The 57671-nt window shown below is 64.8% G+C and carries 45 protein-coding genes, 1 other RNA gene, 1 pseudogene and 1 riboswitch (1 of these 48 running past the window's edge); of the genes and pseudogenes, 27 read left to right on the top strand and 20 right to left on the bottom strand.

What is annotated here, in order from left to right; genetic code table 11:
* Positions 1-1364, bottom strand: the 5' portion of a protein-coding gene (pepN, locus tag U5A65_RS19820; RefSeq protein WP_321947068.1) for an aminopeptidase N. 1327 nt of this gene lie to the left of the window's left edge; the window shows 1364 of its 2691 coding nt (coding positions 1-1364); the start codon lies at positions 1362-1364; its stop codon lies beyond the left edge, outside the window.
* Between the two features lie 275 nt (positions 1365-1639).
* Between pepN and U5A65_RS19815 the strand changes: the two genes are divergently transcribed.
* The 4 genes and pseudogenes from U5A65_RS19815 (at position 1640) to U5A65_RS19805 (ending at position 5702) form a co-directional block, all read left to right on the top strand.
* Positions 1640-1876 carry a hypothetical protein gene (locus U5A65_RS19815; RefSeq protein ID WP_321947067.1) on the top strand — a complete coding sequence of 79 codons (237 nt, stop codon included), beginning with the start codon at positions 1640-1642 and terminating at the stop codon, positions 1874-1876.
* 510 nt (positions 1877-2386) lie between these two features.
* A pseudogene (locus tag U5A65_RS40965) lies at positions 2387-2659 on the top strand (integrase core domain-containing protein); the annotation flags it as partial.
* A gap of 178 nt (positions 2660-2837) precedes the next feature.
* Positions 2838-4451, top strand: coding sequence for a hypothetical protein (locus tag U5A65_RS19810; RefSeq protein ID WP_321947065.1), 1614 nt, complete (start codon positions 2838-2840; stop codon positions 4449-4451).
* Between the two features lie 564 nt (positions 4452-5015).
* Entirely contained in the window at positions 5016-5702 is a 687-nt protein-coding gene (locus U5A65_RS19805) for a DUF4136 domain-containing protein (protein ID WP_321935147.1), read from the top strand.
* A gap of 5 nt (positions 5703-5707) precedes the next feature.
* Here the strand turns inward: U5A65_RS19805 and U5A65_RS19800 are convergent, their stop codons facing one another.
* The 8 genes from U5A65_RS19800 to U5A65_RS19765 form a co-directional block, all read right to left on the bottom strand.
* A complete protein-coding gene (locus U5A65_RS19800) occupies positions 5708-6280 on the bottom strand; it encodes a TMEM165/GDT1 family protein (RefSeq protein ID WP_321935148.1) in 573 nt (190 codons plus the stop codon).
* Positions 6281-6372: 92 nt separating this feature from the next.
* Positions 6373-6528, bottom strand: a riboswitch (yybP-ykoY riboswitch).
* A 46-nt stretch (positions 6529-6574) separates the two neighbouring features.
* On the bottom strand, positions 6575-7882 hold the full coding sequence (guaD, locus tag U5A65_RS19795) for a guanine deaminase (RefSeq protein WP_321913870.1): 1308 nt from the start codon (positions 7880-7882) through the stop codon (positions 6575-6577).
* A gap of 193 nt (positions 7883-8075) precedes the next feature.
* Positions 8076-9149 (bottom strand): adenosine deaminase, encoded by a 1074-nt coding sequence (locus U5A65_RS19790; protein ID WP_321913869.1) that lies wholly within the window; start codon positions 9147-9149, stop codon positions 8076-8078.
* 40 nt (positions 9150-9189) lie between these two features.
* Complete coding sequence (gene xdhC, locus U5A65_RS19785) at positions 9190-10248, bottom strand: xanthine dehydrogenase accessory protein XdhC (protein ID WP_321913868.1); 1059 nt, start codon at positions 10246-10248, stop codon at positions 9190-9192.
* A gap of 78 nt (positions 10249-10326) precedes the next feature.
* Complete coding sequence (gene xdhB, locus U5A65_RS19780) at positions 10327-12699, bottom strand: xanthine dehydrogenase molybdopterin binding subunit (RefSeq protein ID WP_321947307.1); 2373 nt, start codon at positions 12697-12699, stop codon at positions 10327-10329.
* A 23-nt stretch (positions 12700-12722) separates the two neighbouring features.
* Positions 12723-14288 (bottom strand): xanthine dehydrogenase small subunit, encoded by a 1566-nt coding sequence (gene xdhA, locus U5A65_RS19775; RefSeq protein ID WP_321947063.1) that lies wholly within the window; start codon positions 14286-14288, stop codon positions 12723-12725.
* A 370-nt stretch (positions 14289-14658) separates the two neighbouring features.
* Positions 14659-15189 (bottom strand): disulfide bond formation protein B, encoded by a 531-nt coding sequence (locus tag U5A65_RS19770; protein WP_321913866.1) that lies wholly within the window; start codon positions 15187-15189, stop codon positions 14659-14661.
* Between the two features lie 162 nt (positions 15190-15351).
* Entirely contained in the window at positions 15352-16740 is a 1389-nt protein-coding gene (locus tag U5A65_RS19765) for an amidase (protein WP_321935152.1), read from the bottom strand.
* 160 nt (positions 16741-16900) lie between these two features.
* Between U5A65_RS19765 and U5A65_RS19760 the strand changes: the two genes are divergently transcribed.
* From U5A65_RS19760 to U5A65_RS19750, 3 genes are all read left to right on the top strand, one after another.
* Positions 16901-18658, top strand: a complete 1758-nt coding sequence (locus U5A65_RS19760) for a cation:proton antiporter (RefSeq protein ID WP_321913864.1) — start codon at positions 16901-16903, stop codon at positions 18656-18658.
* A gap of 173 nt (positions 18659-18831) precedes the next feature.
* Entirely contained in the window at positions 18832-20175 is a 1344-nt protein-coding gene (locus U5A65_RS19755; RefSeq protein ID WP_321935153.1) for a gamma-glutamyl-gamma-aminobutyrate hydrolase family protein, read from the top strand.
* Positions 20176-20448: 273 nt separating this feature from the next.
* Positions 20449-21225, top strand: a complete 777-nt coding sequence (locus tag U5A65_RS19750; RefSeq protein WP_321947061.1) for a DUF2968 domain-containing protein — start codon at positions 20449-20451, stop codon at positions 21223-21225.
* Positions 21226-21338: 113 nt separating this feature from the next.
* Here the strand turns inward: U5A65_RS19750 and U5A65_RS19745 are convergent, their stop codons facing one another.
* Positions 21339-22493, bottom strand: a complete 1155-nt coding sequence (locus U5A65_RS19745; RefSeq protein WP_321947059.1) for a hypothetical protein — start codon at positions 22491-22493, stop codon at positions 21339-21341.
* A gap of 184 nt (positions 22494-22677) precedes the next feature.
* Positions 22678-23208, bottom strand: a complete 531-nt coding sequence (locus U5A65_RS19740; protein ID WP_321935156.1) for a GNAT family N-acetyltransferase — start codon at positions 23206-23208, stop codon at positions 22678-22680.
* Between the two features lie 344 nt (positions 23209-23552).
* Between U5A65_RS19740 and U5A65_RS19735 the strand changes: the two genes are divergently transcribed.
* Entirely contained in the window at positions 23553-24848 is a 1296-nt protein-coding gene (locus U5A65_RS19735) for an MFS transporter (RefSeq protein ID WP_321913859.1), read from the top strand.
* A gap of 87 nt (positions 24849-24935) precedes the next feature.
* On the opposite strand, the gene U5A65_RS19730 is transcribed toward U5A65_RS19735, so the two are convergent.
* A complete protein-coding gene (locus U5A65_RS19730) occupies positions 24936-26885 on the bottom strand; it encodes a tetratricopeptide repeat protein (protein WP_321913858.1) in 1950 nt (649 codons plus the stop codon).
* A gap of 142 nt (positions 26886-27027) precedes the next feature.
* On the opposite strand from U5A65_RS19730, the gene U5A65_RS19725 reads away from it, so the two are divergent.
* The 3 genes from U5A65_RS19725 (at position 27028) to U5A65_RS19715 (ending at position 30230) form a co-directional block, all read left to right on the top strand.
* Positions 27028-27348: a metalloregulator ArsR/SmtB family transcription factor gene (locus U5A65_RS19725; RefSeq protein ID WP_321913857.1), complete on the top strand. Its 321-nt coding sequence runs from the start codon at positions 27028-27030 to the stop codon at positions 27346-27348.
* Positions 27345-28415 (top strand): cation diffusion facilitator family transporter, encoded by a 1071-nt coding sequence (locus U5A65_RS19720; RefSeq protein WP_321947057.1) that lies wholly within the window; start codon positions 27345-27347, stop codon positions 28413-28415. Before U5A65_RS19725 ends, U5A65_RS19720 begins: the two co-directional genes overlap by 4 nt.
* Before the next feature lie 120 nt (positions 28416-28535).
* A complete protein-coding gene (locus U5A65_RS19715; RefSeq protein ID WP_321913855.1) occupies positions 28536-30230 on the top strand; it encodes an FAD-dependent monooxygenase in 1695 nt (564 codons plus the stop codon).
* 55 nt (positions 30231-30285) lie between these two features.
* On the opposite strand, the gene U5A65_RS19710 is transcribed toward U5A65_RS19715, so the two are convergent.
* Genes U5A65_RS19710 through U5A65_RS19695 form a run of 4 tightly spaced genes read right to left on the bottom strand, consistent with a single transcriptional unit; the run spans position 30286 to position 35551 of the window.
* Positions 30286-30525 carry a formate dehydrogenase subunit delta gene (locus U5A65_RS19710; protein ID WP_254316108.1) on the bottom strand — a complete coding sequence of 80 codons (240 nt, stop codon included), beginning with the start codon at positions 30523-30525 and terminating at the stop codon, positions 30286-30288.
* 4 nt (positions 30526-30529) lie between these two features.
* Positions 30530-33466, bottom strand: coding sequence for a formate dehydrogenase subunit alpha (gene fdhF / locus U5A65_RS19705; RefSeq protein WP_321947055.1), 2937 nt, complete (start codon positions 33464-33466; stop codon positions 30530-30532).
* A gap of 13 nt (positions 33467-33479) precedes the next feature.
* Positions 33480-35039 carry a formate dehydrogenase beta subunit gene (locus U5A65_RS19700; RefSeq protein WP_321947053.1) on the bottom strand — a complete coding sequence of 520 codons (1560 nt, stop codon included), beginning with the start codon at positions 35037-35039 and terminating at the stop codon, positions 33480-33482.
* Positions 35036-35551 carry an NAD(P)H-dependent oxidoreductase subunit E gene (locus tag U5A65_RS19695; protein ID WP_321913987.1) on the bottom strand — a complete coding sequence of 172 codons (516 nt, stop codon included), beginning with the start codon at positions 35549-35551 and terminating at the stop codon, positions 35036-35038. Before U5A65_RS19695 ends, U5A65_RS19700 begins: the two co-directional genes overlap by 4 nt.
* 130 nt (positions 35552-35681) lie before the next feature.
* On the opposite strand from U5A65_RS19695, the gene U5A65_RS19690 reads away from it, so the two are divergent.
* On the top strand, positions 35682-36764 hold the full coding sequence (locus U5A65_RS19690) for a substrate-binding domain-containing protein (RefSeq protein WP_321913852.1): 1083 nt from the start codon (positions 35682-35684) through the stop codon (positions 36762-36764).
* A gap of 112 nt (positions 36765-36876) precedes the next feature.
* A complete protein-coding gene (locus U5A65_RS19685; protein ID WP_321913851.1) occupies positions 36877-37143 on the top strand; it encodes a hypothetical protein in 267 nt (88 codons plus the stop codon).
* Positions 37144-37343: 200 nt separating this feature from the next.
* Here the strand turns inward: U5A65_RS19685 and ssrA are convergent.
* From ssrA to ompA, 4 genes are all read right to left on the bottom strand, one after another.
* Positions 37344-37713: a transfer-messenger RNA gene (gene ssrA / locus U5A65_RS19680) on the bottom strand.
* Between the two features lie 121 nt (positions 37714-37834).
* Positions 37835-38557 (bottom strand): HAD-IA family hydrolase, encoded by a 723-nt coding sequence (locus tag U5A65_RS19675; RefSeq protein ID WP_321947051.1) that lies wholly within the window; start codon positions 38555-38557, stop codon positions 37835-37837.
* Between the two features lie 86 nt (positions 38558-38643).
* The gene (gene ubiG, locus U5A65_RS19670) at positions 38644-39342 is read right to left on the bottom strand and encodes a bifunctional 2-polyprenyl-6-hydroxyphenol methylase/3-demethylubiquinol 3-O-methyltransferase UbiG (protein WP_321935161.1); all 699 of its coding nucleotides are present in this window, start codon (positions 39340-39342) and stop codon (positions 38644-38646) included.
* A 225-nt stretch (positions 39343-39567) separates the two neighbouring features.
* Positions 39568-40212: an outer membrane protein OmpA gene (gene ompA / locus U5A65_RS19665; RefSeq protein WP_321913848.1), complete on the bottom strand. Its 645-nt coding sequence runs from the start codon at positions 40210-40212 to the stop codon at positions 39568-39570.
* A 563-nt stretch (positions 40213-40775) separates the two neighbouring features.
* On the opposite strand from ompA, the gene gyrA reads away from it, so the two are divergent.
* The 14 genes from gyrA to rfaE1 all read left to right on the top strand — a co-directional run bounded on the left by gyrA (position 40776) and on the right by rfaE1 (position 57553).
* Positions 40776-43385 carry a DNA gyrase subunit A gene (gyrA, locus tag U5A65_RS19660; protein ID WP_321947049.1) on the top strand — a complete coding sequence of 870 codons (2610 nt, stop codon included), beginning with the start codon at positions 40776-40778 and terminating at the stop codon, positions 43383-43385.
* Positions 43386-43592: 207 nt separating this feature from the next.
* Entirely contained in the window at positions 43593-44201 is a 609-nt protein-coding gene (locus U5A65_RS19655; protein WP_158758339.1) for a DUF2059 domain-containing protein, read from the top strand.
* Positions 44202-44426: 225 nt separating this feature from the next.
* Positions 44427-45509 carry a 3-phosphoserine/phosphohydroxythreonine transaminase gene (gene serC, locus U5A65_RS19650; RefSeq protein WP_321913846.1) on the top strand — a complete coding sequence of 361 codons (1083 nt, stop codon included), beginning with the start codon at positions 44427-44429 and terminating at the stop codon, positions 45507-45509.
* A gap of 63 nt (positions 45510-45572) precedes the next feature.
* Positions 45573-46658, top strand: a complete 1086-nt coding sequence (pheA, locus tag U5A65_RS19645) for a prephenate dehydratase (RefSeq protein WP_321913845.1) — start codon at positions 45573-45575, stop codon at positions 46656-46658.
* Between the two features lie 139 nt (positions 46659-46797).
* Positions 46798-47919 carry a histidinol-phosphate transaminase gene (hisC, locus tag U5A65_RS19640; RefSeq protein ID WP_321947047.1) on the top strand — a complete coding sequence of 374 codons (1122 nt, stop codon included), beginning with the start codon at positions 46798-46800 and terminating at the stop codon, positions 47917-47919.
* 31 nt (positions 47920-47950) lie between these two features.
* The gene (locus tag U5A65_RS19635; RefSeq protein WP_321947045.1) at positions 47951-48895 is read left to right on the top strand and encodes a prephenate dehydrogenase; all 945 of its coding nucleotides are present in this window, start codon (positions 47951-47953) and stop codon (positions 48893-48895) included.
* Between the two features lie 76 nt (positions 48896-48971).
* Positions 48972-50276, top strand: coding sequence for a 3-phosphoshikimate 1-carboxyvinyltransferase (gene aroA, locus U5A65_RS19630; RefSeq protein WP_321913842.1), 1305 nt, complete (start codon positions 48972-48974; stop codon positions 50274-50276).
* Positions 50277-50304: 28 nt separating this feature from the next.
* The gene (gene cmk, locus U5A65_RS19625; protein WP_321913841.1) at positions 50305-51000 is read left to right on the top strand and encodes a (d)CMP kinase; all 696 of its coding nucleotides are present in this window, start codon (positions 50305-50307) and stop codon (positions 50998-51000) included.
* A 182-nt stretch (positions 51001-51182) separates the two neighbouring features.
* On the top strand, positions 51183-52913 hold the full coding sequence (rpsA, locus tag U5A65_RS19620) for a 30S ribosomal protein S1 (RefSeq protein ID WP_321913840.1): 1731 nt from the start codon (positions 51183-51185) through the stop codon (positions 52911-52913).
* A gap of 25 nt (positions 52914-52938) precedes the next feature.
* Entirely contained in the window at positions 52939-53262 is a 324-nt protein-coding gene (locus tag U5A65_RS19615) for an integration host factor subunit beta (RefSeq protein WP_027817382.1), read from the top strand.
* A 297-nt stretch (positions 53263-53559) separates the two neighbouring features.
* Complete coding sequence (locus U5A65_RS19610) at positions 53560-53853, top strand: lipopolysaccharide assembly protein LapA domain-containing protein (protein WP_028208175.1); 294 nt, start codon at positions 53560-53562, stop codon at positions 53851-53853.
* Between the two features lie 64 nt (positions 53854-53917).
* Positions 53918-55093: a lipopolysaccharide assembly protein LapB gene (lapB, locus tag U5A65_RS19605; RefSeq protein WP_321913839.1), complete on the top strand. Its 1176-nt coding sequence runs from the start codon at positions 53918-53920 to the stop codon at positions 55091-55093.
* A gap of 86 nt (positions 55094-55179) precedes the next feature.
* The gene (locus U5A65_RS19600) at positions 55180-56577 is read left to right on the top strand and encodes a UDP-glucose/GDP-mannose dehydrogenase family protein (RefSeq protein WP_321947044.1); all 1398 of its coding nucleotides are present in this window, start codon (positions 55180-55182) and stop codon (positions 56575-56577) included.
* On the top strand, positions 56549-57553 hold the full coding sequence (rfaE1, locus tag U5A65_RS19595) for a D-glycero-beta-D-manno-heptose-7-phosphate kinase (protein ID WP_321947042.1): 1005 nt from the start codon (positions 56549-56551) through the stop codon (positions 57551-57553). The genes U5A65_RS19600 and rfaE1 overlap by 29 nt, the downstream gene beginning before the upstream one ends.
* Positions 57554-57671 lie beyond the last annotated feature (118 nt).

The raw sequence follows: 57671 nt of genomic DNA, 5'->3' as shown, positions 1-57671 counted from the left end.
CCCGCCTGGCTGTACCAGCGCTCGAACTGCGCGAGGTCGCGGCCATTGGCGTCGGCCATCGCGTGGCGGAAGTCGTCGCAGGTCACGGCCTGGCCGTCGTGGCGCTGGAAGTACAGGTCCATGCCCTTGCGGAACCCGTCGCGACCGAGCAGCGTTTGATACATCCGCACGACTTCCGAGCCTTTCTCGTAGACGGTCATCGTGTAGAAGTTGTTGATCTCGACGTAGCTCTCCGGTCGCACCGGGTGTGCCATCGGGCCCGCGTCTTCGGCGAACTGCATCTGGCGCAGCACGCGCACGTCCTCGATACGCTTGGTCGCGCGCGCAGCTTCGTTTTCATCGCCGCCCGACATCGCCGCCGAGAATTCCTGGTCGCGGAACACCGTGAGGCCTTCCTTCAGGCTCAGCTGGAACCAGTCGCGGCAGGTCACGCGGTTGCCGGTCCAGTTGTGAAAGTACTCGTGGCCGACCACGGCTTCGATGTTTGCGAAGTCGACATCGGTGGCCGTTTCGGGATTGGCGAGCACGTACTTCGTATTGAAGATGTTGAGCCCCTTGTTCTCCATCGCGCCCATGTTGAAGTCGCTCACGGCAACGATCATGAAGCGGTCGAGGTCGAGTTCGAGCCCAAAGCGCTGCTCGTCCCAGTGGATCGAGTGGACGAGCGAGTCCATCGCGTGGCGCGTCTTGTCGAGATCGTGCGGCTCGACCCACACCTGCAGCAGCTTTTCCTTGCCCGAGCCGCTCTGGATGCGTTCTTCCAGCGCCACGAGCTTGCCCGCCACGAGCGCGAACAGATAGCTCGGCTTGCGGAACGGGTCTTCCCATTTCGCATAGTGACGGCCGTCGGCCAGGTCGCCTTGCGCGATCAGGTTGCCATTCGAGAGCAATACCGGGTAGGCGAGCTTGTCGGCGCGCAGCGTGACCGTGTAGGTCGCCATCACGTCGGGGCGGTCGAGGAACCAGGTGATGCGGCGAAAGCCCTCGGCCTCGCACTGCGTGAAGAAGTTGCCGCTCGACACGTAAAGGCCCGAGAGCGTGGTGTTGGCGGCCGGGTCGCACGCGCCGGTGAGCGTGAGCTCGAACGCCTCGGGCACGTTCTCGACCGTGAGGCCGTGCTCGTGCGTGCGCACGTTCGCGTACGGTTTGCCGTCGATCGCCGCGCCGATGAATTCGAGCTGCTCGCCCATGAGTTCGAGATGCGCGGTGGGTTGCGCGTCGGGATTGCGCCGCACGCGCAACGTGCTCTTGACGACCGTGCGCTCGGGCGCGAGGTCGAATTCGAGGTCGACGGTATCGATCAGAAACGCGGGCGGTGCGTAGTCTTCGCGGCGGATCACGGTGGGCGTGGCAGTATCGGACATGGTCTGGATAGGGGCGTGTCGGATCGGTGTGGATCGATCGTGTGGATCGGATTGGCCGGCCGCGGCGGCGTGGGCGCCCGCAGGGCGCTGCCTGCCGTCGCGGGAGCACGGCGGTTCGCCCCATTGTACAAAGGCTCGGGCCGCTTTGTCCGTCAGGGCTCGGCCCGCGAACTTTCGCGCTGCGCCGCGAGTCAGTATGATCAGGCCCTGTGATCTTCCCCCTCTGAAATATCCCATTGTGAAGTTCGTGGTAAGGCTTCAGGAGAAACCTTGTCATGAAGAAGTCGCGATTCAGCGAAGAGCAGGTTATTGGGGTGCTGAAGGACGCCGATGCAGGCATGAAGGTCGCCGACTGTGTTGCAAGCACGGCAATATCAGCAGTTGGAAGAGAAAAAACAGCGACTCAAGCGGCTGGTGGCCGGCCAGGCGCTGGACATCCACGCTCTGAAGGACGTTCTCAGAAAGAAGTGAGTTCTGTTCGGAGCGCCGGACATGCGCGTTCATTGGCCTGAGGCGCCGGATGTTCCGGCGGCTGGTACGGCCTGACGCCGACCACGGTGCGCGGAAGCGGTTGCGCAAGCTAGCACAGGAGCGGTCATTGTTTGGCTTGCCCCGCCTACACGTCTTGTGGCTTCGGAAGGGGTGCGTCCAGAACCACGCGGACTGAGCGGCTCTACCGCGCAGAAGGCCTGTCGCTTCGCCTGAAGCGTCCGACTCATCTGCCTGTGATCATGCCAACCCAACGCCCAACGCCTAACGGTGCCGACGAAAGCCGGGTGATGGACTTCGCTCGGATGCGCTGGCGCGGCCGGCGTATTCGCATGTTGACCATCATTGATGCGTGGAACCGCGAATGCCCGTACATTGTGGTCGACTTCTCCTTGAAGGGCATTCGCGTGGCGCGCGTGCTGGTGCCACTACTGTAGCAAGGACAACTGCCGAATGTGCTTTAGGTCGACAAAAGGGCGAAGTTCTTCAGCAAGGCGCTCGACGCATGGGCACACAAACAAGGCGCCAAGCCGCAGTTTATTCGCCCGGGGAAGCCGGCAGAAAAAGCGCGCATCGAGCGCTTTAACGGCCGACTGCGCGAAGAGGGTTTGAACGAGTATGCGATCGTCAGCCTGGATGGTGCACGCAAGCGAATCGAAGCATGGCGCAAGGACTACAACTCGGTGCGCACGCACATAGTGTCTTGGGGCAACTGGCGCTGGACCAATTTCGGAAACTGCATCAACCGAAAGCAGCCGAGTCCGCTAAGTTGCGAATGGTGTCCCCAGTGGGGGAAGGTCAACTGAGAGCCACTTGATCGGGGAGGTGGATGCTGCTCTATAGCCAGAAGTAGCAATGAATTTGATGAACCTCAGTGGTGTATCTGAATTGGTGGCGTAGCATTATCAGACCCCAAATTTCACAGAGGCGATAATGCCTTCTAATAGCCTGACAACGAGTCAAGTGAACGTTGATGGAACGGACGTGAGTTTCCTGCAGGCAGGCGCAGGTACCGTGACCCGGACAATGCAAGACAAGGTACGTGAGCGTATCTCATTTGCCGATTTCGGCTGCGACGCGACTGGCTCTACGGATGTGACGAGTTCTGTGCAGGCTGCCTTGAATTATGCGGAAAGTGCTAGGTGCGTGATTGAATGTCAGGGTTGGGAGCGCTATCTCATATCGAGTACAGTTTACGTTCGAGTCCCGGCAATTCTGCGAATGAATGGCGCGCGTTTCGTGAGTTCTGATGGATTCAAAGCCGATGCGTTTAACTATAACAATGACCCTTGCTATCCCTGCGCGGTTATCTGCGCCGACGCTTCACAGGTATCGGATATCGGTTGGCAGTGGAGTATTGCGGTTGAAGGCCCTTATGGTGGCCGGAAGGCTAGCAAGCCGCCAAACATACCGATGAACCAGTACACGGTGCTGGATGGGGTATTGATAACCGGTGATTTCGGTCAAGTCAGTGAGATGGATGTTCGCGTTTGGTCGGAGGGATTCCGGGATTGTGTCGTTGTCGGCGGTGCTCATGTTTATCTAAACAAGTTGGAGAAGCCCCACGTTGGCAAGGCGTGGCGTCGGGGCTGGCGTTTCACGCGCACGACCGATACGGGCGAGAATTTCTCGATATACGGCGGTGTGACTGCCAACTGCGTTAATTCAGCAGGTACGGCCGTCGCCTTGTATGAAGACGGAACGACAAACGGCGATTACAACATTCACGGTCATTCGCTGGATTACTGCGATTCTCTTGGGTATCTTCAGAGTGGCCGATGGGCTTTCTATGGTTGCCACTTTGAAAACAACAACAACAATCCGCACTTCAGAATATTCAAGTCAGCCCAGATGCCATCAACACGCCTTGAAATTTATGGCGGTAGTTTTGGGAGTGGCAACGGGGGGGCATCAGGAAACTATATACCGACTGAAAATGTGAGTGGAAGGCCGTATTTCATTGGTCTTAACGGGGGAGTGTCGCTCTACTTCGTTGGCCTTATCGCAGCCTATAACCGCTATAACACTTCGATAGCAGTAGTGGAAAGCGGAGTTCCGCAAAATGTCTCCGTTCGTGGTGATGCAGATACTGGCTCCAATCAACAGCCGGGACTCGCCAACCCATATGCTGGAAATAGTTTGCTTTATAACGGTAGCTTTGAAAGCGGTACACTAGACGGCTGGACGCTTAACGGCTCGACGGGTAACAGTGTAGCGATTTCGACTATTGGTGCACATAGTGGCACTAGCTGTCTGACGCTCTCGTTGACCAATGGCAATTCCGGATGTTCGGCCAGCCAGGATGTGGCTGCACGCGCTGGTGAGGCGATTCTTGTTGCCGGATGGGTGAATGTTGCTGCAGTAGTTCAGGCGGGACAGACTGGGTATGCGTCGATTCGAGTCCAGTTGATTACACAAGCAGGTTTGATCGTCGGAGATTTGAATCTGGGTACCTATAGCGCTTCCACCGGCGGGTATGCGCAGATTGGGGGGCGCGTAATCGTGCCCACTGGCGTTGCGACCCTTCGCCTCTCGTGCTATGCGACGCATATGGTGGGCACAGTTTCTTTTGACGATTTGTTTGCATGTCCCATTTAGAGCTTCTCCATAGGCAATTGGTATCTCTTCAAAGTGAGAGAGAATGCTATGGTGTGCTTCTCGCCTGAATGAGTAACTTGCGGCCTTGCTTGGACGGGCGCGGGCCGCTCTTTCTAATTCGCTCGTTGGTTAGTCGGACGCGGCGCATACAATGGCAAGACCGCCCGGCAGACACGGCTTTGACAACAGAGTGGACCGGCCAGCCCTTCTTTACGGCATGACCTCCCGACGGGGGGCAACATCATGCCGGATTTTTCCAGTTTCAAACGGAGCGGCTTTCTGGGCCAAGGTCGTTCTGTATAAGAATACTGTATGTCTGTGACTCTCGAATTGTTAAATTGGCGACGAAGCATGATCGCTGCGCTCTAGATACGTATTCCGAATGGTGTCGTAAGTTCTTGATTTGTATGGCGGTGAAGTCCCACTTCTGGCCGCAGATTATTGGACAGAAAATGAATGCATCTCCCTGACCCTAAAGGGAAACGTATACAGGTCGTTGAATTTGTATCGGAGAGAGCGGCCCCCACGACTGCACCTTTCCAACTGAATGAAGACGAGAAGACCATGATGCACGACCGATGGACCCGCCGCGCCCTACTGATGCTGGCGGCGCTCGCACTCACGCTCTCCGGCTGCACGACTTACGTGACGAGCCAGGTGACCGCTTTCTCCGCATGGGACGGCGGCAGCGACGCCACGCGCACCTTTGCGTTCACACGCAGCGCCGAGCAGAGCCAGAGCATCGAGCAGAGCACCTACGAGCAGTTCGTCGCCAACGGGCTCGCGACGCATGCGTTCCGCCTCGTGGCCGAACCGCAGGCGCACTACCTCGTGGGGCTCGCTTACGGCAGCCGCACCGACACGGTGACGGTTGCGCAGCCCGTGTTCTACAACCCCTGGCCGGGCCCGTACTGGGGCCCCTGGAACCCGTGGGGCGCGTGGGGACCGTATCAGCCCGCCTACGTGAACCAGACCTATCCGGTGTATTCGCATGCGCTCGGCATTCGCATCACCGAAAGGGCGAGCGGCAAGGAGGTCTACAACGTGACTGCGCGCACTTCCGGCGACGATCCGTCGCTCGTGCGCGTGATGCCCTTTCTCGTGCAGAGCGCGCTGGGGAATTTCCCTCTAGCTAACGGCACCGTGACGGAGGTCAAGATTCCGCTAGGCAAGGGCGGCGGTGCACCGAACGAGACCAGTGCGGCCTCGCCTGCAGCGGCGCAGGGTGCCGCAGCCGCACCCGCCAAATAGGCACGTCAGAACCCCACGCCCAGAATCGCGAGCACGCCGAGCACGACGAACAGCACCGCCGCAATCGCATGCACGAGCTTCGTCGGCAGCTTGTGGGCGAAGCGGTCGCCGAGCAGGATTGCAGGCACGTTCGCGATCATCATGCCGAGCGTCGTGCCGGCCACCACGCCGAAGAAGTCGTGAAAGCGCGCGGCGAGCGCGACGGTGGCGATCTGCGTCTTGTCGCCCATCTCGGCGAGAAAGAAGGTCACGACCGTCGCGCCGAATACGCCAAGCTGCGAGCGGTTCACGCTCGCTTCGCCTTCTTCGAGCTTGTCCGGCACGAGAATCCACAGCCCCATGGCGACAAACGAGGCGGCGAGCGCCCAGCGCATCACACCGGGCGTGACGAGCGCGCCGAGCCACGTGCCGAGCGCGCCCGCGCCCGAGTGGTTGACGAGCGTGGCGACGAGCACGCCGAGAATGATCGGCACGGGTTTGCGGTAGCGCGCCGCGAGCACGAGCGAGAGCAGCTGTGTCTTGTCGCCAATTTCGGCGAGCGCGACGGCTCCGGTGGAAACCAGAAAAGCTTGGTTCACGTTGTGGTGGATCCTCGGGCCGTGGTGTGTGCGAGCGACGACCCACGCACCGCCGGGCCCTGTTGCGGCGGTCATGGGTCATCGGTCTCGCCAGGCCCGGGATAAAGGCTGCGTCCGCCATGGCCGCGCAGGCCAAGTCTGTTGACGGACGCCCCCGCGAATTCGCGCGCGGCAAGCGCGGGGTCTTGAGACCGGCGCTGCGGCACTGTGGCGCGATTCGGAGGCGGCTACTCCCCAATGAGGCGCGGATTATACCATGCAGGTTTTCCCTGCAACCCGCGCCGGGCGGGGCTTTCAGCGGTGCGCGCCGTCGCGGCTGTGCACGCGTTTGCCCGCCGCGTACGTCTCGAACACGGCGCGGTCGTCGCCGAGCAGGGCGAGCGCGAACAGCAATTCTTCCAGCGATTCGGCGCGCGCCGTACGCCGCGCGAGCAGCGGCGTGGACTGCGCATCGAGCACGACGAAGTCCGCTTCGCTGCCGGGCGCGAGCGTGCCGATCTTGTCGGCGAGATCGAGCGCGTGGGCCGCGCCCGCTGTCGCGAGCCAGAACATGCGCGTGGCCGTGAGATGGTGGCCGCCCATGCGCGCGACCTTGTGCGCCTCGTTCATGGTTTGCAGCATCGAGAACGAGGTGCCGCCGCCCACGTCGGTGGCGAGCGTCACGGGCATCGACGATGCGCCCGCCTTGTCGAAGTCGAACAGTCCGCTGCCGAGGAACAGGTTCGAGGTCGGGCAGTGCGCGGCAACCGTGCCGGTGTCCGCCATGCGGCGGCGGTCTTCGTCGTCGAGCCAGATGCAGTGGCCGTACACCGCGCGCTTGCGCAGGAGTCCGTAGTGATCGTACACATCGAGGTAGCTGCGATGACCCGGGAACAGTTCCTTGACCCACTTCACCTCATCCGGGTTTTCAGCCACATGGCTCTGGATGAAGATGTCGCCGTGCGCCTTCGCGAGCGCGCCGCACGCTTCGAGCTGCGCTTCGGTCGAGGTGGGCGCAAAGCGCGGCGTGAGCGCGTACATCTGGCGCCCGCGGTTGTGCCAGCGCTCGATCAGCTCGGCGCTGTCGTCGTAGCCCGTTTGCGGCGTATCGCGCAGGAACTCGGGGCAATGGCGGTCCATCAGCACCTTGCCCGCGACCATGCGCAGGTTCTTCGCTTCGCTCGCGGTGAAGAGCGCATCGGCGGACTGCTTGTGCACGGTGCAATACACGAGCGCCGTGGTCGTGCCGCAGGCGAGCAGTTCATCGACGAAAAAGCGCGCCGTGTCCTGCGCCACCGCTTCGTTTTCGAAGCCGCGCTCGGTCGGGAACGTGTAGGTGTCCAGCCACGGCAGGAGGCCCGGCGCGGGCGACGCGATCATGTCCGTCTGCGGATAGTGGATGTGCGTGTCGATGAAGCCCGGCACGATCAGCTTGTCGCGCAGGTCATGGACTGTTGCGCCTTCGCTCACGCGCGACGTGAGCGCGGACCACGCGCCCGAGGCGAGCACGTGGCCGTCTTCGACGATCACGACGCCGTCTTCGTTGAAGACCGCGGCGTCGGACGATTGCGCGGGATCGCCGGTGAACGTCAACAGTTTTGCGCGGTAAGCCGATTGAGTCATGGGAACTTCGTCTCCGATAAATTCAGGTATTCGTCCAATGCATGCCCCGCATGTCGCGCGCCGCTCCTGAAAACGAGGCGCGAGAGGGCCCACGGTCCGGCGCTCGCGCGCTGGACCGGATTCGTGTGACAGCCCGGGCTGGGGCTTGCTGTGCGGACGAGTCCGCGTTTTTGTTCGCGCGTTAGTGCACGCTTTAAGCCGTTGTGCGCTTCCAGTTCGCGTCGAGCTTCGCGATCAGCGCGGCGCGCTCTTCGGGCGTCACGAACGAAGCCTCGAAGCCGTTGCGCAGGATCGTGTACACCTCGTCGTCGTCGAGCTTGAGCGCTTCGATGATGGCGCGGTAGTTCTCGTTGACGTAGCCGCCGAAGTAGGCGGGATCGTCGGAATTGACGGTCACCGCAACGCCTTTGTCGAGCAATTGCTTGAGCGTGTGCTGCGTCATGTCGTCGAACACGCACAGTTTGGTGTTCGAAAGCGGGCACACGGTCAGGGCCACGCGTGTGTCGGCCAGACGCGTGACGAGCGCAGGATCTTCAATGCTGCGCACGCCGTGATCGACGCGATCGACCTTGAGCAGATCGAGCGCTTCGTAGATGTACGAGGGCGGGCCTTCCTCGCCCGCGTGCGCGACGAGCTTCAGGCCCATCGCGCGTGCTTTCTCGAACACGCGCTCGAACTTCGAGGGCGGGTGGCCGCGCTCGGACGAGTCGAGGCCCACGCCGATCAGGCGCGCATGGCGCGCGAAAAGCGGCTGCGCGGCGTCGAAGGTGGCGAGCGCATCGGCTTCGCTCAGGTGGCGCAGGAAGCACAGGATCAGCTTGCTCGTGAGGCCGCGCTTTTCGGCGTCGGCGAGCGCGCGGTCGATGCCCGCGACCACGGTTTCGATCGGCACGCCGCGTTCGGTATGCGTTTGCGGGTCGAAGAATATTTCGGTGTGCACGACATTGTCGGCGAGCGCGCGCTCGCAGTACGCCATCGTCATGTCGTAGAAGTCCTGCTCCGTGAGCAGTACGCTCGCGCCTGCGTAGTAGATGTCGAGAAACGACTGCAGGTCGGTGAACGCATAGGCGGCGCGCAGCGCGTCGATCGAGTCGTACGCGAGCTTCACGTTGTTGCGCTGTGCGAGCGCGAAGATCAGCTCGGGTTCGAGCGAGCCTTCGATATGGATGTGCAGCTCCGCCTTCGGCGCGTTGGCGGCCTTTTCGACGAGTGCCGTTGCGCTCGCGGCGGTGTTGGCGGCGGGGTTGGCCGGGATCGTGATCGTCATGTTCGTTTCGATTCGCTTATGGGTTCTTCAGTGTTTGACATCACGCGGAATGGGTGGCGGGAACATGCGCCGCGCTCGCCAGCTTCGCTGCCTCGATGGCCTGCAGCAGTTGCGCGGCGGCCGAGACGGCGATGACTTCAGGCGACTTGTCGACGATACCGTCCACGCCGAGCGGGCAGTTCATGCGCGCGATCTGCATGGGGTCGATGCCGCGTGCGGCGAGCCGGTGCTCGAACTGCTTGCGCTTCGTGTGCGAGCCGATCATGCCGAAGAACACGAAGTCGCCGCGGCGCAGGATGCGCTCGGCGAGATCGAGGTCGCGCGAATGATCGTGCGTCATCACGATGAAACTGGTGCCGGGTGGGGCGGTGTCGACGGCTTCGTCGGGCGCGTCGTTGGCGTCGATCGCGACGTTGGGCGCGCCCAGCAGCGCGAATGCCTCGGGCGTCGGAAACGCGGCGTCGCGCTCGTCGACCCACAGCACGCGGCAGGGCAGCGTGCCGAGCACGCGCACGAGCGCCGCGCCCACATGGCCCGCGCCGAACAGCACGACGGGAAAGTCGTTCGGCGCGATCGTCTCGGTGAGGAGCAGCGTGCCGCCCGTTTCCCAAAGCAGGCAGTCGGGCGCTTCCACGCCCGCTTCCGGCTCGGAGAGCATGGCCGGATCGGCTGCGGTGCCTTCGCCCTCGGGGCTCCCGTTCCGCGAGGAGCGGAATGATACGCTACGCACGGTCGACGCGCCTGCCGCGAGGCGGCGCGCGAGCGTGGCGAGCCAGCCGAGGTCGGCCACGTCGAGGCGCTCGAACGCGAGCACCACGGCGCCGCCGCAGCACTGGCCGAGGCTCGGCCCGAGCGCGAGGCGCTCGAGGCGCCGCGCGTGCGGCGTGCGCATGCCGTCGCGCAGCACCTGGCGCGCGATTTCAATGGCCTTCCATTCGAGGTGGCCGCCGCCAATGGTGTGGCGGGCCGCTTCGCGCGTGACGATCATCTTCGTGCCGGCCTCGCGCGGCGCCGATCCCTCGACGCGCGCAACGGTGACCAGCACGGCGGCGTCGCCGTGCGCGAGCAGTTGCTGCAGATCGGAAAGCCAGGCTTGCATCTGGCGGTTCTCCCTACGGGGCGGCACGTTGTAGCCTGTACCGCCGGTTAATCTTCGTGGCCTTGTTTCGACCGCGCCTCACGATTGGAGCGTGTGAAGCGCCGCGGGTTCGCTCGCTCGCAGCGCGTCCAGCGCATCGAGAATCGCTTCGGGCGTCGCGGGCGCGCGCAGCGGGGCAGCCTCGCGCGCCTCGGGCACCGCCGCGCCCACGGCGTCGCGAATCGCGAGAAAGACCGAGAACGGCAAAAGCAGGGGCGGCTCGCCCACGGCCTTCGAGCGGAACACGGTAGGCTCCACATTGTCGTTGCCGCCGCTGCGATACAGCTTCACGATGAACGCCTCCGGCGTGTCGCTCACCGCCGGGATCTTGTACGTGGACGGCGCGTGCGTCATGAGCCGCCCGTCGCGGTTCCACCAAAGCTCCTCGGTCGTGAGCCAGCCCATGCCCTGGATGAAGCCGCCTTCCACCTGGCCGAGATCGATGGCCGGATTGATCGACTGGCCTGCGTCGTGCAGCACGTCGGCGCGCACGAGCTTCCATTCGCCGGTGAGCGTATCGACGACCACTTCCGAGACCGCCGCGCCATAGGCGAAGTAGTAGAACGGATGGCCGGTGAGCGTGCGCGCGTCCCAATGCACTTTGGGCGTGGCGTAGAAGCCATCGGACCACAATTGCACGCGCTTCATATACGCGAGTTCGACGAATTCTGCAAAAGCGATCGCCTGGCCGTTTGCCCGCACGAGGCCCCCTTCGAACGCGACATTTTCGGGCGCGCCGCCGTATTGTGCCGCCGCGAACGCCGCGAGGCGCGCGCGGATCGTGAGCGCAGCGTCCTCGGCGGCCTTGCCGTTGAGGTCGCTGCCCGTGGACGCCGCCGTGGCCGACGTATTGGCCACTTTCGACGTATCGGCGGCGCTCACGCGCACGCGTGCGAGCGGCAAACCGAGCGTGCCCGCCACGACCTGCGCGACCTTGGTGTTGAGCCCCTGGCCCATTTCGGTGCCGCCGTGGTTCACGAGCACGGAGCCGTCGCGGTACACATGCACGAGCGCACCCGCCTGGTTCAGATGCGGCACGTTGAACGAGATGCCGAACTTGACCGGCGTGAGCGCCATGCCGCGCTTGAGCACGGGGCTCGTGCGGTTATACGCGTCGATGGCCGCGCGTCGTTCGCGATAGCGGCTCGACGCGAGCAGATCGTCGGTGAGCGGCGCGAGCACGTTGTCCTCCACGCGCTGGCCGTATGGCGTGACGTCGCGCTCGCCAATGCTGTAGTAGTTCGCGCGCCGCACATCGAGCGGATCGCGGCCAAGCGTCCGCGCGATTTCGTCGAGCATGACCTCCATCACGAGCGCACCCTGCGGGCCACCGAAGCCGCGAAACGCGGTGTTCGACTGCGTGTTCGTCTTGCAGCAGAGCGCGACGATTTCGACGTCCGGAAGATAGTAGGCGTTGTCGAAGTGACAAACCGCGCGCGTGGCGACCGCGCCAGAAAGATCGGCGGAATAGCCCGCGCGCAGCGCGATCTCCACGCGCGCGCCGAGGAGCCGTCCTTCGTCGTCGTAGCCCGCTTCGTAGGTGTAGAGCGCGTCGTGGCGCTTGCCGGTGATCATGAAGTCATCGTCGCGATCCGCGCGCAGCTTCACGGGGCGCTGCAGCTTGTGCGCCGCGAGCGCGGCGACGCAAGCGAACAACGCCGACTGCGATTCCTTGCCGCCGAAGCCGCCGCCCATGCGCCGGCATTCGCAGCTCACACGGTGCGCGGGCCAGCCTAGCAGATGCGCGACGACTTGCTGCATCTCGCTCGGGTGCTGCGTCGAGCTATAGACGAGCATGCCCGTTTGCTCTTGCGGCAGCGCGTAGGCCACCTGGCCTTCGAGATAGAACTGTTCCTGGCCGCCCACGGTGAACGTTCCCGCGAGGCGATGCGGCGCCGCGGCGAGCGCTGTATCGGGCGCGCCGCGCACCAGGCGCAGCGGCGGCAGCACATAGTGCTGGCGCTTGCGTGCTTCTTCGATGCTGAGAACGGGTTCCAGCGGCTCGTAGCGAACGACGTCTTCGCTTGCCGCAAGCGCCGCGGCGCGGCGCGCGAGTTCGTGGCTCGTGGCGATCACCGCGAACACGGGCTGCCCGAGGTACTGCACGACGTCGCTTGCGAGCACCGGGTCATCGTGCACGACGGGACCGCAGTCGTTTTCGCCGGGGATGTCGGCGGCCGTCAGCACCGCAAGCACGCCCGGCGACGAGCGCACGCGCTCCAAATCGAGCGCGACGATGCGCGCGTGCGCATGGCGCGCGAGGCCGAGCGCCGCGTGCACGGTGCCGTGCAATTCGGGGATGTCGTCGGTGTAGCGCGCCTCGCCGCTCACATGGGCGTCCGCCGACTCGTGCGGCAGCGGCGCGCCGAGCGCGTGTTCGTGTGCGTGCTCATCGCGTTGTTCCTGGCGCATGACGAGCGGTTCGGCTTGATCGTTCATGGCGTGACTCCGGCGGTTGCGCTGTCCTGATCATCCCGGCCATCGTCGTCGCCTTCGGCGAAGGCGAACGCGTTGACGTCACACAGCGCGAGCGGCGCATCGTCGCGCGTTTCGAGCCAGCAGCGCCACAGCAGGTTACGTGCGACCTTTAGACGATACGTGCCGCTCGCGCGCATGTCCGTGAGCGGCCGATAGTCGGTGGCGAGCGCTTCCATCGCGCGCTGAACGCTGGTTTCGTCCCAGCGTGCGCCGCTAAGCTGCGCCTCGGCGAGCGCGGCGCGCTGCGGGATCGCGGCCATGCCGCCGTAGGCGATGCGCGCGCTCGCGAGTGTGCCGTCCTCACGCACGTCGAGTGCAAACGCGGCGCACACCGCTGAAATATCCTGGTCGTAGCGCTTCGAGACCTTGTAGGTGCGAAAGCGCAGAGTCGGCGCGGGGCGCGGCACGCGGATCGCTTCGACGAATTCGCCCGCTTCGAGCGTGTTCTTCTGATAGCCCGTGTAGAACGCCGCGAGCGGCAGCGTGCGCACGCGCGCCGCGCGGCGCAGCACGAGCGTGGCGTCGAGCGCGAGCAGCGCGGGCATCGAGTCGCCGATCGGCGAGCCGTTCGCGACGTTGCCGCCCAGCGTTCCCGCGTTGCGAATGGGCAGCGAGGCGAAACGCGCCCACAGTTCCGCGAGTTCCGGGTAGTCGATGGCGAGCGCCGCGTAGGCTTCTTCGAGCGGGACGGCCGCGCCGATCGTGAGCGTCTGGGCGTCGCGCGAAACGATCTTCATTTCCGCGACGTTGCCGGTGTAGATGAGGTCGCCCAGATCGCGGAACTGCTTCGTGACCCACAGGCCGACATCGGTGCTGCCCGCCAGTACGCGCGCGTCAGGATGCGCGGCACGCAGCGCCGCGAAGGCTTCGAGCGTGCGCGGCGCGTAGAAGGTGCTTTCGCCGTGCGCGGCGCCCCGCACGTCGGGGCCGTGATATTCGAACGTGCCGGTGCGCTGCAGGGCCCGCAACTGGGCTTCGACGCGAGTGCGATCGAGCGCCACGCGCGGGTGACAGGTTTCGTCGAACATGCGCAGCGCCGCTTCGATGATCGGCCGGTAGCCGGTGCAGCGGCACAGATTGCCCGAAAGCGCTTCGTTGATCTCTTCGCGAGTCGGCAGGCCTGCGCCGGCGGGCTGATTCTCGTAGAGCGCCCACAGGGACATAACAAAGCCCGGTGTGCAGAAACCGCACTGCGAGCCGTGGCAATCGACCATTGCCTGCTGAACCGGGTGCAGCGCGCCATTGGGCTGGCGCAGATCTTCGACGGCGTAGAGCGCGCGGCCGTCGAGGGTAGGCAGGAACTGGATGCAGGCGTTGACGGCCTTGAGCACGAGACGGCCTTCGCCGTCGAGTTCGCCCATGACGACGGTACAGGCGCCGCAGTCGCCCTCCGCGCAGCCTTCCTTGGTGCCGCAGGCGCGCAGATCCTCTCGCAGATGCTGAAGCACCGTGCGCGTGGGAGGCAGGCCGCGCACTTCGTGCACGGCGCCTCGGTGGAGGAAGCGGATGGTTTGCGTTGTCATGGTGAACCCGGGGACATTGCGGATCAGGCGCGCGTTACGAGAGGGGCGCGCCAACACCGGCCTCGCGCACGTAGATCGCCATCCAGTTCCGAAGATAGCACCGCTCGCCGCAGGAAAGTATTTCCCCCGCTAGATGGGGGTTATGTGACTTGGGTCATGAAGCCGTCACAGCGCGAATGGCGGTGCGCAGCCGTTGCATGCGGCGAACGCGCCTGGATGGCCGGGGAGATGCGGGAGTCGTGCGTGATTCGATGTTGCTGCGCAAAGCTAGCGCTCGAATCGCGCTGGCGGGGCGCGCCGCCCGATGGTTGGGCGGCGGATGAGGCGCGGGAGTTTGGGCGGGCGCGGGCGCGCCGTGCCCAATAGCCGGTTAGCGGCGGATGCCGGGCCACGACACCTGGCGGCGCCGGTTGCGCCACAGACTCAAGGTCACCGCCAAAAACGCGACGATGAACGCGAGCAGCGCCCACATCGGCATGGTCAGGCCAAGCGTCGCCGGATAGGTGGTTTCGCAAAGGCCTTGCACCTTGAACACGCCGGGTAGCCAGTGCGCGAACGGCAGGCTGTCGACAATGGGCTGCAGCGTGTCGAAACCGCAGCTGTAGCTCGGGAACGCCTGCACCCACACGAGCTTCGCGGCCGCGACCGCGCCGCCTGCCGCCGAGAGCGCCACGAGCGCTTCGAGCACGCGCACGCCGCGCCAGCTCGTCATGCGCGCGCCGAGAAAGGCGAAGACCGCGATGAGGACCAGGAAATAGCGCCCCAGGATACACAGCGGGCAGGGGTCCTGATGCTCGACATACTGGAAGTACAGGGCGCCGGCGAGGAGCGCGAGGCAGATCAGGCCAAGGAGGACCAGCAGGCCGCGCTCGCGGCGCAACAGCGCGTTATCGTCGTTCATGAGGCTCGTTTATTGGCTCGTTCGTTCGGGTTGTCTGGCGCAGCGACCTGGCGGTTTCCGGCGGCTGCGACGGCGTGACGGGATTCTAGCGCGAAGGTCGCGCGCGGCGCGGACGTGTCCTTGCTCGCGCGCAGCGGTTGTTTTGAGCGACTGGCGCTCAGGTCAGCGCAGCGGTGCGAGCACCGCCTCGACGCCGCGGCCAATGGCGAGCAGCGCGTCGTCGTTGTCGGGCGCGGCGGCAAGCATCAGCCCGACGGGCGCCGCGCCATAGTGATGGCATGGCAGCGACAGCGCGCACGCATCGAGGAAGTTGAACGCGCTCGGATTGCGCAGCACGAGCGCGTTGGTGCGCGCGAAGACATCGTCGTCGGCGGTGAGCGGCGCGACGGGCGGCGGCGCGATCGGCACGGTCGGCGCGATCACGACGTCAAAGCGCGACCAGAGCGTGGCTTGGGCCTCCTCCATGACCGCCGCGCGCGCGGCGATCAGATCCAGATAGTCGGCAGCCGTAGCGTGTTCGCCCTTCAGGATGCGCACGAGCACGCGCGGGTCGTATTGATCGCGATGCTTCGCAATCAGCTCGCGATGCCACGCATACGCCTCCATCGGCGAGAAGCCGATGCGGTTGATTTCGCCGAAGCGCTCGAAAGCGGCAAAGCGGACTTCGCTCACGATCGCGCCGGCCGCATCCAGATGCTTGAGCGCCGTATCGATCGTCTCCGCGACTTCGGGGTCCACGCCGTCGGTGACATAGTTGGTGAGCACGCCAAGGCGCACGCCTTCGAGGTGGCGCGCGGCCGGCACACGCGGCGCGAGCCCGGCGAGCACGCGGTCCACGAGTGCGCAGCATGCCACCGTGTTGCCGATCGGGCCGAACGAGTCGAGCGTGGGGGAGAGCGGTACGCCGCCCGTTTTCGGAATGCGCCTCGCGGTGGGTTTGAAGCCCGTGAGGCCGCAGAACGCGGCGGGAATGCGGAGGGAGCCGCCGGTGTCGGTGCCGAGCGCGGCGGCGGCCATGCCGTCCGCGACCGAGGCCGCCGCGCCCGAGGACGAGCCGCCCGCCACGCGCGCATCGCCCGCCACACCGCGATGCCAGGGCGAAAGCGGCGTGCCGTAGTGCGGATTCAGGCCGAGCCCCGAGAACGCGAACTCGCTCATGTTGGTCCGGCCGACCAGCACCGCGCCCGCATGGCGCAGCCGCGCGACAGCGGCGGCGTCCTCCTTGGCAGGCGCCGCATTCGCGAGCGCCGTGGAGCCCGCGCGCGTGACTTCGCCCGCCACGTCGAACAGGTCCTTCACCGAGACGGGGATGCCCGCAAGCGGCGACAGCACCGTGCCGGCCGCGCGCAGGCGGTCGAGTGCGTCGGCGGCGGCGCGCACGCGCTCGGCATCGACATGCGTGAAGACAGTTGCGCCCTGGCCGGCCGGGTCGGCGATGCGCTCGAGCGCGGCTTCGGCGAGCGCGCGGCTCGTTGTGCGGCCTGCGGCGAGATCGGCGCCGAGCTGGGCAAGGGGAGGGAACGGCGAAAAGGCGGTGGATGCGGATGTCATGGCGGCAGAAGATTCGGTCGATGCGCTGCGGCGCGGGCGGGCATTGCCTGCGAGGGTCGCATCATTGTAGGTCGGCTTTTTTCCTTGCGTGCGATTTGGCTCACGCCGTGCATCGGGTAACATGCGGAAATTCGATAGCAATTTGTAAGGAAAGACCTTCATGCATCAGGGAATCGGCTTCATTCAGGATCTGGCAGTCGTGATGGCGCTCGCGGGCGTTGTCACCGTGCTGTTTCATCGCCTGAAGCAGCCGGTCGTGCTCGGCTATATCGCGGCGGGCGTGATCATCGGGCCGTACACGCCGCCGTTCCAGCTCATCCACGACGAGCAGACCATCCAGACGCTCGGCGAGCTCGGCGTGGTGTTCCTGATGTTCTCGCTCGGGCTCGAGTTCAGCCTGCGCAAGCTTTTCCAGGTGGGCGCGACCGCCATCGTCGCGGCGCTTTCGGAAATCGTCCTGATGCTGTGGATCGGCTATGAGATCGGCCGTGCGTTCGGCTGGGCCACAATGGATTCGCTGTTCCTCGGCGCGATTCTCGCCATTTCCTCGACGACCATCATTGTCAAAGCGCTCTCCGATCTCGGCGTGAAGCGCGAGCCGTTCGCGCAGCTCGTGTTCGGCATCCTGATCGTCGAGGACATCCTCGGCATTGCCATGCTCGTGCTGCTGGGCGGCATTGCGCAGACGGGCGAACTCTCGCCGGGCATTGCGCTCATCACGCTCGGCAAGCTGCTGCTCTTCATGCTGGTCTCGCTGCTCGCGGGCATTCTGATCGTGCCGCGCGTGCTCGGCTACATCGCGCGCGTGGGCAACGACGAGATGCTGCTCGTTTCGGTGCTGGGCTTTTGCTTTGGCTTTTGCCTGCTCGTCGTGAAGCTCGATTATTCGATCGCGCTCGGCGCCTTCCTGATCGGCGCGGTCATGGCCGAGTCGCGGCATCTGCATCGCATCGAGCATCTCGTTGCGCCGCTGCGCGACGCGTTCTCCGCGATCTTCTTCGTGACGATCGGGCTCATGCTCAACCCGCTCGTGCTGGTCGACTACGCGTGGCCGATCGCCGTGATCTCGATTGCCGTGGTGCTCGGCAAGCTCGTGTCGTGCGGCCTCGGCACCTTCCTCGCGGGCCGCGACGGACGCACCGCCATGCGCGTGGGCATGACCGTCTCGCAGATCGGCGAGTTCTCGTTCATCATCGCCTCGCTCGGTCTCACGCTAAAGGTGACGAGCGGCTTCCTCTATCCGATCGCGGTGACCGTCTCGGCCATCACGACACTCACCACGCCTTACCTCATCCGCATTGCGGACCCGCTCTCGCAGCGCCTCGCGCGCGCCATGCCGCCAGCCGTCTCGAATGTGTTCGGCATGTACAGCCAGTGGCTGCGCTGCCTGATGCCGCGCTCGGACGGGCCCACGATCTTTTCGCTCACCAGGCGTATCGTCGTGCAGATTGCCGTGAATCTCGCGCTCGTCTCGGCGATTTTCATCGGCGTTTCCTATGGCGCGCGTTACGCGGCGCCGTTGCTGGCGCAGTGGATCGGCGACGAGCGCATCCAGCGCGTCGTGCTCTGGAGCGCCGCGCTCGTGCTCGCGATGCCGTTTCTCGTCGCGGTATGGCGCAAGACGCAGTCGCTCGCGCTCCTGCTCGCCGAAGTGAGCGTACAGCCGGAGAAGGCGGGGCGCTTCACGCGCGCGATCCGTCATGTCATTGCGGAACTGGTGCCCGTGGTGTCGATGTTCGGCGTGTTCCTGCTCGTGGCGGCGCTTTCGGGGACGATCCTGCCGCCTACGGGTTTCCTCATCGGCGTGCTGGTGTGCGCCGCGGCGCTCACCATGCTGCTGTGGCGCTGGTGCGTGAAGATCCATGCCTCGATGCAGATTGCGTTGCGCGAGACCTTCGACGAACGGCCGGATGCCTGACCTCGCCATTGCGAGCAAAGGCTTCGCAAGTGGCGCGCCTCGCACGCCGGTTTGAGCCGGTTCATGTGTGACGGGATGTGAGCAATTGTGCACGGGGGTGGCGGCGATGTGCCGCGCGACGGATAATCGAACCTTGTTCATTCGTTCGCGCGCCGCGCGCCTGACCCCACGTCATGAGCGATAACAAATCAGACCATCCCGAGGTCCCTGACGGCGCAAGCCGTCCTGCCGATGCCGGTCCTGCCGGCGCCTCCTCGTCCTCTCCTTCCGCCGGCTCTCCTGGCGCTTCTGCTGGTTCTCCCTCTGCATCGACCGCCGCTTCACCTTCAGCTTCGCCCACTGGGGAAGCCGCGCAACGCGCTTCGACCGATGCGCCCGAAAGCGCTTCGGCCGTCACGCCCGGCGAGTCGCCGAAGCAGGCGCCGGCCGGCACCACGCCGAGTATCCCGATCGAGGAAACTGCCGAGGCCGGCAAGTCCGCGCCCGCGCCGGCCCCGCATACCGAGCCGGCAAGCGCTGACGAGGCGGCAACGTCTGCTGCGCCGCAACGTCCTGGTGCTGCGCCTGCGGGCTTCGGCCAGGCGCCCGACTTCTCGGCGCATCACCCGCCGCCGCCCGGCGCGATTCCGCCGGAACCGCCGCGCTATTTGCGCGCGAGCGATTCGGCTTGGGCGATCTTCGGGCGCATCGTCGCCGCGCGTGCGCGGCAACTGTTCGATCGCGCCGGTCAGCGCATTACGCAGCGCACGCTGCGCATTGGCGTCTCGGCGCGGATCTTCCACCCGGAGCCGGGCGCACAAGGGCTGCGCGGCAAGACGCTGCAATACCTCGAGGAATCGATCGCACACTGGGTGATGTCCCGGGGCGTCATCGTGTTCATGATCCCGACGGTCGGACACGAGGGCATGCTGCATCCGAGCAATATCCGCTTGCGCGATTACGCGAAGCATCTCGACGGTCTGCTGCTCCAGGGCGGCGCTGATGTCTCGCCGCAGACGTATGCGGAGATCTCGCCACGCCCCGAATGGCCGGGCGACCGCGTGCGCGACATGTACGAGCTCGAACTGCTGCATGAATTCGTCGAGTCGGGCAAGCCGGTGCTGGGCGTGTGCCGTGGCTGCCAGCTCATCAACGTGGCGTTTGGCGGCACGCTTTATCAGGACATCGCGTCGGATGTGCCGACGGCCGGCGTGCACGTGAGCGAGCATTACGACCAGCATCGCCACGCGGTCACATTCCCGGAGGGTTCGACGTTCGCGTCCATGTTCCCCGGGCGCCGCGAAGCCATCGTCAACTCGATTCACCATCAAGCCGTGAAGAACCTCGGACGCGACCTGACCGTCGAGGCTGTTTCGGCGGGCGACGGGCTCATCGAGGCGGTGCGTTACCGGCGCTCGCCGTTCGTCGTGGGTGTGCAGTGGCACCCCGAATTCCATCGCGCGGGCGGCGCCGAACTGCTCGATTGCACGCCGCTGCTCGACACCTTCTTGCGAGCCGCGCGCGAAACGCGCTTTTGATTGCAAACCACGGGCGAAACGCAACGCGTCAAAGCAACCCGCAGCAACCCCGCTCAGGCCGCGCGCAACTTGCGCGCGGCCTTTTTATTTCGCTCATCTGCTTCGGCGTCCTACGCGCCTTGCATCCTTTCTGTTCTTGATCGGCGTGCTTCCTACGTAAGATTCGTCCTAATCTTCCGATTCCACTGCTTATCCAAAATTAAACGTCGTTTTTGAGATTTCCCGGCGGCGATAATGAAGGGTTACTGAGAATCCTGAATGGAATAGGCAGGTATGAAGCACTCAATCACGTTGCGTCGTGTGATGCTCAGCGCCGCAGCGCTCATGCTGCTCCAGCAGGGCACGACAGCATGGGCCGGCATGCCGGCCGACGCGGCGAATGCGGCGAACGCCGCCGACATGTCTGGCGCAGCCGCAGAGCGTGTGCCGCTGGCGGGTAGCCGCCCCTCGCTTGGCAGTTTGACGCCGCAGCCAGCCGGTGCGTTGCCGCCGTCGAGCGGTATGGCCAACGCGGGCGAGCAGGCCAGCGCCGGCGCCGTGCAAGGCGACGTTGCCACGCTTATGCAACTGATTCACGACGCCCAGCTCGTTGAACTGCGTACGACCTATAACGCGAGCTATGGCGCGAGTCTCTTCTTCTATCCACCGGAGATGACGTACTACGTCGTACTGTTTCAGGACAAGCACTTCTGGCGCGTGATCCGTTCGCAGGACGAAGCACGTTCAGAGGCGATCTATGCAGACTTCGTGCGCCAGACCGAGCAGCTTTCCCAGGTAGAAATACGCCGTACGGAGCTCGAGGCGCAAAAGACGTTCATCGAGCGCGTGATCGCGATGTCCGAAGAACGCGCGCGCCGTCTGCAGGCCGATCTTGCCATCGCGCGCACGCAGCAGGCGCGAGTCGACGACTACCAGCGCCAGGCGCAGGGCGACGCAGCCGCGCTCAATGCACAGAAGGCACAGGCACAGGCGCAATTGCGCGAATTGCAGAGGCAAGTGGACGCACTGCAGCGCGCAACGGAGGCAGGACTGCCCGGGGCGCGGCGCTGAGCGTTGCGGGGCGGCTTTTCGCCCTACTGGCGGAGCCCCTTTCCTGCAAACAAAAAAAAAGCCCGGCAACTGCCGGGCTTTTTCTATGGTGTAACGGAGGGCGGATCGGCGCATTACTTTGCGAATCGGTCCGGCACCTCGGTGATACGGCGTTGCGAAACGTGATTCACCCATTCCGTACTGTCGGCAGGCACGGCAGGCGAACTCGATACGCGTGCCGGCGCGTAGGTTTTCGCATAGGAAAGGATGGACGCGTATTCATCCGCGGGATTCGCGCCGGTTTGCCGTGGCGAAAAGCCTTGCGCTTCCGAGTAGGCACCATGCGTGCGATGTGACGTCACCGGAGCGGCTTCACGATATGGCGCAAACGTGCGGATGTCGTGGCGCGGGCTCGTACCGCGTTCTGCAACGCGCTGACCGCTGCCGCGCTTGACTGCAAGCACGTTGCCGCGCGTTTCGCGCTGGACCAGTCTCGCGGCCGATGTGTGCTGCGTGCGCGCTCGCGCGGCGAAATCGGGTTTCGCGTGTGCTGGCACCACGGCCTGCAAAGGCGTGCGAGTACCGACGACGGTCGTTTGGGACGCCTGCGCGGGCACAGCGACCGGCGCTTGCACCGGCTTCTCCACCGAGCGAGGCAAGATCGCGCCAGGCGTCGGTGCAGGAGGGCTCGTCAGATTCACTGCCTCGGAGGTAACGCGCTCGTGCTGTGTGCGCGCTTCGGCAAGGCGCTGCGACGTGTCTTGACCCGCGCTCGCAGTGGGGCGTGGGCTTGTGTTGCCGGTTGCGCCTGTTGAATCGTGCGGTGCATGACTCGCCACGATCCATGCGAGCAGTGCGGCGCCGCCAATCGCAACCGCGCCGCCAGTGAGCTTGCGTTGCTGAAACGGCGGTATGTGGTTTGGCGTGTGGCCTGGCGAAACTCCAGGCATGCTCCGCGCGTTTGCAGCGCGCCCGGCTGGCGAATTACCGGCGGCTTCCCGCGCGACGGACCCCATGGAAGCAGCCGGCGCGACAGGCGCAGCAACGGGCCTGGGCGGCGCAGCGGGCCGGTGATTGTTGCCCCAGCCTACCGCGGCACGAAATGCCTCGGCGCTCAGGCAAACCGTGCGCATGATGGCCGCGTAGAGCGCGCGCAGTTCAGTGCGCAGACTGAAATGCGGAGGCGTTAGCGCCCATTCCCGGCCAAACGAAGCGGGCAAACGGGCAAGCGGGCGAATGTGCGGCAACGCGAGCGCGCCTTCGACCTGAACGAACGGAAATGTGGACATCGTCTCTCGCAACCCTGATTTGGCGACGGCGCCGGGCGGCAATGTCATCGGCGGCGCGCGTTGATGGGCCGCCTGCGGCGCGTGTAATTAAACGGATGGCGCTGATGATGACCGTCACCATTCCGCTCTTCTATCGGAAATGTCTGAAAAGCCGGAGACCTTTGCGCCAGGCCGCGGGTGCGCTTTACGCGCCGTCGAGCCTGTACACGTAACGCAGCGCTGTGATGTCGATACCGCCCATGCGGTCGGGTTCGGAGCCCGAATAGGTCCAGCCCTGGCGCTCGTAGAACGTGATCGCGGGCGTGTTGCCGTCGAGCACGTACAGGTAGAGCTGCGTCTCGCCCTGGGCGCGCGCCCAGTCCTGCGCAGCACGCATGAGCCGCTTGCCCACGCCGATGCCCTGATGCGCCGGCAGCGCATGCAGATTGTCGAGCAGCACGCCCCACGGGGAGCCCGGCTGGCGTTCGACGCACACGAAGCCCACGGCCGCACCCGATGCCAGCTCGGCGATCAGAACGAGACGCCGGTCGCCGCCTGGGGCTTCCATGCGTGCGCGCCAGTAGGCCGAGCGCTCGGCGTCGACTTCGCGTTCGAGAAATGAGGCGGGCAGCAGCGTGCGATAAGTGGCCTGCCAGCTTGCGGCGTGCATGGCGGCGAGCAAGGGCGCATCGGCAACGGTGGCCGGGCGCAGTGTGAGGGTGGGGATTTGGGTCATGCGGATGGATGACGTGTGGACGTCCGGATCAAGGCGCGCGTCGGGGGCCGCGTGCCGAGCCCTGCTGCAAAGTATTGTGCCCCAACCGAGGGCACTCGCGGCAGGCTCGCCAAATATGAAAGCGCATAGAACGGAAAAAGTAATAAATATGAAAGATATGGCGATCATTGACGCTTTTTGCTGGCCTCTTTTAAGGAAATGCCCGAATATCTGACTCCCGGCGCGTACCGCACAATAAAATGCCCGCGCGCGCGCCCGCGCGACCCTCGCTTTACCGCAGGTGATTGTTTTTCACTGTCCCGCGAGCCGCACTGGCTTCCCGGACGGTCTCTTCAGAGAGTGTCATGTCTACCGCGTCCCACGCATCCCCAAGCGAATCAAAATTCCGGACCGTTTTCCGCGTCGTCAGCGGCAACTTCCTGGAAATGTACGATTTCATGGTCTACGGCTATTACGCCTCGGCGATCGCCCGGACCTATTTCCCGAGCGACAATGCGTTCGCTTCGCTGATGCTCACGCTGTCCGTCTTCGGGGCGGGCTTCCTCGTGCGTCCGCTCGGCGCCATCATCCTCGGCGCGTACATCGACCATCACGGCCGCCGCAAGGGCCTCATGCTCACGCTCGGCCTGATGGCGCTCGGCACGCTAGCGGTCGCCGTCGTGCCCGGTTACGCAACCATCGGCATACTCGCGCCGGCGCTCGTGCTGGTCGGGCGCCTGCTGCAGGGCTTCTCGGCGGGCGTGGAACTGGGCGGCGTATCGGTTTATCTCTCCGAGATCGCGACCAAGGGCAACAAGGGTTTTTATGTTTCGTGGCAGTCGGGCAGCCAGCAGGTCGCCGTGGTGTTCGCCGCGCTGCTGGGCGTGCTGTTGCATCGCCTGCTGCCCGTCGAGCAAATGACGAACTGGGGCTGGCGCGTGCCGTTCCTCATCGGCTGCCTGATCGTGCCGTTCCTGTTCATCATTCGCCGCTCGCTCCAGGAAACGGAGGAGTTCGCGAAGAAGAAGCACCGTCCGTCGATGGGCGAAATCATGGCGTCGATGGTGCAGAACTGGGGCGTCGTGATCGCCGGTATGGGCATGGTCATCATGACCACCGTGTCGTTCTATCTCATCACTGCCTACACGCCGACCTTCGGCAAGGAAGTGCTCCGCCTGAACGAAATCGACACGCTGATCGTGACGGTCTGCATCGGCTTGTCGAATCTGTTCTGGCTGCCGGTTTCCGGCGCGGTTTCGGACCGTATCGGCCGCCGCCCGATGCTGATCACCTTCACCGTGCTGACGATCCTCACCGCGTATCCGGCGGTGCAGTGGCTCGTGGTCGAGCCGTCGTTCGGCCGCTTGCTCACCGTCGAACTGTGGCTGTCGTTCCTCTATGCCTGCTACAACGGCGCGATGGTCGTGGCGCTCACGGAAGTCATGCCCGCCGACGTGCGTACCGCCGGCTTCTCGCTTGCCTACAGCCTCGCGACGACGGTCGGCGGCTTCACGCCGGCGATCGCGACGTACCTCATCCACGTGAGCGGCAACAAGGCTGCGCCGGGGGCGGTGATGGGCGTGGCGGGCGTATGTGGCCTCATTGCGACGCTCGTGCTCTATCGCACGCCGGAAGCGCGCAATCAGTACAAGGCGGCTTGATTGGGTGAAGCAGTAATCTCGCAATGCCAGCAATAAAAAACGGGGCGCTTAGGCGCCCCGTTTTCTTTGTGCCGCGTGTTGCGCTGATTACGCGTCGCGCAATTCACGCGCGACCGTTTCCACGACGTCCGCCCATGCGTGCGGGCGCGGCTGGCGCACGAGCCGCGCGCGCGGGTACCAGGGGCTTTCGTCGGTATCCGCGAACCAGCGCCAGTCGGCGGCGAACGGCAGCATGGCCCAGAGTCTGGCGCCAAGCGCGCCCGCCAGGTGGGCAATCGACGTGTCGATCGACACGACCGCGTCCAGACGTTCGATGACCGCCGCGGTATCCGCGAAATCCTGCAGCTTGCCGCCAAGACGATGGATCGAGCGCGAGCGCGGATGGGCGTCGAGCGCCGCGTGTTCGGCTGCGCTGAGTTCGGGCTGCAGCACGATCCAGTCGATACCGTCGAGTGCAAAGAGCGGTTCGAGCGCGGCGAGCGCAACGGCGCGGTTCTCGTGCTTCTGGATGCGTCCGGACCATGCGAGTCCGATCTTGCGGCGCGCCTGGCCGCCCAGCGAGCCGCGCCATTTACGCCCGTAGGCGGGACTGGCGTTGAGGTAGGGCGTGCGCGCGGGCAGCGTGTCGATGCTCGTGCCGAGCGCGAGCGGCAGCGAGAGGAGCGGGCAGTGCAGGTCGGCGGCGGGGCGTGGCGCGCCTTGCTCGATGAGCGTGACGCGCCAGGCTTCGGCGGCTGGCGCGATGAGCGGAACGAGCGCGCGCTGCACTTCGAGCACGACGCGCGCGTTGCCTGATTGCGCCGCGGCCGCCGCGACGAGCGGCACGAAGCGCACGAACTGAAGCGTGTCGCCGAAACCCTGTTCGGCCTCGATCAGCAGTGTGCGCCCGTTCAGGGGCTCGCCATGCCAGCGCGGCAGCGTGTCTTGCGGCGTGCGGGGCGCAATGGATGCCGCCCGTGCGTCCACTGGTGGGGGCAGCGCATAGCCTGCGCCGCGTGGTGCATTGGCATGCGCCTCGTCGCGGGCGGCCGGATCAAGCCGCCATTCGTATTCGGGCAGTCCGCGCCGGAAGTCGCCGAGCGTGAGCCACGTGAGCGCGCGATTCAAATGCGCGGCGGCCAGATCGGGGCGCACGCGCAGCGCTTCGTCGAAGGCGCGCAGTGCGGCCGCATGCCGGCCGATTGCGTGATGCGCCACGCCGAGCGCGAGCCAGGCGAGCGCGAATTTCGGATCGAAGCCGATCGCCCGCTCATAGGGTCCGATGGCTTCGTCGTGGCGGCCGAGCGCGGCAAGCGCATTGCCGAGCCCGAAGAGGGCCGGCGGGAAGTGGGGCTGCAGCGACAGCGCCGTTTCGAAGGCGGCCACGGCTTCGCGGTGATGGCCGGTCGCATCGAGCGTGTTCGCAAGATTGAAGTGTGCGGCGACGAAGCGCGGCTGCACGCGCAGCGCCTTCTGGAAATGTTCGATCGCGCTCGCGCTGTCGCCAAGGGCGTTGAGCGACATGCCGAGGTTATTGTGCGCCCCCGCGTGGCCGGGGCGGATCTTGAGCGCGCGGCGAAACGAGTCGGCGGCTTCGGCATGGCGGCCGAGCGCGTGCAGCGCGTTGCCGAGATTGTTGTGCGACGAGGCGTCGCCGGGCTGCAGACGCACGGCCTGGCCGAACGCATACATCGCGTCCTCGTGGCGGCCGATCGCCGCGTAGGCGTTGCCGAGGTTATAGTGCGCGAGCGCAAAAGCGGGCGCGAGCGTGAGGGCGTTGCGAAAGCGCTCGATCGCGCCCTCGAGTTCGCCGAGCGCCTTCAGCGCGTTGCCCAGATTCAGCTGGAGCGCGGCGTCGTCGGGGCGCAAGGCGACCGCGCGGCGCACGAGGTCCGCGGCTTCGGCGTGCTGGCCTCGCTGATGCCGTAGCACGCCGAGCAGATGCAGCGCATCGACGTGCACGGGATCGGCGGCGAGCGTCGCGCGATAGTCGCGCTCGGCGTCGTCCAGCCGGCCGTCGCGATGTGCGGCGTACGCGCGGACAAAAAGCTGTTCCATGACTGAAGAAGCAAAACGATCGAGACACAAAGGCGGCATTTTCCCACACTCGCGGACCTGCTCCCGAAGTTCGCCCGAGTTTGACGGGAATCCGTTGCTGAACTAACATATGAACACCTGTTCATATGTGCTGTATGTAGCCATGACCCCAGTTTCCGACGACGAGCGTGTCGTCCCGCTCGCCGACCTGTTCCGTTTGCTCGGTGACGCTACGCGCTTGCGCATCGTGCTCGCTTGCGTCGAGGGCCGGCTTGCCGTGGGGGCGATTGCCGACGCGCTCGGTTTGTCGCCTTCGCTCGTGAGCCATCATCTGCGGCTCCTGCGCGGCGCGCGCATCGTGCGCGCCGAACGCGAGGGCAAGCAGGTGTTCTATGCCGCCGCGGACGCGCATATCAGCGCGATGATCGCCGGCATGCTGGAACACGTTGCCGAGCCTTCGGCGCAATGGCAGGAGGGCGCATGAGTGCCGCCGACCACGAGCATGCGCATGACGCCAAAGGCGCCGGGAAGCACGAGGACAAGGGCGAGCATGGCCACGATCATGCGCATCACGACGCCGGCGCGCACGACGCTCACGCGGCGCAAGGGCACGGCCACCATCACCATCATCACGCACCGGTTGCGGGGCATGGCCGCGCGTTCGCCATCGCCGTCGCGCTGAACGTATTCATCGTCGTCGTCCAGACGGTGTACGGCGTGCTTGCCCATTCCACCGCGCTGCTCGCCGACGCCGGCCACAATCTCTCCGACGTGCTCGGCCTGTTGCTCGCCTGGGGCGCCGCGTGGCTCGCAACACGCCGTCCGTCCGCGCGCTTCACGTTCGGCTTTGGCAGCTCGTCGATTCTCGCCTCGCTCGCCAACGCCGCGTTGCTCCTTCTCGCGTGCGGCGCAATCCTCGCGCAGGCGGTTGGGCGCCTGCTCCATCCTGCGCCGGTCGCGGGCTTCGACGTGTTCGTCGTGGCGACCATCGGCATGGTGGTCAACGGCTTTTCGGCGTGGCTGTTCATGCGCGGGCAAAAGGACGACCTGAACATTCGCGGCGCCTTCCTGCATATGGCCGCCGACGCCGGCGTGTCCGCCGCCGTGGCCGTGAGCGGTCTGGTGATTCTCGCGACCGGCCGCAGCTGGATCGATCCGCTCATGTCCATCGCGGTCGTGCTCGTGATCGTGTACGGCACCTGGGGGCTGCTGCGCGAGTCGGTGCGGCTCGCGCTCGCCGCAGTGCCCGAGAACGTCGACATCGTGCGCGTGCGCAGCTTTCTCTCGCAGCAGGAGGGCGTAGTCGATGTGCATGACCTGCATGTCTGGGCGCTTTCGACCACGGGCTGTGCGCTCAGCGCGCATCTCGTGATGCCGGCGGGGCACCCCGGCGACGCCGCCCTCGATCGCATGGTCGAGTCGCTCGAAGTGCGCTTCGGCATGCGGCACGTCACGCTACAGGTCGATCTCGGTACGAGCGAGCATCGCTGCGCGCTGGACATGCCGCGCGCCGCGCACAAGCATGCGCACGGCCATCCGCACGCACACTGAAGCGCGGCAATTTGCAGCGCGGCGTGCCGAGCCGTCCAGGCTGCTTTTGATGCGCTGCCGCGCGACCGCTTAAGGCGCGGGCGATACACTACGTATCGTGTCGAGCGCATGGAGGTCTGCATGGCCGTGGCTTCTTCTCTCGCGCCCGTGCTTATCGTGGGCGCGGGGCCCACCGGGCTCGCCGCCGCGATGAGTCTTGCGCGCGCGCATATTCCAGTGCGGCTGATCGATCGCGCGCCGCAGCCAGGACGCCACTCGCGGGCGATCGGCATTCAGGCGCGCACGCTCGAACTGTTCGAGCAGCATCGCGTCGTCGAGCCATTTCTCGAGCTTGGCCACCGCGCGCATATCGCGAATCTCTATTCGAACGGCCAGCGCCGCGCGCGGCTCGACTTCGATCCGCTCTTCACGCGTTATCCCTATTTGCTCTTCATTGAGCAGACCGTTACCGAGCGCATTCTCGCCGGGCATCTCGCGACGCTTGGCGTGGAGATCGAGCGCGGCTGCGAGTTGCTGGAGTACACCCAGGGCTCGGCCGGTGCGAGCGCGGAAGTGCGGCGCCCCGACGGCCGCGTGGAGTCGCTGCGCTGCGCTTATGTGATTGCCGCCGACGGCGCGCATAGCACGGTGCGCCATCGCCTCGACATGAAGTTCGACGGCGAGACGATGGCGCAATCGTTCCTGCTCGCCGACCTGAGCGCGAGCACGCCCTGGTCCGACGACGAATTCCACATCTTCGCCTCGGGCGATGGGCTCGCCGCGCTTTTCCCGTTCGGCCACGGCCGCTACCGCCTGATCGCCGATCACAAGGCGATGCTGCCCGCCGCGCCGGAAGGCACGATCCCCGTGCCCACGCTGGAAGAATGCCGCGAGATCATCCAGCAGCGCGTGCATCACCCGGTGTCCGTCTCGGACATGGGTTGGGCCTCCTACTTCAGCGTGAACAGCCGCATGGTGCGGCAACTGCGCGTGGAGCGCACCTTTTTTGCCGGCGACGCCGCGCACGTACACAGCCCCGCAGGCGCGCAGGGCTTGAACACGGGCATCCAGGAAGCCTTCAATCTGGGCTGGAAGATCGCGCGTGTGCACGCGCGCGGCGCGCCCGAGCGCCTGCTCGACACCTATCACGCGGAGCGTTATCCGATCGAGCGGCTCGTGCTGCAGCAGACGAGCTTCATGACGCAACTGGTGGAGGCCGATCACGGCCCGCTCAAGCTGCTGCGCGAGCGCGTGATGCCGGCGCTCGTCGCGCTCGGGCCGCTGCGCGACGCGGCGCGCCAGGCGGTGAGCGAGCTGTCGATCCAGTATCGCCGCAGCCCGCTCACGCTCGAGCGCGTGCTGGACGGCGGCCCGCGCGCGGGCGAGCGTGCCCCGGACGCTTTCGTGCGCGTGGTGGACGGTCCGCTAGGCAAGGCGCCGGGCAAGGGGCGCATCTTCGATCTGCACGACCCGGCGTGTTTCTCGTTGTTCATGCTCGTCGAGGGCGATGCCGATACTGCAGGCGCGGCGGCAAGAAACGGCGAAGAAGCGGGCGCTACGCTCAAGCGTTTCGCCGAAGCCGTCGAGCGGCTCTTTCCGCAAGCGCTGCGAGTATGGTGGATCGCCGATCTCGCCAACGGCGAGACGCCGCTGGCGGGCGAGGGCGCGGCCTCGCTAAGCGAATCGTACGGGCGTACGCGGCCCGCGTTTTATCTGGTGCGGCCCGACGGCTATATCGGTGCGCGGGGGCGTCCCGCGTCGGACCTCAATGCGTTGCTGCGCCACTGCGAGACGTGGTATGCGGCAGCGGGATTCGCACAGGCGCCGCCGGTCTGAGCGAACCGGCGGCGCCGTGCGCGTGATGCAATGGCGCTGGCCTGGCTGGTACAGATCAAGCCGCCGCGGGCATCAACGCCTCGCGATGCTTCGTGAGCGAGGCGAGCACGATTTCCGTGAAGCCCGCTTGCTCGCCTTCGCCATCGAGTGCCGCGAGCAGCGTGCGGCGCATGCGCGGCTCCCAGAACTTGCGGATGTGCTCCGCGATGCCCGTGAGCGCTTCTTCGCGATCGGGCAGCGAGTCGAAGAACATGCCTATCTGGTTCGCCATTTCGATCAAGTGATCCGCTTTCATCGCTTTATTTCCCTGAGGTTGTAAGCGGTTCGCGCTTGCTCAGCAGCTCGAGCTGGGTCGTGTTGAAGCGCGAGTATTCGCGCTGCCATTCCGAGGGCTGCTGCACGTGGCTGACCTGCACCGCCGTCACCTTGTATTCCGGGCAGTTCGTGGCCCAGTCGGAGGCATCGGTGGTGATGACGTTCGCGCCCGATTCGGGGAAGTGGAACGTCGTGTAGACGACGCCCGGCTGCATGCGCGTGCTGACCTTTGCGCGCAGCACCGTATGCCCCGCGCGCGATTCGATGCCCACCCAGTCGCCGTCGCGAATGCCGCGGTCTTCGGCGTCCACCGGATGGATCTCGAGGCGGTCTTCTTCATGCCAGCGCGAATTCTCGGTACGGCGGGTTTGCGCGCCCACGTTGTACTGCGAGAGGATGCGGCCCGTCGTGAGCAGGAGCGGGAAGCGGCGCGTGACCTTCTCCGGCGAGGCGATAAACTTCGTGATGACGAACTTGCCCTTGCCGCGCACGAATGCGTCGATGTGCATGATCGGCGTGCCATCGGGCGCTTCCTCGTTGCACGGCCACTGGATGCTGCCCATCTCGTCGAGCCGCTTGTACGAGACGCCGTGGAACGTAGGCGTGAGGCGCGCGATCTCGTCCATGATCTGCGAGGGATGCGTGTAGCCCATCTCGTAGCCAAGGGCGCGAGCGAGCAGGATCGTCGCTTCCCAGTCCGAGTAGCCGGCGACAGGCGGCATGACCTTGCGCACGCGCGAGATGCGGCGTTCGGCGTTGGTGAACGTGCCGTCCTTCTCCAGGAACGACGAGCCCGGCAGCAGGACGTGTGCGTACTTCGCCGTTTCGTTCAGGAAGATGTCCTGTACGACGATGCATTCCATCGACGAAAGCGCGGCCGCCACGTGCTGCGTGTTCGGGTCGGACTGGACGATGTCCTCGCCCTGGCAGTAGAGGCCCATGAAGGTGCCGTCGAGCGCCGCCTCGAACATGTTCGGAATCCGCAGGCCCGGCTCGCTTTGCAGCGCGACGTTCCAGGCGTCTTCGAACAGCGCGCGCGTCGTGGCGTCGCCCACGTGGCGATAGCCCGGCAGCTCGTGCGGGAAGGAGCCCATGTCGCACGAACCCTGCACGTTGTTCTGTCCGCGCAGCGGATTCACGCCCACGCCTTCGCGGCCGATGTTGCCCGTGGCCATCGCGAGGTTGGCGATGCCCATCACCATGGTCGAGCCTTGCGCGTGTTCCGTGACGCCGAGGCCATAGTAGATCGCCGAATTGCCTTGCTGCGCGTAGAGACGCGCGGCGGCGCGAACCTGCTCGGCCGGCACGCCGGTCACTTCGGCCATGGCTTCCGGCGAGTTTTCCGGCAGCGAGACAAAGTCGCGCCATTGCTCGAACGCGCGCGTTTCGCAGCGCTCGGCCACGAACGACTCGTTCACGAGCCCTTCGGTGACGATCACGTGCGCGATCGAGTTGACCATCGCGACGTTGGTGCCCGGACGCAGTTGCAGGTGATATTCGGCCTTCACGTGCGCGGTATCGACGATATCGATGCGGCGCGGATCGACAACGATCAGCTTCGCGCCCTGACGCGCGCGGCGCTTGAGCCGCGAGCCGAACACGGGGTGGCCGTCGGTGGGGTTCGCGCCGATCACCATGATCACGTCGGAATGATCGACCGAGGCGAAGGTCTGCGTACCCGCCGACTCGCCGAGCGTCGTCTTCAGGCCATAGCCCGTGGGCGAGTGGCACACGCGTGCGCAGGTATCGACGTTGTTGTTGCCGAACGCGGCGCGCACGAGCTTCTGCACGAGATACGTTTCCTCGTTCGTGCAGCGCGACGACGTGATGCCGCCGATCGAATCGCGCCCGTGCTTCGCCTGGATGCGGCGGAACTCGCTCGCGGCGTAGTTGATCGCTTCGTCCCAGCTCACTTCGCGCCACGGATCGGTGATCTTCGCGCGGATCATCGGCTTCTTGATGCGGTCCTTGTGCGTGGCGTAGCCCCAGGCGAAGCGGCCCTTCACGCAGGCATGGCCTTCATTCGCCTGGCCGTTCTTGTGCGGCACCATGCGCACGACTTCGTTGCCCTTCATCTCGGCCTTGAGCGAGCAGCCCACGCCGCAATACGCGCAAGTCGTCACGACCGAATGTTCGGCCTGGCCCAGCATCACGACGGTTTTTTCCTGCAGCGTGGCGGTCGGGCACGCGGCTACGCAGGCGCCGCACGACACGCATTCCGAGTCCATGAACGCTTCGCTCGCGCCGGCGGCGACACGCGATTCGAAGCCGCGCCCGGCGATGGTCAGCGCGAACGTGCCCTGCGTCTCTTCACACGCGCGCACGCAGCGATTGCAGACGATGCACTTCGACGGGTCGTACGTGAAGTACGGATTCGATTCGTCTTTCTTGTCTTTCAGGTGATTCGCGCCGTCAAAGCCATAGCGCACTTCGCGCAGGCCCGTGACGCCCGCCATGTCCTGCAGTTCGCAGTCGCCATTGGCGGGGCAGGTGAGGCAGTCGAGCGGGTGATCGGAGATGTACAGCTCCATCACGTTGCGGCGCAGCTTTTGCAGCTGATTGCTTTGCGTGCGCACCTTCATGCCCGCTTCGACGGGCGTCGTGCACGAAGCGGGGTAGCCGCGGCGGCCTTCGATTTCCACGAGACACAGGCGGCACGAACCGAACGGCTCGAGCGAATCGGTGGCGCACAGCTTGGGCACGTTGACGCCGGCCTCGATGGAGGCGCGCATCACCGAAGTGCCGGCCGGCACCGTGACGGACTGGCCGTCGATTTCGAGCGTGACGTCGACGTCGGCGTGGACGAGCGGCGTGCCGAAATCGGTGTCGTCGAAGGGCGAGCGTTGCTTCATTGCGGCCGATTTGCAGGCGCAATTGCCGGAACCGCAACCACCGGCTTGGGACATGAGCGTGTCGGACATGGTGGTTCCTCGTTCAGGCTGCTGCTGCCGGAGCGGCAACAGGTTCGAGACCGAAATCTTCAGGGAAATAGTTGAGTGCGGAGATCACGGGGTAGGGCGTCATGCCGCCCATTGCGCAGAGCGACCCGGACACCATCGTCTCGCACAGGTCGCGCAGCAGCGTGACCTGCTTCTCCGACGTGTCGCCCTTGCGGATCTTCGCGATCACCTCGACGCCGCGCGTCGAACCGATGCGGCACGGCGTGCACTTGCCGCACGATTCGAGCGTGCAGAACTCCATGGCGTACTGGGCGAGTTCGGCGAGATTCGACGTATCGTCGTGCACGACGAGGCCGCCGTGGCCCACGACCGCGCCGACGGCCGCATACGCTTCGTAGTCCATGGGAATGTCCCACTGGCTCTCGGGCAGATACGTGCCGAGCGGGCCGCCCACCTGCACGGCGCGCGCCGGGCGGCCGCTGGCGGTGCCGCCGCCGTAGTCGACCATCAGCTCGCGCAGCGTCACGCCGAACGCAAGCTCGACGAGGCCGCCGCGCGCGATGTTGCCCGCGAGCTGGAACGGCAGCGTGCCGCGCGAGCGGCCCATGCCGAAGTCCTTGTAGAACGCCGCCCCCTTCGCAAAGATGATCGGCACCGTGGCGAGCGTGATGACGTTGTTGATGACCGTGGGCTTGCCGTAGAGACCGGAGAGCGCGGGCAGCGGCGGCTTGGCGCGCACGATGCCGCGCTTGCCTTCGAGCGATTCGAGCAGCGCCGTTTCCTCGCCGCACACGTAAGCGCCCGCGCCCTTGGCCACGAACAGCTCGAAGCGCTTGCCGCTGCCGAGCACGTCGTCGCCGAGCCAGCCCGCCGCACGTGCGCGCTGGATGGCTTCCTCGAGCGCCGCGATCGAATGCGGATACTCGCTGCGCACGTAGATATGGCCAACGGTGGCGCCCACCGCGATGCCCGCGATCGTCATGCCCTCGATCAGCACATACGGGTCGCTTTCCATGACGAGGCGGTCCGAGAACGTGCCCGAATCGCCTTCGTCGGCATTGCAGACGATGTACTTCTGGTCGGCTTGCGCATTCGCGACCGTGCGCCATTTGATGCCGGCCGGGAACGCGGCGCCGCCGCGGCCACGCAGGCCCGATTCGACGAGCGCTTCGCAGATCGTGGCGCCGGTCATCGTCAACGCATTGCGCAATCCTTCGAGGCCGCCGTGGGCGACGTAGTCGTCGGTGGAAAGCGGGTCGGTGATGCCGATGCGCGCGAACGTGAGGCGCTGCTGTTTGCGCAGATACGGAATCTGCTCGACGAGCCCGACGCTGCGCGCGTGCTGGCCGCCTTGCAGGAAGCCGGCGTCGAAGAGCGCGCCCACTTCATCGGGCTCGACGTTCGCGTAGCCGACGCGGCCGTCGGGCGTTTGCACTTCGACGAGCGGTTCGAGATAGAGCAGGCCGCGCGAGCCGTTGCGCACGAGTTCGATGCTCGCGCCGCGCGCGGCGGCTTCACGTTCGATGGCTTCGGCGATGGCATCCGCGCCGAGCGCGAGGGCCGAGGAGTCGCGGGGTACGTACACGCGTGTCATGCGGCCTCCTCGGTGCGGGCGACCGCCGTCATGGCGGCGGCGAAGAGCTTGTCGAACTTCTGCGGGGTCACTTTTGCGTGCAAGGTGCCGTTAATCATCATGGCAGGCGAGAGCGCACATTGGCCGAGGCAATAGACGGACTCCAGCGCGACCGGACCTTCGTGGGCATGCGCGTGTTCGGCGTCGTGGCCGTGCTGTCCGAACCGGCAGCCGGTATGCGCCTCGACGTGCTGCGCGAGCGCTTCGCTGCCCATGCTGCGGCACGCCTCGGCGCGGCACAGCTGGACCGTGACCGGCGCGGGCGGCGCAGTGCGGAAGTGGTGGTAGTAGGTGATCACGCCGTGCACCTCGGCGCGCGAAAGACTCAGCGCCTTCGAGAGCGGCACGACCGTGGACGGCGGCACGAAGCCGACGTCGTCCTGGATCGCGTGCAGGATCGCAAGCAATGTGCGGCCCGGTTGCGCGTGACGCAGGACGAGATCGTCCGGCGTGCTAACAGCTGTCTCTTCCATCATGGGGCTTCTCCTGGGCATATATGCACTTGTTATTCATAAAGTGTGCATCTATGCTGCGGTTGTCTTGTTGTCTGACCGAACAATAGGCCCGTGGAAAGGCGGACGCAATAGGAAGGAGCATTTCATAATGATCAAGGTCGAGTGCCATGCGCAGCTAGTCGTGCGCGACGCGGATGGCCGCGAGGCAAGCCTGACGGACGTTGTGCCGTTGCTTGCGCTTGTCGCGGAAGAAGGAAGCATTGCGCAGGCCGCGCAGCGTAAGGGTTTGTCCTATCGCCATGCGTGGGGTGTTTTGCGCGAAGTGGAGGAGCGCCTGGGCGGCGCGCTGATCGCGAAAGCGCGCGGCCGCGGCTCCGTGCTCTCCGAACTGGGCGAGGCTGTGCTGCGCTCGCAGCGCCTGTGCGGGGAACGCCTGCAGGGTAATCTCGAGGCGCTGGCAAGCGAGGTGGCGAGCGACCTGAACCGCTGGCTCGCGCCCCACGCGCAGGATCTGCGCATCCACGCTTCGCACGGCTATGCGGTGGCGGCGCTCGTGACGGCGCTCGTCGCCGACCAGGTGCCCGTGGAGATCAAGTACCGCGATAGCGTCGATGCGATCACGGCGCTCGCGCGCGGCGAATGCGATTTAGCGGGCTTTCATTTGCCGCGCGGCGACTTTCGCGCCGCGTGCGCCAACGCCTACCGGAGCTGGCTCGACCCGCAGCGGCACGTACTCATCCATCTGACGCAGCGCAAACAGGGGCTCTTCGTCGGGCGCGGCAACCCGAAGCACGTCAAGGGCCTGGCCGACCTCGCGCGCGGCGATATACGTTTTGTGAACCGGCAGCCGGGCTCGGGCACGCGCATGCTGATCGACCTGCTGCTCACACGCATTGGCGTCGATCCCGAGCGCGTGAACGGCTATGCGTCTTCGGAGCTCACGCACTCGGCGATTGCCGCGTTCGTGGCGAGCGGCATGGCCGACGTGGGTTTCGGCGTGGAGCCGGCTGCGCACCACTTCGGCCTCGATTTCATTGAAATCGCCGACGAAGACTACTATTTCGCGTGTGATCGCGGTCATCTCGCGCACGAGCCGCTGGCGACGGTTCTGTCGTTGCTGCGCGGTGCCGGGTTCCGCGCTTCGGTTGCCCAACTCGAAGGGTACGATCCGGCCGCGTGCGGTGACGTCGTGGAACTCGAAGCCGCATGGGGCGAGCCGCGGGCGTTGTAATAGAAGGCAACGTATTGGTCGGACTACGCTGCAGACTGCGGCGCTTTTTGTGATACTTTCAGTTCGTATTCGCTCTCACGTTTCAGATGCGCGTTCTGCGCGCCGATCGACCATGAAATTTGTCCTCAAAGTTGGTGCTGCCGCCGCTACGGCCGCGGCGTTGTTGGCTACGTTCAACCTCGCATTCGCGCAGAACTCGCCGGGCGTCCCCGGCGGCATTCTGAGCGATCAGTTCAAGTTCAACGAGCATCCGCAAATGCAGTACGCCGCTTCGGCGCCTTCGGAAAAGTATCAGCATGGCAAAGCGTCCGCTGCACGTAAGCGTGGTGATCTGGGTGATCCGAACGGCTGTAATCTGCAGTGCCCGCAGGACAATTAATGGCGTAAGGGCAGTGGCGGCAGTCGCGCCGCTTGCGGAATAAAAAACTCGCGAGGCCCGAACGGGCCGTCGCGAGTTTTTTTGTTTGCTCTTTGCCGGGTTGGGTTGGCCGGCGGCGGGAATCCGTAAAAAGCAAAAAGCCCCGACAGCCTTGCGGCGCCGGGGCTTGAGTCCGTTCGTCGTGGACGACCGGAAATATCTGGTGGAGCCGGCGGGAATCGAACCCGCGTCCAGAAGCAGTCCATAACCAGTTCTACATGCGTAGTTCTGTCATTTGATTTAACCGCAGCGACGCGGACGAACACGCTGCGCTACGGCGATTCACTAGATTTTCGACCTTGGCGTCGTGACGCCGACAAGGCTTAACTGACGTAAATGACCTCTGGCGGTATTGCTACCGGTCTTGCGACGCTAGCCCGTCAGTAAGCTAGGCAGAGGACGGCGGCCCTTAGGCTGCCAGTGCGAACGTATCGTCGTTTGCAGTTACGTTTTTCCCATTGATTAACGAGGTGACGGGTCCTCGGCATGCCCTGATTACTTCATAACCCCTGTCGAAACCAGGTCGGCCCCAGAGGAAAGAACAATTATCACATAGTTCGCCATATGAGGCGAACCGCGCCCGGTTCAAGGGGGCGCGGGGCTGTCTGCGCGCAAAAGCCGCTTCGGCTTCTACGTCCGTCTTCACGTTGCCTCAGGCCGGATTGCCGATGTGCTGGAGCAGAGCGAGCAGCGTCGCCGTGGTGTCGGCGACATATTGCGCATTCCACTGCGAGGGCGGCACGTCGTTGCCGCAGTAGCCGTAGGCGGCGGCGATGGTCGCCATACCCGCCGCGGCGCCTGCCTGCACGTCGCGCAGATCGTCGCCGACATACACCACGCGCTGCGGCGCGATGCCGAGCGCCTCGGCCGCGTGCAGCAGCGGCGCCGGATGCGGCTTGGAATAGGGCGTGGTATCGCCGCTCACCACGCAGCTTGCGCGCGTGTCCAGATGCATCAGCTTCACGAGCGGTTCGGTGAGACGTGCGACCTTGTTCGTCACGATGCCCCAGCGCACGCCGCGCGTGTCGAGGTCGTCGAGCACGGCGTCGATCCCGGCGAAGAGCGCCGTCTCGACGCGCAAATTCGCCTCGTAATTGGCGAGGAATTCCTCGCGCATGGCCGCGAACTCGCGATCGTCGGGGCCGATCCCGAACGCGCCGCCGATCAGGCCGCGCGCGCCGGCCGAAGCGAGCGGACGCAGCTTCTCGAGCGGCGCGGGCATGAGGCCGCGCGCGTGGCGCATCTGGTTGACGGCGGCGGCGAGGTCGGGGGCCGTATCGGCGAGTGTGCCGTCGAAATCGAACAGCACGGCGTCGCAGGTGGCGAGCGCTGCGGCGCTGACCGCGGCAGATTGGACGTTCGTGGGTGAGTTCATGTCTGGAAGCGATGGCGCGGCGCGCCCGTGTGCAGGAAATGCCGCCGGAGCAGGGTGGTCCGGCGGCGCCGATCGCGCAAGCGCCGTCAGGCGTCGCGCCTGCAGGCGATCATGTAATTGACGCTGGAGTCGTTCGAAAGCGCGAAGTGCCGCGTGATCGGGTTATACGTGATGCCCTTGATTTCGGCGACACGCATGCCGGCGTCGCGCACGAACGCGGCAAGCTCCGAGGGGCGGATGAAACGCGCGTAGTCGTGCGTGCCCTTGGGCAGCATCTGCGCGATGTATTCCGCGCCGATCACGGCGAGAAGATACGACTTCACGTTGCGATTGAGCGTCGAAAAGAACACCCAGCCGCCAGGCTTCACAAGCGTTGCGCAGGCCTTCACGACCTCGGCGGGCTCCGGCACGTGTTCGAGCATCTCCATGCAGGTCACGACGTCGAACGACGCAGGTTCGCGTGCGGCGATCGCTTCGGCGGCGATCAGCTCGTAGTCCACCGTCACGCCGCTTTCGAGGCTATGCAGGTCCGCCACGCCGAGCGCCTCGCGCGAAAGGTCGATGCCTTTCACGGTCGCGCCCAGCCCCGCCATCGATTCGGAGAGGATGCCGCCGCCGCAGCCGATGTCGAGCACGCGCTTGGACGGCAGGTGCGCATGACTGTCTATCCAGCCAAGGCGAATGGGGTTGAGTTCGTGCAGCGGCTTGAATTCGGCGTTTGGGTCCCACCAGCGATGAGCGAGATCGCTGAATTTCTGCAGCTCGTGGGGATCGGCATTCGTCATGTCGTGGCAGCCTGAAGCGCGGTGCGGGTCAGAAAGAATAAACCCCGAGTATATCTGTGGGTGCACAGGGCGGCCAAATGCCACGCTGTGCCGTAAATCTTTCCAAAACGATAAAGCCGCGCAGAGTCAGGCGAAATGAAAGAAGGGAAAAAGGAGGAAAGCGCTCGGGATAAAAAAAGCCCCGCCGAAGCGGGGCTTTTGAGACTTGCGGTCGAAAGCTCGCGATTACTGCTTTTGCGTGCCGACGACTTCGACTTCCACGCGACGGTCCGGTGCGAGGCAGGCGATGAGAGCCTTGTGGTTCTTCTGGTTGCAGCCCGTCGTAACCGGGTTGCGCTTGCCCTTGCCTTCCGTGTAGATACGCTCTGCCGGAACGCCCTTGCTGACCAGGTACGACTTCACGGCTTGCGCACGGCGCAGCGACAGACGGTCGTTGTAGGCAACCGAGCCGATACGGTCGGTGTAGCCCGTCGCGACGACGACTTCGAGGTTCAGTGCCTGGATCTTGCTTGCCAGGTCGTCCAGCTTTTCCTTGCCTGCCGGCTTCAGGATCGCCTTGTCGAAGTCGAACAGGGCGTCAGCCTGGTACGTGATCTTCTGGCTGGTGATGGCCGGAGCGACCGGAGCGACCGGCGGCGTCGGTGCCTGGGCGACCAGGGCGCCATCGCACTTGGCGTTGGCGGTGGCCGGCGTCCAGAATGCATCGCGCCAGCAAAGCTCGTTCGTGCCGTTCATCCACACGTATTCGCCGGTACCATTCACCCAGTTGTCATTGACGGCTTGTCGCGACGCCGGCACCGATTGTGCCTGAGCGGATGCAGCCACAACTGCGGTAGCTGCAATGAACGCGAGCTTTGAAAGTTTATTCATATTTCTCCTCTCGAAATTGAGATTACCGCAGGTTTACTGCGAGCCATATGACGAAGACAAGTCATACATTGCTCGAAGTATAACATTGGCAAGTTGTGGGGAACGCTTTGCGTTGTGTAGACTTCGAGCAGTGTCTAACTTTGTGCGTTGGCATTTTGCCATATCGTTCCCCTCCGACGATAAAAAAAATCCGCCCCTTTCACTGCGGCTTGTCGAACGTGGTACGCCCGCAACAAAAAAGTTCCCGTTATTTTACCTGGTAGTGCGCCTGGGTAGGCGGGCTGTCACACATTGTTATCCAAATCGCTGGCGGTGCATCTGATTCCGGTTCGCACTGCGGCGTTTGCGCCACGCTCAAGGCGCTTTTGAGCGCTTCGGCGCCACTCCTCTAATAGGTATACGCAGGCGGCGGGCGAGGGTGTCGTGCATGGTAGAATCGCGTGATGCGCTGCGTCCGCGGCGTCCATGCGACAGCTGGGCGTCTCGCGGTGGCCGCGGCGACCTCCGTCCTTCCAGTTGGGGCGAGGCGCTAGCACACCGCGTGCCCAAATAAGACATCGATAATGGATCAATTCGCCAAAGAGACTCTGCCAATCTCCCTCGAGGAGGAAATGCGCCGCTCGTATCTCGATTACGCGATGAGCGTGATCGTCGGGCGGGCACTTCCGGATGTTCGTGACGGCCTCAAGCCCGTCCACCGGCGCGTGCTCTACGCAATGCACGAGCTGAATAACGACTGGAACCGCGCTTACAAGAAGTCGGCGCGTATCGTCGGCGACGTCATCGGTAAGTACCATCCGCACGGCGATACGGCCGTCTACGACACCATCGTGCGTATGGCGCAGGACTTCTCCCTGCGCTACATGCTGGTCGACGGCCAGGGCAACTTCGGCTCCATCGACGGCGACAACGCCGCCGCCATGCGATACACCGAAATCCGCATGGCGAAGATCGGCCACGAGCTGCTGGCCGACATCGACAAGGAAACGGTCGACTTCGGGCCGAACTACGACGGCAGCGAAAGCGAGCCGCAGATCCTGCCCGCGCGCATTCCGAACCTGCTGATCAACGGCTCGTCGGGTATCGCGGTCGGCATGGCGACGAACATTCCGCCGCACAATCTCAACGAAGTTGTCGACGCCTGCCAGCACCTGCTGAAAAACCCGCAGGCGACGATCGACGAGCTGATCGAGATCATCCCCGCACCCGATTTCCCGACCGCCGGCATTATTTATGGCGTCGCCGGCGTGCGCGACGGCTATCGCACCGGCCGCGGCCGGGTGGTGATGCGCGCGGCCACGCACTTCGAGGAAATCGATCGCGGTCAGCGCATGGCGATCATCGTCGACGAGCTGCCGTATCAGGTGAACAAGCGTTCGCTGCTCGAGCGCATTGCCGAGCTCGTCAACGAGAAGAAGCTCGAAGGCATTTCCGATATTCGCGACGAATCGGACAAGAGCGGCATGCGTGTTGTGATCGAGCTCAAGCGCGGTGAAGTGCCCGAGGTCATCCTCAACAATCTTTACAAGGCGACGCAGCTGCAGGACACGTTCGGCATGAACATGGTCGCGCTGGTGGACAACCAGCCGAAGCTGCTGAACCTGAAGGAAATGCTCGAGCATTTCCTCTCGCATCGCCGCGAAGTGCTCACGCGCCGCACGGTGTACGAGCTGCGCAAGGCGCGCGAACGCGGCCACGTGCTCGAAGGTCTCGCCGTTGCGCTCGCGAACATCGACGACTTCATCGAACTGATCAAGGCCGCGCCCACGCCGCCTATCGCGAAGCAGGAGTTGATGAACCGCTCGTGGGATTCGTCGCTCGTGCGCGAGATGCTCACGCGTGCGGAGCAGGACAACGCGGCCGCGGGCGGGCGCGGCGCCTACCGTCCGGAAGGGCTGAACCCGCAATATGGTATGCAGGCCGACGGCCTCTACCGTCTGTCCGACACGCAGGCGCAGGAAATCCTGCAAATGCGCCTCCAGCGCCTGACTGGCCTGGAGCAGGACAAGATCATCGGCGAGTACCGCGAAGTCATGGCGCAGATCGCCGACCTGCTCGACATCCTTGCGCGTCCCGAGCGTGTAACTACCATGATCTCCGACGAACTCACCTCGATCAAGAGCGAATTCGGCGATGCCCGCCGCTCGAAGATCGAGATGAACGCCACGGAGCTCAACACCGAAGACCTGATCACGCCGCAGGACATGGTCGTGACCATGTCGCACGCCGGTTATGTGAAATCGCAGCCGTTGTCGGAATATCGAGCCCAGAAGCGCGGAGGTCGCGGCAAGCAGGCGACCTCGATGAAGGACGACGACTGGATCGACACCCTCTTTATCGCCAACACGCACGACCACATTCTGTGCTTCTCGAATCGCGGCCGCGTGTACTGGGTGAAGGTGTATGAAGTGCCGCAAGGCTCGCGCAACTCGCGCGGCCGTCCGATCGTCAACATGTTCCCGCTGCAGGACGGCGAGAAGATCACGGTCGTGCTGCCGGTCAAGGAGTTCTCGGCCGACAAGTTCGTTTTCATGGCCACCGCGTTGGGTACGGTCAAGAAGACGCCGCTCGAAGCGTTCAGCCGCCCGTTGCGCAAGGGTATTATTGCGGTCGGTCTCGACGACGGCGACTACCTGATCGGCGCCGCGATCACCGACGGCGAGCACGACGTGATGCTGTTCTCCGACGCCGGCAAGGCCGTGCGTTTCGACGAGAACGACGTGCGCCCGATGGGCCGCGAAGCGCGCGGTGTGCGCGGCATGCAGCTCGAAGACAATCAGCAGGTCATCGCGCTCCTCGTGGCAGGCGACGAGCAGCAGTCGGTGCTCACCGCGACCGAGAACGGTTACGGCAAGCGCACGCCGATCACGGAGTACACGCGCCATGGCCGCGGCACGAAGGGCATGATCGCAATCCAGACTTCGGAGCGTAACGGCAAGGTGGTTGCGGCCACACTCGTCGACCCGGAAGCGCAGATCATGTTGATCACCACCACGGGCGTTTTGATTCGCACGCGCGTGTCGGAAATTCGCGAAATGGGCCGTGCAACGCAAGGTGTTACACTCATCAGCCTTGACGAAGGGACGAAGCTCTCCGGACTCCAGCAGGTCGCCGAAGCAGACGCAGAGGCGGACGCCGAAGGTGAAGGCGAGCCGGGCGAAGGCGAAGAGTGATGCTCCATCCAGGCCCGCAGAAGTGCGTTCAATCGATGCGCTTACGCGGGCTTTAAGGTGGGTTTCAGCGAACCTTGTTAGTGTCAGCTAAATGAATGGTGTGCCGGGCGGACCGGCCGGCGGGCGCACAACGCAAATGAACGCCAATGCGGCGCCCCGCAGTCCGCGCGGCAGTGCAAATCGATTAATTTCTCAAAGGGAGTAATGATGCAAAAACGATTCAAGCAGGTGATGTTGCTGGCCGCTCTCGTGCCGACGTTTGCCATGGCTCAGGCGCTCCAGAACCAGGCGCCCGCCCCCCAGGCACCGGCAGCGGCTGCAGCACCCGTCGATCCGGCCAAGCAGGCCGCGATCAAGGACCTGCTCGACGCGATCGACGCACAGAAGCTCGTCGGCGCAATCGGCAACAGCGCCCAGATGCAAGCCAAGCAGCTTGTCCCGGCAATCCTGTCGGACGCGCTCTCGGAAAACAAGACGATGACGGACAAGCAGAAGCAAGCTGCCGTCCCGTCGCTGCAGAAGAACGCCGTGCCGAAGCTGGTTGACTCGGCAGGCCAGGTCTTCGCGACCGACTCGTTCAAGCAGGACGCCATGCAAGCTCAGTACGACGCGTATGCGAAGTACTACAGCACGCAGGAAATCAAGGACCTGACCACGTTCTACCGCAGCCCGACCGGCCGCAAGTTCATTCAGGTTCAAGACCAGGTTGGCCGCGACGTCGTGAACAGCCTGATGCAGAAGTACATGCCGCAGTCGATCAAGGCAACGCGCGACCAGGCCGACAAGGAAGTCGCTTCGGTCAAGGCTGCCAAGTAAGCCTTCCGGCATTACGCGCCCTCCGGTTCGTCGCCATGAAGTACGGTAGCGGGGCCGGATTGGCCGCGTAGGCCGGGAAACCCACCGCCGCGCCACGCGTGGCGGGTTCCCGGCGACAATGCGATAATGGTCGTTTGTGCGATAAGCGCAAGCGGCCATTTTCTTTTTCTGGCGTGTTTTCCGGTGGTTTTTGCCACAACGCCTGCCTCGGGGATCCTTTTTACGATGCGCGTCTACAACTTCTCAGCCGGACCGGCAGCGTTGCCAGAAGAAGTCCTGCGTCAGGCCGCCGACGAAATGCTCGACTGGCACGGCAGCGGCATGGGCGTGATGGAAATGAGCCATCGCGGCCCGGAATTCATGCAGATTCATGCCGAGGCGCTGCTCGATCTGCGCGAGCTGATGCAGGTGCCCGCCAGTCACCAGATTCTATTTCTGCAGGGCGGCGGCATTGGCGAGAACGCGATCGTGCCGCTCAACCTGTTCGGCTCGAAGCCGCGCGCCGACTTTGTCGTGACTGGCTCGTGGTCGCAGAAGTCGCAGAAGGAAGCGCTCAAGTACGGCGAGGCGCACATTGCAGCGACGGGTCGTACCGAGGCCGGCTTCACGCATTCGCCGCCGAAGAGCGAGTGGAAGCTTTCCGACGACCCCGCTTACGTGCACCTGTGCACGAACGAGACGATCGACGGCGTCGAGACCTTCGAGATTCCCGACCTCGGTGACATTCCGCTCGTGGCTGACGCCTCGTCGCACATCCTGTCGCGCCCGATGGACATCGCCAAGTACGGCGTGCTCTACGGCGGCGCGCAGAAAAATATCGGCATGGCGGGCGTGACGGTCGTGATCGTGCGCGAGGACTTGCTCGATCGCTCGATGCCGATTTGCCCGTCGGCGTTCGAATGGAAAACCGTGGCCGCGAACAATTCGATGTTCAACACGCCGCCGACCTACGCGATCTATATCGCGGGCCTCGTGTTCAAGTGGCTCAAGCGCCAGGGCGGTCTCGAAGTCATCGAGGCGCGCAATGTGGAAAAAGCGAAGCTGCTCTACGACACGATCGACGCAAGCAGCTTCTACATTAACAAGGTGGAGCGCCGCGCGCGCTCGCGGATGAACGTGCCGTTCTTCCTCGCCGACGAAACACGTAACGCAGATTTCCTCGCCGGCGCCAAAGCGCGCGGGCTGTTGCAGCTGAAGGGCCACAAGTCCGTCGGCGGCATGCGGGCATCGATTTACAACGCGGTGCCGCTCGAGGCAGTGAAGGCGCTGGTCGAGTACATGAAGGAATTCGAGGCGAAGCACGCGTAAGCGCGCCTCGCTCACCGAGCGAAGCGGCGCCGCGCGCATCCTTTCAGATTGCCGGTTTTACGCATGGACGACGAACTCAACTCCCAACTCAAGCCGCTGCGCGAACGCATCGATGCGATCGACGCGCAACTCATCGCGCTCCTGAACCAGCGCGCCTCGGTCGCGCTCGAAGTGGGCGAGGTCAAGAAGCATTTCAACGCGCCGGTGTTTCGCCCGGAGCGCGAGCTTCAGGTGATCGAGCGCCTGCAGAACATGAGCGACGGCCCGCTCGGCAACGATCACATCAGCGCGATCTGGCGCGAGATCATGGCCGCGAGCCGCTCGCTCGAAAAGACGATTTCGGCCGCGTTCCTCGGCCCGGTCGGCACCTATAGCGAACAGGCGATGTACCAGTACTTCGGTCAGTCGATCGAAGGCCTGCCGTGCCCGTCGATCGACGAGGTGTTCCGCTCGGTCGAGGCGGGCGCCGCCGAGTTCGGCGTCGTGCCGGTCGAGAATTCGACCGAAGGCGCCGTTTCACGCACGCTCGACCTGTTCCTCGAAACGCAGCTCGTCATTGGCGGCGAAATCGCGCTGCCGATTCAGCACAATCTGATGACGCTGAGCGGCAACCTGAACGGCGTGAAGCGCGTGTGCGCGCACCCGCAGGCGCTCGCGCAGTGCCAGCACTGGCTGACCGCGAACGCGCCGCAGCTCGAGCGTCAGCCGGTGTCGAGCAATGCGGAAGCCGCGCGTCTGGCCGCCGCCGACCCGACGGTTGCGGCGATTGCCGGCGACCGCGCCGCCACGCACTACGGTTTGCTGATCGCCAACGCGCTGATCCAGGACGACCCGCACAACCGCACGCGCTTCGTGATGATCGGCAAGCAGCCGGCGGGCGCGACGGGCCGCGACCAGACCTCGATGATCGTTTCGGTGAAGAACGAGCCGGGCGCGGTGTACAAGCTGCTCGAACCGCTCGCGCGCCACAGCGTGTCGATGACGCGTTTCGAGTCGCGGCCGGCACGCCTTGGCAGCACGTGGGAGTACTACTTCTACATCGACTTCGAAGGCCATCGCGACGAACCCGCCGTGGCCGCCGCGCTCGACGAACTCAGCAAGAAAGCCGCGTTTCTGAAGATTCTCGGCTCGTATCCGCGCGCGCGCTAAAGCGCGGAAGGTGCGGGCGGCCCACCGCCGAACGCCGCCCAATCGCCGCCCGCCGCATGAGGATGCCGGGCGGCGCGCCTTTCCCGATCCGTCCCAACCGGCCGTTGTACGCCCGGCGCCTTGAGCCCTGGAGAGACGCATGACCACGCAATTCGGCCCCTCGTATGTGCGCGCAATCGCGCCTTACATCGCCGGCAAACCGATTTCCGAAGTCGCCCGCGAGTTCGGGCTCGACGAGGCGCGCATCGTGAAGCTCGCGTCGAACGAGAATCCGCTCGGCGTGCCCGAGTCGGCGCAGCGTGCAATCGCGCAGGCCGCGAGCGAACTGGGCCGCTATCCGGATTCGAACGCGTTCGAGTTGAAGGCCGCGCTGGCCGCGCGCTACGACGTGCCGGCCGAATGGATCACGCTTGGCAACGGCAGCAACGACATTCTCGAAATGGCCGCGCATGCGTTCGTCGAGCGCGGCCAGTCGATCGTTTATTCGCAGTACTCGTTCGCGGTCTATGCTCTCGCGACGCAGGGCCTTGGCGCGCGCCATCTCGTCACGCCGGCCGTGCACTACGGGCACGATCTCGACGCGATGCTCGCGGCAATCGATGAAGACGCACGTCTCGTGTTCGTGGCGAATCCGAACAACCCGACTGGCACGTTCATCGACGGTGCGAAGCTCGAGGCGTTCATCGCGAAGGTGCCCGCGCATGTCGCAGTCGTGCTCGACGAGGCGTACACGGAATACCTCGCGGCGGAGAAGCGCTACGACTCGATCGCGTGGGTGCGCCGCTATCCGAACCTGCTCGTTTCGCGCACGTTCTCGAAGGCCTACGGGCTCGCCGGCCTGCGCATCGGCTTTGCGATTGCGCAGCCGGAGTTGACCGATCTGCTCAACCGTCTGCGCCAGCCGTTCAACGTCAACACGCTCGCGCAGGCCGCCGCTATCGCCGCGCTTGGCGACACGGCGTTCCTCGAGCGCAGCGCGGCGCTCAACGCCGAAGGCTATCGCACGGTAACCGCCGCGTTCGAGCGTCTCGGCCTCGAATACGTGCCGTCGGACGGCAATTTCGTGCTGGTGCGCGTGGCCAAGGATGCAGCGGACGACGGCGCGGGCGAGCGCGTGAACCTCGCGCTGCTCAAGCAGGCTGTGATCGTGCGGCCGGTGGGCAACTATGGTTTGCCGCAGTGGCTGCGTGTGACGATCGGTTTGCCCGAGGAGAACGCGGCGTTCGTCGCGGCCCTCGAGCGAGCGCTCGGCGCGCCTTGAGCGCGCGACCTTTACTCTATTCGGTGGCGTCGTGATTGCGTTTTCGTTTAACAAACTCGTGATTTTCGGTGTGGGCCTGATCGGCGGGTCGCTCGCGCGTGCGTTGCGCGAGCGCGGTTCGTCTGCACGAGAGGGCGCGCAGGTGATTGGCGTGGGCCGCAGCGCGCACTCGGTGTCGCGCGCGCTCGAACTCGGCGTGATCGACGCCGCCGCGACGCTCGACGACGAAGCGGCGCTCGCCGCCGCGCTCGATGGCGCCGATATCGTGTTGATCGCCGCACCCGTTGCGCAAACCCAGGCGCTGCTCGAGCGCATCGCGCCGCACCTCGGCAGCGAGACCATCGTCACCGACGCCGGCAGCACCAAGAGCGATGTGATCGCCGCGGCCCGTGCGGCGCTCGGTGCGCGCATCGCGCAGTTCGTGCCGGGACACCCGATCGCCGGGCGCGAGTCGAGCGGCGTCGACGCTGCGCTGCCCGATCTCTACGTGGGCCGCAACGTCGTGCTGTGCCCGCTCGAGGAAAACGCGCCGGCATCGGTCGAGCGCATTGCCGCGATGTGGCGCGCCACGGGTGCCGTGATCGGCGAGATGCCGGCGGCGCAACACGACCGCGTATTCGCTTCGGTGAGCCATCTGCCGCACGTGCTGTCGTTTGCACTCGTCGACCAGATTCTCGCTTCGCCCGACGCGCAACTGAAGTTCTCGTTCGCGGCGGGCGGCTTTCGCGACTTCACGCGTATTGCCGCGTCGAGCCCCGAAATGTGGCGCGACGTGTGCCTTGCGAACCGCACCGCGCTGCTTGCCGAACTCGACGGCTACACTGAGGTGCTGGCGAGGCTGCGCGCGGCGATCGAAGCCGGCGACGGCGCAGCGCTCGAAACCGTGTTTGCGCGTTCGCGCGCGGCGCGCGAGGCATGGCAAGAGCGCGGCGGCAAGGGCGCCGCGGCGGCCATCGACGCAGCACCAGGCAAATAAGCAAGCAGGACTTAAGCCCGGCGGCGCGAGCGCCGCAAAAACCAGGCTGCAACCCAGGCATTCTCAGGACACGCTCATGGAACACCTCGATCTCGGACCGTTCACCCATGCGTCCGGCACGATCCGTCTGCCCGGCTCGAAAAGCATCTCGAACCGCGTGCTGCTGCTCGCGGCGCTGGCCGAGGGCGACACGACCATCACGAACCTGCTCGACTCCGACGACACGCGCGTCATGCTCGACGCGCTGGAAAAGCTCGGCGTGAAATTGAAGCGCGAGGGCGACACCTGTGTCGTGCAGGGCACGCGCGGCGCGTTCCAGGCAGTGCGCGCCGATCTCTTTCTCGGCAATGCGGGCACGGCGGTGCGACCGCTTACGGCCGCGCTCGCGGTGAACGGCGGCGACTACCGCATTCACGGCGTGCCGCGCATGCACGAGCGGCCCATCGGCGACCTCGTGGACGGCCTGCGCCAGATCGGCGCGAAGATCGATTACGAGGAGAACGAAGGTTTTCCGCCGTTGCGTATCCGCCCGGCGCCGATTTCGGTCGAGGCGCCGATCCGCGTGCGCGGCGACGTGTCGAGCCAGTTCCTTACCGCGCTGCTCATGACGCTGCCGCTCGTGCGCGCGAAGGACGGCATGACGATCGTCGAGGTGGACGGTGAACTGATCTCCAAGCCCTACATCGAAATCACGATCAAGCTGATGGAGCGTTTCGGCGTGAAGGTCGAGCGCCACGGCTGGCATCGTTTCGAGATCCCGGCGGGCGTGCGTTACCAGTCGCCCGGCAAGATCATGGTGGAGGGCGATGCGTCTTCCGCGTCGTACTTCCTCGCCGCGGGCGCGATTGGCGGCGGCCCGCTGCGCGTGGAAGGCGTGGGGCGCTCGAGCATCCAGGGCGACGTTGAATTCGCGGCGGCGCTCATGCGCATGGGCGCGAACGTCACGGTCGCCGACGACTGGATCGAAGTGCGCGGGATCGGCAACGATCACGGCAAGCTCGACCCCATCGACATGGACTTCAACCTGATTCCCGACGCGGCCATGACGATCGCGGTCGCCGCGCTGTTCGCCGATGGCGCGACCACGTTGCGCAACATCGCGAGCTGGCGCGTGAAGGAAACCGACCGCATCGCCGCGATGGCCACCGAGCTGCGCAAGGTGGGCGCGAATGTGGAAGAGGGCCCCGATTACCTGATCGTGCGCCCGCCCGAGAAACTTACGCCGAACGCCGCAATCGACACCTACGACGATCACCGCATGGCGATGTGCTTCTCGCTCGTGAGCCTCGGCGGCGTGCCGGTGCGCATCAACGACCCGAAGTGCGTCGGCAAGACGTTCCCCGATTATTTCGAGCGCTTCCTGGCGCTCGCGCAACCTTGATTCAAACGAAGCCGAGTACCTTTGCCGCATGAAATCGACCCGTCCCTTTTATCCGACGCCCGTCATCACGATCGACGGCCCGACCGCTTCCGGCAAAGGCACGGTGGCCGCGCTGGTCGCCGCCCAACTCGGCTTTCACCTGCTCGACAGCGGCGCGCTGTACCGGCTGGCGGCGCTCGCGAGCGTGCGCTACACAATTGCCGCCGACGACGCCGAGAGCCTGGCGAAACTGATCGATGACCTCCATATCACGTTCCGCGAGGGGCTCGCACAGCTCGACGGCGTTGACGTTTCGAACGATATTCGCGCCGAGGAGGTGGGCAACCGCGCCTCGATGATCGCCGCGCATCCGGCCGTGCGCACGGCGCTCGTGGCGCGCCAGCGGGCGTTTCGCAAGCTTCCCGGGCTCGTGGCGGACGGCCGCGACATGGGCACCGTGATCTTCCCGGACGCCGTTCTGAAGGTGTTTTTGACGGCCAGCGTGGAGGCTCGCGCGGCCCGCCGGCATAAGCAATTGATCCAAAAAGGTTTTTCTGCTAATATGGATGACTTGCTTCGGGATTTGCGTGAACGCGACGCGCGCGACAGTAACCGCGCGGCTGCGCCGCTCAAGCCCGCAGCAGATGCGCAGCTTCTCGATACTTCGGCGCTCTCCGTCGACCAGGCGGTCGAACAGGTGGTGCGGTGGTATCAGGGGGCGAGCCAACTGCGGCCCGTGCGGTAATTCACGAGCGCGGCAAAGCGCAGTAAAGAAAGCAGTAGCAGTGCCAGTTGGTGCCCTGGAAAGAAACAGGGCGTGTGTTAAACCCTTTAACCCAGTATGGCTTTTGCATCTGTGCCGCGAGCGTAAGCGTTCCGGCCTCAACGCACCACCGGTCAAGACTGGCCAACGGTGCAGCGAAAACCATGCAAATCCAGATTTTTATGTCCGACCTGCAAACCTCCACCCCCAATACCGAATCCTTTGCGGCTCTGTTCGAAGAGTCGCTGACCCGCCAGGACATGCGCGCCGGCGAAGTCATCTCCGCTGAAGTCGTGCGCGTCGACCACAACTTCGTGGTCGTGAACGCTGGCCTGAAGTCCGAGGCTTATATTCCTATCGAGGAATTCCTGAACGACCAGGGCGAAGTGGAGGTTCAGGCGGGTGATTTCGTTTCCGTCGCGATCGACGCGCTGGAAAACGGCTACGGCGACACGATCCTGTCGCGCGACAAGGCGAAGCGTCTCGCTTCGTGGCTGTCGCTGGAAAAGGCCCTCGACAACAACGAACTCGTGACCGGCACGATCACGGGCAAGGTCAAGGGCGGCATGACCGTCATGGTCAACGGCATCCGCGCGTTCCTGCCGGGTTCGCTCGTCGACACGCGTCCGGTCAAGGACACGACGCCGTACGAAGGCAAGACCCTCGAATTCCGCGTCATCAAGCTCGACCGCAAGCGTAACAACGTCGTGCTGTCGCGCCGCGCAGTGATCGAAGCCACGCAAGGCGAAGAGCGCGCAAAGCTGCTCGAAACGCTGAAGGAAGGCGCGATCGTCAACGGCGTGGTCAAGAACATCACCGACTACGGCGCGTTCGTGGACCTCGGCGGTATCGACGGCCTGCTGCACATCACCGACATCGCATGGCGTCGCGTGCGTCACCCGAGCGAAGTTCTCTCGGTTGGCCAGGAAGTCACCGCGAAGATCCTCAAGTTCGACCAGGAAAAGAACCGCGTTTCGCTCGGTATCAAGCAACTGGGCGACGATCCGTGGGAAGGCATCTCGCGCCGTTACCCGTCGGGCACGCGCCTGTTCGGTAAGGTCACGAACATCACCGACTACGGCGCGTTCGTCGAAGTCGAATCGGGCATCGAAGGCCTGGTTCACGTGTCGGAAATGGACTGGACCAACAAGAACGTTGCTCCGTCGAAGGTTGTCCAGCTGGGCGACGAAGTCGAAGTCATGGTCCTCGAGATCGACGAAGACCGCCGCCGCATCTCGCTCGGCATGAAGCAATGCAAGCCGAATCCGTGGGATGACTTCAGCCGCAACTTCAAGAAGGGCGACAAGCTGCAAGGCGCAATCAAGTCGATCACCGACTTCGGCGTGTTCATCGGTCTGCCTGGCGGCATCGACGGTCTGGTTCACCTTTCGGACCTGTCGTGGTCGGAAGCTGGCGAAGAAGCCGTTCGCAAGTACAAGAAGGGCGACGAAGTCGAAGCCGTGGTTCTGGGCATCGACGTCGAGAAGGAACGCATTTCGCTCGGCATCAAGCAGCTCGAAGGCGACCCGTTCAGCAACTTCGTTGCAATCAACGACAAGGGCGCAACGGTCGACGGCGTCGTGAAGTCGGTGGACGCGAAGGGTGCAGTTATCACCCTGACGGCGGACGTCGAAGGCTACCTGCGTGCTTCGGAAATCGCGCAAGACCGCGTGGAAGATGCTCGCAACGTGCTGAAGGAAGGCGACAAGGTCAACGCGATGATCATCAACATCGATCGCAAGTCGCGTGGCATCAACCTGTCGATCAAGGCTAAGGACTCGGCTGAGACGCAGGAAGCACTGCGCAGCATGTCGGCTGATTCGGGTCAGGCTGCCACCGGCACGACCAACCTCGGCGCGCTGCTCAAGGCCAAGCTCGACGGCCAGAACCAGTAAGCCTCAAACGGGGGCAAGCTGAAGTATGACCAAATCTGAATTGGTCGCGCAGCTGGCTACGCGATTTCCGCAACTTGTTCTCAAGGACGCGGATTTCGCGGTCAAGACGATGCTCGATGCGATGTCCGAGGCGCTTGCCAAGGGCCATCGCATCGAAATTCGTGGCTTTGGCAGCTTCGGCCTGAATCGTCGGCCGTCGCGCGTTGGGCGCAATCCCAAGTCGGGTGAAAAGGTGCTGGTGCCTGAGAAGTTCGTACCGCACTTCAAGCCGGGCAAGGAACTGCGCGAGCGCGTGGACCGTAATTCGGGCGAGCCGCTGAAGGCGGACGAGCCGGACGACGACCTGTAAGCGTTGGATCGTTTTTGCGATCAGGCGATTGCGGTCGTCGGCGGTCAATGCCAGATGGCCAGAATGCATGGACCGGTAAAAAGCGCTGGGGTGAACCACCCCGGCGCTTTTTTTTCGTCTGCGCCTTTTCGACGCTGTTTGCGTTGGCGCCCCGGTTTGATCTGGCGCCGCGCTCGCTCACACGTGTCGGCGCGCGAGCCGTTCAATTACAATACGGGACACTTCGGCGCGGCTTGTGCTGCGGCGCAGCATGTCCGCCACGCCGGCGCCTTTCTCAACTGCCAAGAGAATCCTTCAATGAGATTGATCGCCTGGGTGATCCGTGTGCTGGTGTTCGTGCTGCTGCTCGTACTCGCGCTCGCCAACACGCAAACCGCGACGCTGAACTTTCTGGCCGGATATTCGTGGCAGGCTCCGCTGATCCTGATCGGCCTCGCGTTCTTTGTGGTGGGGCTGCTGGCGGGGCTGCTTTCCGCGCTGCCTGGCGTGTTCCGGCTGCGCATGGAAAACGGCCGCCTCAAACGCGACCTGCGTGTGGCGCGTGAAACGCCCACGCCGAGCGTCGAGCCGCCGCTGCCGCCGCTCATCTGATTTGTATTGCCGTGCCGCGCGCCTGGACGGGTGCGGCTGATTTTCCGCTCATACCATCGCTCGCATGGATCTCGATTTTTGGTGGCTCCTCGTCATTCCCGTGGCTTTCGCGCTCGGCTGGATGGCGTCGCGCTACGACCTGAAGGCACTCCTTTCCGAAAGCGCCAACCTGCCGCGCTCGTATTTCCGCGGGCTGAATTTCCTGCTCAACGAACAGCCGGACAAGGCCATCGACGCGTTCATCGAGGTCGCCAAGCTCGACCCTGAAACCGTCGAACTGCACTTCGCGCTCGGCAATCTGTTTCGCCGCCGCGGCGAGACCGATCGCGCGATCCGCGTGCATCAGAATTTGCTCTCGCGCTCCGACCTGCCCGTGAACGAGCGCGACCACGCGCTCTATGAACTCGGCCAGGACTTCCTGAAGGCCGGCATGCTCGACCGCGCCGAGGAAACCTTCGGCAAGCTCAAGTCGGGCGACTTCGCGCTTGGCGCACAGCGCGCGCTGCTCGCGATCTACGAGATCGAGAAGGACTGGAACCGCTGCATCGACACCGCACGACATCTCGAAACGATGGGCGCGGCTTCGCTCGACCTCGAGATCGCGCAGTTCCATTGCGAGCTCGCTCAGGAAGCGCTCCAGCAGAAGAAGCCCGACGAAGCACGCCGTCAGCTGACGCTGGCGCTCAAGGCCAATGCACAGAACGTGCGCGCGACGATCCTCGCGGGCGATGTCGATGCGGCAAGCGGTGATTGCGAGACGGCGCTTCGTCACTGGCGCGAAGTCGAGGCGCAAAACCCCGCGTATTTACCGCTCGTCGCTGAAAAGGTCATGAAGGCCTATGAGACGCTCGGCCGCGCCGAAGAGGGCGCGCAACTGCTCACGACGTGGGTCGATGCGTATCCGTCCAACGACCTGCTCGACGTCGCGTACAAGCATGTCGCCGCGCTGCGCGGCGCCGAAGCGGCGCACTCGCTCGCCCGCACGCAGATGGAGAAGTCCCCGAATCTCGCCGGCATGGCGCGCCTGCTCGAAGCGCAGCAGGCAACGGCCGAAGAGCCGCGCCGCAGCGAACTCGAACTGATGCGCAAGCTGCTCCAGCAGCGCACCAAGAACCTGCCTCGTTACACCTGCCAGAACTGCGGCTTCCGGGCGCGCCTCTTCTACTGGCAGTGTCCTGGCTGCAGCGGTTGGGAAACCTATGCGCCGCGCCGCGTCGAGCCGGTTCCCGCGTCGAGCTGAGCCTAAGGGCAGCGCCCGTTGCCGGGCGCCTGGGCGGCCACGCACACACAGTCAATACAACATCAGCATCTGTCACCGGAGCGCCTATGAAGATCACCATTGTCGGTACCGGCTACGTCGGCCTCGTCACCGGTGCGTGTCTTGCCGAAATCGGCCACGACGTGTTTTGCCTCGATGTCGATCCGCGCAAGATCGACATCTTGAATGGCGGCGGCGTGCCGATTCACGAACCGGGCCTGCTCGAACTCATCGCGCGCAACCGCGCGGCCGGGCGCATCACGTTTTCCACCGACGTGGCGGCGAGCGTCGAGCACGGCGAGGTGCAGTTCATCGCCGTGGGCACGCCGCCTGACGAAGACGGCTCGGCCGATCTCCAGTACGTGCTCGAGGCGGCGCGCAGCATTGGCCGCCACATGAACGGCTTCAAGGTGGTCGTCGACAAGTCGACGGTCCCGGTCGGCACGGCGCAGCGCGTACACGGCGTGCTGGCCGAAGAACTGGCCAAGCGCGGCCTTATGCACAGCGTCGACCATCGCTTCTCGGTCGTCTCGAACCCCGAGTTCCTGAAAGAGGGCGCGGCCGTGGACGACTTCATGCGCCCGGACCGCATCATCATCGGGCTCGACGAGGACGAGAACGGCGACGCCGCGCGCGAGAAGATGAAGCGCCTCTACGCGCCGTTCAACCGCAATCACGAGCGCACGATCTACATGGACGTGCGCTCCGCTGAATTCACGAAGTACGCGGCCAACGCCATGCTCGCCACGCGCATCTCGTTCATGAACGAGATGGCGAATCTCGCCGACCGCGTGGGCGCCGACATCGAGTCGGTGCGCCGCGGCATCGGTTCCGATCCGCGCATCGGCTATCACTTCCTGTACGCGGGCTGCGGCTACGGTGGCTCGTGCTTTCCGAAGGACGTGCAGGCGCTGATCCGCACGGCCGCGGAGTCGGGCCAGAACCTGCGCGTGCTCGAAGCGGTCGAGGAGGTCAACCACGGCCAGAAGGAGGTGCTCGTCAAGAAGATCGCCAAGGTGTGCGGCGAAGACCTCACGGGCAAGCACTTCGCGGTGTGGGGCCTCGCATTCAAGCCGAACACCGACGATATGCGCGAAGCGCCGAGCCGCCGTCTGATCGCCGACCTGCTTGCGCGCGGCGCGACGGTGGCCGCGTGGGATCCGGTCGCGGCCGAGGAAGCGCAGCGTGTATTCGCGCTCGATCTCGCGCACGCGCCCGAGCAGCATGCGCGCCTTTCGTTCGCGTCGAGCCAGGACGACGCGCTCACGGACGCTGACGCGCTCGTGATCGTCACCGAATGGACCGCGTTCAAGGCGCCCGACTTCGTGCACTTGAAGAAGGTGCTCAAGGCACCGCGTATCTTCGACGGACGCAATCTCTACGAGCCCGACGCCATGGCAGAGCTCGGCATTGACTATCACTCGATTGGGCGGCCCCATGTCAATCTCGCAAACTCCGCAGCCTGAAGCCGCGCCTGTCAGCGCGCTTGTCACGGCGATCGCGCCCGAAGTGCGCGTCGTGCCGCGCGAGAAGCTCGCCACCTCGCGCGTGCTCGTGGTGGGCGACGTCATGCTCGACCGCTACTGGTTCGGCGACGTCAACCGCATCTCGCCGGAAGCGCCGGTGCCGGTCGTGCATGTGCAGCGCAAGGAAGACCGCCTCGGCGGCGCCGCGAACGTCGCGCGCAACGCGGCGGCGCTCGGTGCCCATGCGGGCCTCCTGTGCGTGCTGGGCCATGACGAACCCGGCGAGCGCATCGTCGAGCTGCTCGACGAAAGCAACGTGAACGCGTATCTCGAACGCGATCCCTCGTTGCCGACCACCATCAAGCTGCGCGTGCTTTCGCGCCAGCAACAGCTCTTGCGCGTGGACTTCGAGAACACGCCCGCGCACGAGATCCTGCTTGCCGGCCTCGCACGTTTCGACGCGCTGCTGCCCACGCACGACGTGATTCTGCTCTCCGACTACGCGAAGGGCGGCCTCACGCACGTCACGCAGATGATCGCGAAGGCGCGCGCTGCGGGCAAGGCAGTTCTGGTCGACCCCAAGGGCGACGACTGGGAGCGCTATCGCGGCGCGAGCCTCATCACGCCGAACCGCGCGGAGCTGCGCGAAGTGGTGGGCACCTGGAAATCCGAGGAGGACCTGCACGCACGCGTGACGAAGCTGCGCCACGAACTGCAGTTCGACGCGCTGCTGCTCACGCGCTCAGAAGAGGGTATGACGCTCTTTTCCGACGACGGCGCGCTGCACGCGGCGGCTGACGCGCGCGAAGTGTATGATGTCTCGGGCGCCGGCGACACGGTGATCGCGACTGTCGCGGTCATGCTGGGCGCGGGTTTGCCGCTCGTCGAGGGCGTTGCGCTCGCGAATCGCGCGGCCGGCATCGTGGTCGGCAAGCTCGGTACGGCCACCGTCGACTACGACGAACTCTTTCAATAACGTTCCGCACGCGCTCGCGTAGCGCGCTCGCTCCCCGGCCGGGATTTCCGGAGAGTTTTCCCGGTTGTGGGTCAACCTCGCATCAACCTCGCGTGAACCTCGTCACCGCAGACCTATC

The organism is Paraburkholderia sp. J10-1, assembly GCF_905220165.1.
Taxonomy (GTDB): domain Bacteria; phylum Pseudomonadota; class Gammaproteobacteria; order Burkholderiales; family Burkholderiaceae; genus Paraburkholderia.
This window is presented reverse-complemented; position numbering and strand designations above follow the sequence as displayed.

Excerpts from the sequence above, each read along its gene's own strand:
- U5A65_RS19815 (WP_321947067.1), top strand. The coding sequence starts at position 1,640 with ATGAAGAAGTCGCGATTCAGCGAAGAGCAGGTTATTGGGGTGCTGAAG.
- U5A65_RS19805 (WP_321935147.1), top strand. The coding sequence starts at position 5,016 with ATGATGCACGACCGATGGACCCGCCGCGCCCTACTGATGCTGGCGGCG.
- guaD (WP_321913870.1), bottom strand. The coding sequence starts at position 7,882 with ATGACTCAATCGGCTTACCGCGCAAAACTGTTGACGTTCACCGGCGAT.
- U5A65_RS19790 (WP_321913869.1), bottom strand. The coding sequence starts at position 9,149 with ATGACGATCACGATCCCGGCCAACCCCGCCGCCAACACCGCCGCGAGC.
- xdhC (WP_321913868.1), bottom strand. The coding sequence starts at position 10,248 with ATGCAAGCCTGGCTTTCCGATCTGCAGCAACTGCTCGCGCACGGCGAC.
- xdhB (WP_321947307.1), bottom strand. The coding sequence starts at position 12,699 with ATGCGCCAGGAACAACGCGATGAGCACGCACACGAACACGCGCTCGGC.
- xdhA (WP_321947063.1), bottom strand. The coding sequence starts at position 14,288 with ATGACAACGCAAACCATCCGCTTCCTCCACCGAGGCGCCGTGCACGAA.
- U5A65_RS19770 (WP_321913866.1), bottom strand. The coding sequence starts at position 15,189 with ATGAACGACGATAACGCGCTGTTGCGCCGCGAGCGCGGCCTGCTGGTC.
- U5A65_RS19765 (WP_321935152.1), bottom strand. The coding sequence starts at position 16,740 with ATGACATCCGCATCCACCGCCTTTTCGCCGTTCCCTCCCCTTGCCCAG.
- U5A65_RS19760 (WP_321913864.1), top strand. The coding sequence starts at position 16,901 with ATGCATCAGGGAATCGGCTTCATTCAGGATCTGGCAGTCGTGATGGCG.
- U5A65_RS19755 (WP_321935153.1), top strand. The coding sequence starts at position 18,832 with ATGAGCGATAACAAATCAGACCATCCCGAGGTCCCTGACGGCGCAAGC.
- U5A65_RS19750 (WP_321947061.1), top strand. The coding sequence starts at position 20,449 with ATGAAGCACTCAATCACGTTGCGTCGTGTGATGCTCAGCGCCGCAGCG.
- U5A65_RS19745 (WP_321947059.1), bottom strand. The coding sequence starts at position 22,493 with ATGTCCACATTTCCGTTCGTTCAGGTCGAAGGCGCGCTCGCGTTGCCG.
- U5A65_RS19740 (WP_321935156.1), bottom strand. The coding sequence starts at position 23,208 with ATGACCCAAATCCCCACCCTCACACTGCGCCCGGCCACCGTTGCCGAT.
- U5A65_RS19735 (WP_321913859.1), top strand. The coding sequence starts at position 23,553 with ATGTCTACCGCGTCCCACGCATCCCCAAGCGAATCAAAATTCCGGACC.
- U5A65_RS19730 (WP_321913858.1), bottom strand. The coding sequence starts at position 26,885 with ATGGAACAGCTTTTTGTCCGCGCGTACGCCGCACATCGCGACGGCCGG.
- U5A65_RS19725 (WP_321913857.1), top strand. The coding sequence starts at position 27,028 with ATGACCCCAGTTTCCGACGACGAGCGTGTCGTCCCGCTCGCCGACCTG.
- U5A65_RS19720 (WP_321947057.1), top strand. The coding sequence starts at position 27,345 with ATGAGTGCCGCCGACCACGAGCATGCGCATGACGCCAAAGGCGCCGGG.
- U5A65_RS19715 (WP_321913855.1), top strand. The coding sequence starts at position 28,536 with ATGGCCGTGGCTTCTTCTCTCGCGCCCGTGCTTATCGTGGGCGCGGGG.
- U5A65_RS19710 (WP_254316108.1), bottom strand. The coding sequence starts at position 30,525 with ATGAAAGCGGATCACTTGATCGAAATGGCGAACCAGATAGGCATGTTC.
- fdhF (WP_321947055.1), bottom strand. The coding sequence starts at position 33,466 with ATGTCCGACACGCTCATGTCCCAAGCCGGTGGTTGCGGTTCCGGCAAT.
- U5A65_RS19700 (WP_321947053.1), bottom strand. The coding sequence starts at position 35,039 with ATGACACGCGTGTACGTACCCCGCGACTCCTCGGCCCTCGCGCTCGGC.
- U5A65_RS19695 (WP_321913987.1), bottom strand. The coding sequence starts at position 35,551 with ATGGAAGAGACAGCTGTTAGCACGCCGGACGATCTCGTCCTGCGTCAC.
- U5A65_RS19690 (WP_321913852.1), top strand. The coding sequence starts at position 35,682 with ATGATCAAGGTCGAGTGCCATGCGCAGCTAGTCGTGCGCGACGCGGAT.
- U5A65_RS19685 (WP_321913851.1), top strand. The coding sequence starts at position 36,877 with ATGAAATTTGTCCTCAAAGTTGGTGCTGCCGCCGCTACGGCCGCGGCG.
- U5A65_RS19675 (WP_321947051.1), bottom strand. The coding sequence starts at position 38,557 with ATGAACTCACCCACGAACGTCCAATCTGCCGCGGTCAGCGCCGCAGCG.
- ubiG (WP_321935161.1), bottom strand. The coding sequence starts at position 39,342 with ATGACGAATGCCGATCCCCACGAGCTGCAGAAATTCAGCGATCTCGCT.
- ompA (WP_321913848.1), bottom strand. The coding sequence starts at position 40,212 with ATGAATAAACTTTCAAAGCTCGCGTTCATTGCAGCTACCGCAGTTGTG.
- gyrA (WP_321947049.1), top strand. The coding sequence starts at position 40,776 with ATGGATCAATTCGCCAAAGAGACTCTGCCAATCTCCCTCGAGGAGGAA.
- U5A65_RS19655 (WP_158758339.1), top strand. The coding sequence starts at position 43,593 with ATGCAAAAACGATTCAAGCAGGTGATGTTGCTGGCCGCTCTCGTGCCG.
- serC (WP_321913846.1), top strand. The coding sequence starts at position 44,427 with ATGCGCGTCTACAACTTCTCAGCCGGACCGGCAGCGTTGCCAGAAGAA.
- pheA (WP_321913845.1), top strand. The coding sequence starts at position 45,573 with ATGGACGACGAACTCAACTCCCAACTCAAGCCGCTGCGCGAACGCATC.
- hisC (WP_321947047.1), top strand. The coding sequence starts at position 46,798 with ATGACCACGCAATTCGGCCCCTCGTATGTGCGCGCAATCGCGCCTTAC.
- aroA (WP_321913842.1), top strand. The coding sequence starts at position 48,972 with ATGGAACACCTCGATCTCGGACCGTTCACCCATGCGTCCGGCACGATC.
- cmk (WP_321913841.1), top strand. The coding sequence starts at position 50,305 with ATGAAATCGACCCGTCCCTTTTATCCGACGCCCGTCATCACGATCGAC.
- rpsA (WP_321913840.1), top strand. The coding sequence starts at position 51,183 with ATGCAAATCCAGATTTTTATGTCCGACCTGCAAACCTCCACCCCCAAT.
- U5A65_RS19615 (WP_027817382.1), top strand. The coding sequence starts at position 52,939 with ATGACCAAATCTGAATTGGTCGCGCAGCTGGCTACGCGATTTCCGCAA.
- U5A65_RS19610 (WP_028208175.1), top strand. The coding sequence starts at position 53,560 with ATGAGATTGATCGCCTGGGTGATCCGTGTGCTGGTGTTCGTGCTGCTG.
- lapB (WP_321913839.1), top strand. The coding sequence starts at position 53,918 with ATGGATCTCGATTTTTGGTGGCTCCTCGTCATTCCCGTGGCTTTCGCG.
- U5A65_RS19600 (WP_321947044.1), top strand. The coding sequence starts at position 55,180 with ATGAAGATCACCATTGTCGGTACCGGCTACGTCGGCCTCGTCACCGGT.
- rfaE1 (WP_321947042.1), top strand. The coding sequence starts at position 56,549 with ATGTCAATCTCGCAAACTCCGCAGCCTGAAGCCGCGCCTGTCAGCGCG.